The organism is Alteromonas sp. B31-7 (genome assembly GCF_015767655.1).
GTDB lineage: Bacteria > Pseudomonadota > Gammaproteobacteria > Enterobacterales > Alteromonadaceae > Alteromonas > Alteromonas australica.
Genome location: NZ_CP065233.1, coordinates 519,042 through 576,712 on the forward strand (window position 1 = coordinate 519,042; position 57,671 = coordinate 576,712).

Sequence of the window (57,671 nt, forward strand, 5' to 3'; positions counted from 1 at the left end):
AACTCAATGTAGGGGAGGACGACGCCTAAGACCAGTCACCTTGTCGAATAGTAGTTATTCACATTATTTATGATGTTTTTGTAAGTTATACGTTTTTTCTATTTTTCTGTAAAACAGTATTTATGTGCTGGCGGTGTTAAGGAGAAAGTGATGTCTGAAGAACGATTGGTAGAACAGTTAACCGATGTGTGTGAATGGGCAAAGCAAAAGCAGGAAGGGTTTGTGTGGTTAACCCATATAGGGCATTGGCGTCGACCTGAGATTGTTGCGGTGTTTGAAACCGAGGCACATAAAGCAAGGGCACTTTCCAATGGTTGGTACAGCGCATTTGTAGAAGCTGCGGAATTCGCCTGCGAAGCCGTAAAAGGGGAAGCCAAAAGTTTTCGATTTGAAAGTGAACAAGCGTGCAATGAACGAAGTGGCGGCAATTGGGCAAAGCATTTACAAAAAGGGAGTATGCATTAATCGCACGTCTTTTTTAAATAGTATATTTAATGTATAAAAAAAGCGCCATAAAGGCGCTTTTTTGCGAAAAGGGTATCAGGCTTACTTTTTGCCCAATGCACCAAAACGCTTCTTAAAGCGATCAACACGACCACCTGTGTCAACGTTACGCTGCTTACCAGTGTAGAAAGGGTGGCAAGAAGAACAAACGTCTAGGTTGATGTCTTTACCAAGTGTAGAACGGATGTTCATCACGTTACCACAAGAGCAAGACGCTTTAATTTCAGTGTATTCTGGGTGGATACCTTGTTTCATGGGATTACCTCACGTAAAAGGCCGTATCGCTATACAACCCGAAGTTGCACACCATACGTAACTTAATATTCAAATGACCGACCGCATAAGTGCAGGCAGCCGTAAAAAGAGCGGCGCATATTAAAGGAAGAGGGCTGCGCAATCAAGCTATTTTTGTTTATTCAGTAGGCAATTAGCCTATGGATAGCAACAGAAGCTAACATGCGACATGACAAGCTAGTACGTTTGACATTCTCCAGAAATACCAGATCATACACAGGGTTACTTCTCTGTATTCACATTAGTAAGGCTTAATCTTCATGGTATTTATTCAGGTCGCGGTACCTGTGCCCATTCGCCAATTGTTCACCTATCAACACGCGGTTGCATTGCCTAGTGGTGTTCGAGTGGCTGTTCCCTTTGGGCCGCGGTCGTTAATTGGCGTAGTGGTAGCACAGCAAAACGAGGCCGACGTAGAGAATATTAACAAAATTAAGCCCATCGAGAAGGTCATAGACGACACGCCGGTGATTGATGGTGTACTGATGAAAATGGCGCAGTGGCTTTGGCAATATTATCATCATGCCCCGGGCGAAGTGCTGCATGCCATGCTGCCCGTGTTGCTGCGCAAAGGCGAATCGGCGCAGCCATCCAAACAGGCTTACCTCTTTGCAACAGAAGACGGGTACATGTGTGAACAGGCGAAGTTGCAGCGGGCACCAAAACAACTTGCCTGTTTAGACGCGCTGAAAAAATCACCCATGATAGCCACAGAAGCGAGAAAAGCGTTTTCGCCCACTGGGGTAAAAGCCCTAATCGAAAAAGGGTTGGTGGAAATGAAAGAGGTAATGCCTTCGTTTACACCCTTTGATTATGTGTCTCATTTAAAGGTAAGTGCGACACCGGTACCTGACAAGGAACAAGCGGTAGCTATTGCTGCACTAAACCAACAACACCATCGTTTTGTGATCAGCTTACTGGAAGGTGTCACAGGCAGTGGCAAAACCGAAGTGTATTTACAGGCTATTGCGCCCTTATTGGCCGCAAAGCAGCAAGTGCTTATTTTGGTGCCCGAAATTGGGCTGACACCACAAACGGTGGCGCGTTTTGAAAAACGTTTTTCCATTGCCGTGGGGGTACTTCATTCTCAACTCACAGATTCGGCAAGGTTGTTAGTTTGGCAGCGGGCGAAAGCCGGTGAGCTAGGTATTATTATTGGCACCCGCTCAGCTATTTTTACACCGTTTAAAGCCTTGGGCATGATTATTGTCGACGAAGAGCATGATGAGTCTTTTAAACAGCAAGATGGATTACGGTATCACGCTCGAGATTTAGCCGCCGTCAGGGCGAAAGAAGAAAACATTCCCTTACTGCTGGGAAGTGCCACACCTGCACTGGAAACCCTCAATAATGCCCTTTCTGGCCGTTATACTCACCTGCAACTCACCCAACGCGCGGGTGGCGCTCAACGTACGCAACAACATTTACTCGATGCCCGAGACCAACCTGTGCATTATGGCATTACCGAAGGCATGCTGACACTGATGCGCCAACACGTTAATGCAGGAAACCAAATTCTGGTTTTTGTTAATCGTCGAGGTTATGCGCCTGCCATGTTATGCCATCACTGCGGGGAAACCGTTACCTGTAAGCGTTGTGATAAACCCTATACGGTGCATAAATCGCAAAATCGATTGCAATGTCACCACTGTGCAGCAACCAGAGCCATTCCACGTCATTGTGAAGCGTGTCACAGTACTGAATTAGTCACAGCAGGCACCGGCACAGAGCAAGTAGAAAAGGGCCTTGAAACGCTTTTCCCCGACGCCAAACAAGTGCGAATAGACAGCGATACCATAAGGGGGAAAGACAAATTACACACCACCCTGGATGCTATTAATAATCGTGAATACCAGTTACTCGTTGGCACTCAAATTTTATCGAAAGGCCACCATTTTCCTCACGTGACACTGGTGGTGGTTCTCGATTGTGACGGGGCCTTGTTCAGTGCTGATTTTAGAGCCGCAGAAAAGTTAGCGCAATTGGTTACCCAGTTAGCGGGGCGAGCGGGAAGAGCCAGTAAACCCGGAGAAATGTGGTTACAAACCCACAACCCTCATCATCCGTTGTTGCAAGATTTGGTCAACAATGGCTATGCCCACTTTGCTCGCCATGCATTAATGGAAAGAAAGGCAGCAGGTTTGCCGCCTTATATTAGTCAAATTGTCATTCGTGCGGAAGCCACAGACAGCGCGTTAGTCTTTCGTTTTTTACAGCAATGTAAGCACATTCTCATGCCGTCAGGGTCTACCAGCCCCAGTGTGGCGGGCCCATTTCCTTGTTTAATGGAAAAGCGACAAGGGCGTTACCGGTTTATGTTAGTGTGTAGTAATGAAAAGCGCGGCCCGCTTCATCATGGCTTACGGGTGGCACTGCCTTATATGCAGGCACTACCTGATGCGGCTAAAGTGCGTTGGTCGGTGGATATTGATCCTACCGATTTCAGTTAGCACCCAAGTGGTGTTTGCGATAAACTTCGTGTGCAAAGGTACACACGTAACCCTTAGCCTGGCCGTGTTGCGTGCATCACCCTTTTACGATAACGATAAAACCATAAGAAGTAGGAAATCTGCCACCCATGGCTCAACGCGATTATGTCTCTCGTGGCCGACCGCCACAAAAGAAGAAACCCAACAATAAAAATAACCAGCGCAAGCAGGTTAAACAATCTAAACAAGGTGCTGTCGCCTCGTTTCCTATCGTACGCCTCGTTATTGTGGTGGTGCTGCTTATAGGGTTTGGCGTGTTCTTATGGTCAATTAAAGACAACGCTAGCACTGAAGTTGATACAGAAATAGCGCGTCCCGTTGCGCCAACCGAAGAAGCCTTACCTGAACTGCCAGAAGAAGAATGGGAATATATTCGTACTTTGCCAGGGTATGAAGTTGAAGTTGACGTGGAAGCACAAGAAAAATCGGACAGACGCTATTTAATGCAATGCGCGTCATTTAGAACACGAGCACAGGCGGAAGAAATGAAAGCGAAAATTGCGTTTCAAGGGCTTGAAGCACTCATTCGACACAGTAGTGGTAGTAACGGTGATTGGTTCCGCGTTATCTTGGGGCCATACGAGTCAAAACGCGACGCTGAAAAAGCCAAACACAGCTTACGCAAAGTCAATATTGCGACCTGTCAAATCTGGTACTGGAATTTATAACCCTTCTTACTGCCAAGGCTTGTGACCGCATTCGGCCACAAGCCTGGGTTTAATCCTCGTGTCTTTCCCCCTTGAAATTACCCAGCCATCCCCCACTTATGAATTATTGGATTTATATGTGTTAGCCAATTTGAATCTTTTCTAGGCTGGCGCACCCAGAGAAACGGGGAATAAACGTGACAACGATTGTATCTGTACGACGTGGAAATCAAGTAGTGATGGCTGGTGATGGCCAGGTGTCACTGGGTAATACAGTGATGAAAGGTAACGCCCGAAAAGTGCGTCGCTTATACCACGATAAAATATTAGCGGGCTTTGCGGGTGGTACAGCTGACGCCTTTACGCTTTTTGAGCGTTTTGAGGCTAAGCTTGAAGCACACCAAGGGCATTTAACCAAGGCAGCGGTAGAATTAGCGAAAGATTGGCGAACTGACCGAATGCTAAGGAAACTTGAAGCCCTACTTGCCGTGGCAGACGAAACGGCTTCTTTCATCATTACGGGTAATGGTGATGTAGTGCAACCGGAGCAAGACTTGATAGCAATTGGTTCTGGTGGAAACTATGCCCAAGCGGCCGCAACCGCACTATTAGACAATACTGAACTAAGTGCAAAAGACATTGCCGAGAAAAGTTTGACCATTGCGGGCGACATCTGTGTATTCACCAATCACAGCCAAACGATAGATGTACTTGATTACTAAGTGAAAGCGAACCAACGCCTTCACCTATGTTTGTGTAACACAAACACCAAATGAAAAGGGTTTATGCATGTCTGAAATGACACCAAGAGAAATTGTTCATGAACTGGACCGTCATATAATCGGTCAGCAAGATGCCAAACGTGCGGTCTCTATCGCGCTGCGAAACCGCTGGCGTCGTATGCAACTTGAGCCAGAGCTTCGTCAAGAAGTGACGCCTAAAAACATATTGATGATTGGCCCCACTGGTGTGGGTAAAACCGAGATAGCTCGTCGATTAGCAAAACTCGCGAATGCGCCTTTCATTAAGGTTGAAGCCACGAAGTTCACCGAAGTAGGCTATGTAGGGAAAGAAGTAGAAACCATCATTCGTGATCTTGCTGATATTGCCGTTAAGATGACCAAAGAAAACGAAATGAAAAAAGTGAAGTTTCGCGCCGAAGAAGCCGCGGAAGATCGCATTCTTGATGTGTTGATCCCCCCGCCTGAAGATGCATGGGGCAAAAAAGAGGAAGTGGAAGATCGCGGCACACGCCAAGCGTTTCGCAAGAAGCTACGTCAGGGCGAACTCGACGACAAAGAAATTGAAATTGATGTTGCTTTGCCTCAAGTGGGCGTAGAAATTATGGCGCCGCCGGGCATGGAAGAAATGACCAACCAGCTTCAAGGCATGTTCCAAAACCTGTCTGGCTCACAAAGCAAAAAGAAAAAGCTGAAGATTAAGGATGCGTTCAAGCTTTTGATTGAAGAAGAAGCTGCTCGCCTTGTGAATCAAGAAGACTTGAAAGAAAAAGCCATTGAATCAGTAGAGCAACACGGCATTGTGTTTGTGGATGAAATCGACAAAATCTGTAAGCGAGAAGGCAATACCTCGGGTGATGTTTCTCGCGAAGGTGTGCAGCGTGACTTACTGCCTTTAGTCGAAGGCTCTACGGTTTCAACGAAGCATGGAATGGTTAAAACAGACCACATTTTGTTTATTGCTTCTGGTGCATTCCAAATGAGCAAGCCATCAGATCTTATTCCTGAACTGCAGGGGCGCTTGCCCATTCGCGTGGAGTTATCTGCGTTGAAGGTTGGAGATTTCACCCGTATTCTTACCGAACCTAATGCGTCGCTAACGGCCCAGTACAAGGCGCTGATGAAGACAGAAGGGGTAGATGTAGAATTCGCTGAATCAGGTATTCAGCGCATTGCTGAAGCGGCATGGCAGGTGAACGAGCGCACCGAAAACATTGGTGCACGTCGTTTACACACTGTATTAGAGCGCCTCATGGAAGACATTTCTTTTGATGCCTCAGAAAAAAGCGGAGAGTCATTCGTTATCGACGCTGACTATGTAAATAGTCATTTAGAAAGCCTGGTTGATAACGAAGATTTATCCCGCTTTATCTTGTAGTAACAAGATAAACCGCAACAAACGGCCTCTAGCAGGGGGGCTTATTGAGTCAGTACCTTAATAAGTCGCCCTGTCATATCCATGCCGGTTTGATTCTCAATCGTGAGAAAGTCAGGGCAGGGATCAGCATCTAAAAAGAAGTAGTCTCCTTTGGCTGTTTTACGCCAGTTGATAGTGCACCAATGCATATCTAAGCCTTTACAAATAGCCACGCATAGCCGTTGAATATCTGCCGGCGTGATGACGATAAGGGGCTTATGGTGCTGGCTTTCAGCAGTTTGCGTATCATGACTTTCTATTTGCACACTTAACACTTCATCGCCAAAGACATAACTGCGTATATTTATTCCCGGTACATACGCTTGCAACATAACAGGGCGAGAGAGTAAAAGTTGCGACAACTGATGTCTAAGTTGTGTCCCTTTGTGTAAAAAGTGTGTGGTTTCCCCCCCTCTAATGGGTTTGTAAATGACCTCTCCCATGTTGTTGCAAAATTGAAAGGCGGCAATTTCAGAGTTGCCCACAAAGGTATAGGGCAAATGGGCACCTAAGTGCGCAGCCACCTGCATTTGAGACGGTTTGCATTGGTGTGCACGAATGGCTGAGATGCCGTTTACCCACTTAATGTCGCTAAAGTTAAACCAGCATAGCAAAGCGCTGGTAACTTCCTGATCAATCCATTGTGCTTGTTTAGGATCTTCATGGGGCATTGCCGGCGGGAGGTATTGATGCCAGTAAACTGCATGCACTTCTGATAAGGTCATGCGGTTATTATCAAGGGGATAACTGTCTAAAAAATGCAGTAGACCGTCATGGAAATCGGGGTCGTAGGTAAGCTGCCAATGTTTTCCAAAATATTGAGTATTAACGATGATAGGCTCATGTCCTTCTGATTTTAATGCACTAGCCACATGGATTACCTGTGGCTCGTTTTCACTTCCAAGTAATGCAATTTGCATAGAGATTCCTAGGTAAAATATAACATGGAGGACAACTTAACCTCCTTGAGCTCACAGGTTTTTGTCAAAAAAGTAGCCACTGCCATGGCGGGAATCCCTGTCATAAATGTGGGTTACCGGGTAGGTAACCACAAAAAGGGGAGGGTTGACGTTAGCTACGCCTACCGCGCGGGTATATCCTCCGCTCACTTGTTGAATGCTGGCTTCGTTAAGCACTTGCATGCCCGTTGTGTTTGAATGGTTCATGATTGTTTCCTTATTAGTGAGTGTTAAAAGTAAATAGGCTAGGGTTTATGCCTCGCCAAGTTGATAAAACGTTTTAAAGCAAGCTGCGATAAGCGCAGTACGGCTATTGATGTTGAGCTTTTTGTATATATTGGCGCAGTGAAATTTAACCGTTCGCTCGCTAATAAATAATTCAACGGCAATTTTTTTGTTAGGTAAGCCTTCTAAAAGCTTGGTGGCCACTTCAATCTCGCGGCGAGATAAAGAGCTGATTGCGTGTGTTAGCGCAGGGTTTGTGTGAGCCATCGTGTAAATAGGCATAGCGTTAATAATGGCTTTTCTGGGTTCTCTTACTTCCTTCATCGTGTTTCTCCGGTGCTGTTTTGTAGTGCATTGTTGGCGACTGTATTTGTGGTGGGGGTTGGTTCTAATCGGTGTAAATTTCCTTGGGATAATTGGTAAACGGTATCGGCTTGCGCAATCGTTTGGGGACGATGGGCAACCATTATCCGAGTGATATTTAACGCTTTGAGGTGCCGGTTTATGCGGCGCTCGTTCTCTACGTCAAGGTGGCTACTCGCTTCATCTAAAAAAAGAATGTCTGGCTGCTGGTAAAGGGCTCTGGCAAGTAACAAACGTTGCTTTTGACCGCCGCTTAAACTACTACCCATATCACCAACAAGGGTGTGGTATTGCATAGGCATCGCAGAAATTTCATTGTGGATGCAAGCGAGCTGCGCCACGTCAAACAGTCGCTTATGATCCACGTTTTCATCAAAGCAACTTATGTTGTCTGCAATGGTGCCACTTAAACACATGTCTTCTTGTAAAACGGATGCCACCCTTGGGCGACGGGGAGAACCAATATGCTCTACTGCGCCCGATGACGGTGCATAAAGCCCCATTAAACATTTCAAAAAGGTACTTTTGCCGCTCCCACTCGCGCCCACAATGGCAATAAACTCTCCCCTTTTTACGGTTAGGTTTATGTTTTCAAACACTGTGGGGCAATGATCCCCATATCGATACGCAAGATTTTCTGTTATCACGTGTTTATTAGAGGTGGCGCTGTGAGTGGTGTCTGAATGGGGGGCAGTTGGCTTATCGTTAACCAAAGGGCGCTTGTCTGGTGCGGTAAAGACAATGTCACTCAATCGAGAAAGGTGAACGCCAAGCATATTGAGCTCAATAAAGGTATTGACTAAGTTGTCCAGGGCACTGCTAAAGCGAGTTTTGTAAGCGATAAAGGCGAGCATCATGCCAATGGTCATGGCATTGTCCATGACCATGGACGCGGCAATATACACCACCACAATATTTTCTATTCCAAATAAGAGTTGATTTGCCGCCGCGTTACCCACTCCCACTTTTCCTAAGTTCACATCTTTGTTCAAGGTGGCTACCAGCTTATTCTGCCATTGGCCATGGCGTTTAACTTCTTGTTGGTAAACACGAATAGGTAAGATGCCACGCATGCTTTCCATAAAGTGACTTTGCTCGGTGGCCGCCAATGAGATTCGTTCCGTCGTTAAGCGCTGCATTAAAGGCAACAAGGCAATGCGTAAGGTTAAATAAATGGTCATGACGCCCAGTACTACCCAGGTCAGCGTAGTTGAATACACAGCCATAACTGCTAGGGTGATAACGGCCATTAATCCATCTAAAAGGGCAGTGACTAAGCTGATGGTAAGAAACTCGCGAATGTTGGCAAGCGATCCAAATCGAGACACTAGGTCACCTACGTGACGTTTGGCGAAATAATCAAGGGGCAGAGACAGCAAATGCTTAAACACTGAGGCAGTGAGTTGCAATTGCAAGCGGGTTGAAAGGGTCAGTATGAGAAAACGACGGACAATATTGGTGATTACGTCCATTAACAAAAGCAGGCCAAACCCTACTGCAAGTGCAACCAACAAGGCGGTATTGTTGCGCAACAAAACGTCATCAATAACGGTTTGCATGTAATAGGGAGAGGCAAGAGAAAACACCTGTATGACAATGGACAGGGCCAATAAAGTGAGCAAGTTTCGCTTAAATCCCAGGGTGCGCGAGAAAAAATCCCTTAGCGATAATGTCGGTGCGGACGTTACGGGTTTAAAGGTGTCGCTGGGGGTCACTTCTAATGCAACCCCTGTTACGTGATCGCTGGCTTCTTTTATGGGAAGCGTGCGTTTGCCGTAAGCGGGGTCGTGAATGGTAATGGTAGTATTGGTGCAGCGTGTGAGCACCACAAAATGCTGCATATCCCAATGTAAAATGGCGGGGCAGCGTAACTGAGTCAGCTCGTTCAACTCAATTTTTAGTGCCCGACTTTGCAAGCCTAAATCATCGGCAATGTGCATTACGTCCATGAGAGTCACCCCCCGCAGCGACACAGAGGTATGTTGCCGAAGCTGGGTCATATCTCGGCTGTCACCGTAGTGCTGCGCTATCATTGCAATGCAGGCCAGTCCACATTCCGCGGCTTCTGATTGCAGAACCAAGGGCGTAGATTTGCGGGTGGAGAAACGCAGGGTATTTAAATGCACGGCTACAGTCTCCCTGTTATGCTGTAAACAGGTTCCAGTAACCACTCGAGTAAGCTACGTTGGCTTAGGGACACATCCGCCGAAAATGTCATGCCTGTGCGTAAAGGTACAGACCTGCCATACGCTTCTATGGTAGAGCGGGCAATCGCTGCTTTTACTAAATAGGCAGGCTCTTTCATTGGCACCGGAGCATGGCTCCATTCGCCAGGCAATACTAAGGCTTGGGACACGCTTAATATGCTGCCTTCTTGAATACCAAATTTTTGATGGGGAAAGGCGTCGTAACGAATGGCTAATGCTTGGCCTTCTTCAATAAAGCCCGCCGCGCTCACCGGCACCAGCAAGGTGGCTTCAATCTGAGCATGGAGAGGCGTAATACTAAGTAGTGGATACCCTTGTTGTATATTCAAACCAGGGTAGGCCTGAAGTGCAGACACCACGCCATCTCGACTGGCGTATAGGGTGTGAGAAGCAGCCTTTGTTAAGGTTAATCGCTGACTATTAAGGTCGCTTATTTGGTTTTCAATTACCACAATGTCCCTGCTATAGGCTTGTGGCAGTTCCGCTAATTGATACTCTAAGCGATGAATGTCGGCTTGTTTAAGTTTGACCTCGCGAATGGCCTGTTGCCACTGCTGTTTGGCCTGAATAACCGCAAGCTTGGCTTGTTGGTATTCGGCACGGCTTATGCTGGCACTAGCAATCAGCGCGGTTTGGGCTTCTAATTGATGGGAGGCAAGTTGATAGCCTTGATACGCTAAGTCACTTAAGCTGCTTAATGCTCGCTTATCAGTGTTCGCATGTTCTAATGCTTGAACTAACTGCGCATTTTCACGGCTGAATTGTTGGGTGCGCAAGCGTAAACTTTCCGATAATCGAGACAGCTTTTTATCTAGTTCTTCTTGCTGTTTCCCTTCTATGCTTTTCCCCTGTGTGTGTTGCACGCCATAATCGACGCTTAATAGTGCATTGCCTTGTTGCACCTGTTGACCTTCTTCAACAAATACCGCCGACACTCGCCCTTTTCTTGGCTCGGCATAAATTTTTTCAACACCCTCTGAAGGAGACAGCCAACCTGACACTGTGGTTTTTCTCGCGTAACTGCTGGTACTCAAGAAAACGCCAATCGCGAGCAACCAAAAAATCAGGAAAAAGGTAAACCAAACATAGGCAGGCTTTGGTGTCATCAATAAGGTACCTTCAATCGGCGACCTTTGATAACGTAAAGCTTGCTGGCGGAATAAACCTTTTCTCATGCGTTGCTCCTAAAAAAGTGATATTCAGCTGCCACTTCCTTAGTGGCCAATGAACCATAGCGAGCCGGTGGGCGTTGCTTACTTGTTGTTGAACTGAATATCCAAAGTGGTCAGGTTTTTCGTTGACGTTGAAAAGCATAATGGATGTGAAAATAGCGGGTGACCTAACTTAAGTCAGCGTCTTTGGAGGGGAGGTATAGCCTGGCGTTGGCGCATTTTTTAATGCTTCGTCCCAAATTTAAATGTTGAGGAAGTGCAATGAAATTGAAAAAGTGCAACGGTACTGTACGAAGTTTGTGCTATAAAAAATTAAGCACACTGATAAAAATATTACCCACCGACTTTTGAAATAGGAATTCACATGTTTGTACCGAGTATTTTATTAAAACAGTTGTATACCCATGGCAGTCTTACTAAAACAGAAAAGGGAATTTCGTTTGCTCTAAAAAATCGGTTGAAAGATGCCACGTTAAAAGAATTAAAATGGATATCGTTGGATGGTGAAAAAGTAGCAACCCATAAAATAACCTTACAAACGTCGAAAGACAGCCACATTTCGGTGGAGGAATTGCACAAGAATAAAGGCATGCCTTTTTCGTTGCGGCAAACCATCACGGTGCATGTGGCTCTCGACCAAGCAGTTAGCCCTGAAAAAAGGAAATTAGGTATTTGTTTTTCAGCGTCACCGTTTGGCAAGCTTAAATTTGAAGTTGAAGATAACATTACTGAAGCCACCAAGCGCGGTGGCCACATTCCACGAGATGACTTAGATGATTATGGCAGCGCCATGATTCAGGCTCGTCAAGCCTATTTTGAGAGCGCTACCGGTAATAAACTCAATCATGTGGCTAAATACTCCATCGATCCTAATGAATTAAAGGGGAATATCGAGCACTTCATTGGCGTGGCTCAAGTGCCTATCGGGATTGCTGGGCCGTTAACTATTCACGGCGAACATGCCAAAGGAGACTTCGTTGTTCCTTTGGCTACAACGGAAGGTACGCTGGTGGCGTCGTATAACCGCGGAATGAAGTTGCTTAATATGAGTGGTGGCGTAACCGCAACCGTGGTGGATGATGCCATGCAACGAGCCCCGGTTTTTATTTTTGAAAATGCCCGAGGCGCGAGAGATTTTGTCGCTTGGGTTAAACAGAACATGGATAAAATAAGAGAGGAAGCTGAAGCAACATCCAGCATTGCCAAACTCACTTATGTTGACCACTTCCTATCTAATAAATTTGCCTTTTTACGGTTTAACTATAAAACCGGTGATGCCGCAGGGCAAAACATGGTAGGCCGAGCAACTTTTGCTGCCTGTGGATGGATTTTAGATAATTACGAAGGGATTAAAAATTTTTACTTAGAATCTAATTTCGCCACTGATAAAAAAGCGTCACAAATTAACATCATGCGAACACGAGGCAAACGAGTCACGGCAGAAGCCACGATTAAACGTGAGCATTTGTTGCAAGTTATGCGGGTAGACCCTAAACAAATTGATTATCACGGACGGGTTGCTGGCGTGGGATCGTTCCTTTCTGGTGTCAACAATACTGGTTTACACTCCCCGAATGGCATTACAGCGATGTTTATTGCCACGGGTCAGGACGTGGCGAATGTCAGTGAGTCATCAGCGGCCATGATGTATTCCGAGCTTACTGATGAAGGCGACCTCTATGTGTCTATTACCATTCCCTCATTAATTGTTGCCACCTACGGAGGCGGCACAGGTATAGGGACACAAAGAGAATGCCTCGAGCTTATCGATTGCTATGGCAAAGGAAAGGTGCATAAGCTTGCAGAAATAGTGGCCTCTGTTGTGCTAGCAGGTGAAATCTCTCTCGCCTCCGCCATTAGTTCTTCCGATTGGGTATCGTCACACGAACAGTATGGCCGCAACAGATAAGCCAATAAAAAAAGCCAGCGTTCAAAAGAGCGTTTTCCTTTGCGCGCTGGCTTTTCGGCTATTAGGGGTTAACCTCTAATTTATAAACTGCTTTCACTGGGGTTTGGGGGTTAGTGTTCCCAGTGATAATGATGGGCTTTTGCTTCAACTTCATCGGCAGTTTGTTGTGGCATAAAAGTGGCGTTGTCTTGTTCAAAGAAAAATGGCTTACGTTTTTTCTTACTGCCTACCTCGTTCATGGTTGCAGACTCATAAACTCGGCCATTAAGCACCGTATATTCAACAAATTCACTTTTTCTAATGTCGCTAAGTACGTCGCCATCAATAACCACCAAGTCAGCGAGCTTGCCCGTTTCAATGCTACCAATGTCTTTGCTCATCCCAAGGTGTTTTGCACCATCAATGGTGCCGCCGCGTAGGGCCTCCCAAGGAGTGAAGCCACCTTGTTGCATTATCCACAACTCCCAGTGTGCGGCTAAGCCTTCACGCTGTCCATGAGCACCAATGTGCACACTTACACCATTATCTCGTAAGGTTTTTGCGTAACGGGCCACGTTTTGGTGGTTGTATTGACTTTCCGGTGCAGTGGGCCGGCGAATAGCACGCTTATCTAACACCGTGCTGGGGGTATAACGGAGAAGGCGAGGGTTTTTCCACACTTCTGTTTTATCATACCAATATTCTTCTCCCATCATGCCGCCGTACGACACCACGAAGGTAGGTGTGTAACCAAACTTCGTGGCTTTCCACAATTGGGTTACGTCACTGTACCCCTTTTCAATAGGAAGGCTGTGTTCTAAACCTGTGTGACCATCTACCAACATGGTTAAGTTTTGCTGTAACTTCCCGCCCCCTTCAGGTACCACCATCATTTCTTGATTCTTCGCTGCCCACAGAACCTGTTGGCGCTGGTCGCGACGAGGTTGGTTGTAACTTTTTACAGAAATGGCACCGGCCTCTTTAAGACGTTCTACGTGGAAGTAAGCATCTTCATAATTATTAATAATGGCTTTGTAACCTAAACCTTCAGCGCCATACAGAATGGTGCCGGTAGAATAGATGCGTGGCGCTACAATATGGCCAGTACGTTGTAGTTCGGCGGCCGCCATTATTTCTGTGGTGTCGTTGGAAGGGTCGTGAATGGTGGTCACCCCAAACGACACATTGGAGTACTGTTTCCAGTTTTGTTGAGGAATAATCTCGTTGCGCCCTTGTGAGCCATGGGCGTGAGCATCAATTAAACCAGGAATGATGGTTTTCCCCTGAGTGTCAATTTGCAACGTGTTATCGGGGATGTCTACTTCGCCTCGTTTGCCCACAGCCGCAATGCGATTGTCTTTTATCAGGACCACACCATCTTCAATAACTTCTTGCGTGCTATCCGCATCACGCATGGTCACTATCTTGCCCCCCATCAAGGCGGTGTAACCTGTAGGTTTATCGGCCTTGGTGGTAAAGGATAAATCAATTCCTTCAGCTACGGGGTCAGGCAGCGTTTCAGGCGCGCCATCAACGAAGGCGAATGCCTCATCAAGAGAGCGCATAAATAAGGTTGGGCCGTTAAACCAGCTTACTGTGCTGTTGTCAGCAGACCAGGTTAAATACTCACCCGCACGACTCGACAACTGCGTCACGGGTAACGAAGTCATGTTTGGCCCTACCGTGATTTTCTTACCGTTTTCCACAAAGGGCGTGACGTAAGTTTTAAATTGATACACAAACGCTACCCACTTTTTATCATGTGAAAGTTTGTACTCACTTACTTTATCTGCGCCATATAAGTGAGTGCGTTTGTCATTGCCTTTTAAATTTACGCTTGAAAGTTGCGTTTCATAATAGGCTTTTCCGCCGGCCGATTCGGTAAAAAATATGCGTTCATTATCACCGGCAAAGTGCGCGTTGTACCCGCTGTCAGCCACTTTTTCTACTGTGTCATTTTTCAGGTTTGCCACATAAATTCCTGGGTCCACTGAATACTTAGGATCAAGTAAGCTGCCGCCAGTAAACTTACGAAAAACCACCTTTTTACCATCAGTTGAAAAAGACGGTTCAATGTAGTGTCCAGGTTGCACGCTAATGACTTTGCCTTTGCCGCCACGGGCAGACACCACGCGAACGGTACCTAAATCTTGGTCGTTCCACGTAGTATAAACGATAGACTTTCCATCATTTGAATAGCGAGGGTAATATTCATCGTGGTCGTTCTGTTTGGTCAGACGCTTTACTTTACCTGACTTCACATCTCGTACGTACAACTTACCTAGCGCTTGAAATAGAATGCTTTTTCCATTGGGTGACATCTGCGACCAGCGGGTCATTTTGACCTCAACGTTATCCGGTGCTACATCGACTGGGAAACGCAGTGCATCTGCAAATTTTACTGTGGTATCAATATGCACATTAAGGGTTTCGGTTTCTTTCGAATCGACGTCAATGATGTGAAATTTACCACGGCTCCAATAAACAATGGCCGATGCGTCTGGCGTCCAATCAAAATAAGTGAAGTAACCTTCTGAACCAAATCCTTCCTGCATGTCACGCTCTAAGGCGAAAGTCAGTGGTGTTTCAGTGCCGGTTTTAATGTCTTTTAGAAAAAGCGCTGTTTTATCTTTCACTCTGCGAACAAACGCGACGTATTTGCCATCTGGCGAGGGTGTAGGAACTACGGCGCCGCCGGTACCGCTAATATATCGGCGTTCGTCGCCACTTTCGCGGTCGTATCGGGTGATAGCAAAAATGCCCTCAAGAGGGTCACGGTTGTATTCGAATCGGCTGCCCGGAACGGTGTTTTCAGTGAAGTAAATGTAGCGACCATCATGAGAAAAGGCAGGATCGGCAATATTTTGCTGATCCCGTTTCCCACTGTTTCTTGCTTTTATTTGAAGGCCATCTCCACCCGACTTGTGATACATCCAAATCTCGCCCGCTGGAATGCTTCGGCTAGACATTATGCCTTTAGTCACTACCAAATATTCGCCATCTGGGCTCCATTTAGGCGCATGAATAATATTTTTCTTTTCACGGGTAATTTGTTTTAGATGAGTACCGTCAATATCCATAACCCAGACATTGCTTAGCCCATCACGGTCTGAAACAAAGGCAACTTGCTTGCCGTCAGGAGAAATTGCGGGGTGAATATTCCACGCGAAATCCTGAATGAGTGGGGTGGCGTTGCCACCTTTTATATCCACTTTGTATAAGTCACCCAACATATCGAAAATCATGAACTTGCCATTGGGGGACACGTCAAGGCTCGACCAAGTGGTTTCATTGGTCGAAATGGCAACCTCGTTGAGTTTGAATGGCGGCTGGGTGACTTGCCAATTTTCTACATCATACTTAGATGTTTCTGCGAGGGTATCCACAGTGGTGTTGTCGTCAGATGGGGTGGCTGCTGTTTGGGCACTCAACCCAGCGATAAGTGCAGTACTTAGCAGCGCTATCGTTGTTTTTATCATTGTCGTTATTCCGCTTTTTATCATTATTGCCCAGACAGGAAACTAAAAAGGCAGCCGAAGGGCTGCCATTTTTGTCACTGGCCGCTGTGGCGTTTATGTCATCGTAACAAACTCTTCCGCACTTGTAGGGTGAATGGCTACACACGCGTCAAAGTCGGCTTTGGTTGCGCCCATTTTTATGGCCACGGCGAAACCTTGTAATATTTCATCCATACCATGGCCAATACCGTGCAAGCCCACCACTTTTTCTTCTTTACCTGCACATACTAACTTCATTTTAGTCAGCTGGCGATGACGGGTTACCGCGGTATACATTGATGCAAAGCTAGAGGTGTAAACTTTCACTTCACTTTCGCCATAGGCCTCAATGGCTTCGGGTTCTGTTAATCCAATGGTGCCAATTGGCGGATGACTAAACACCACCGTAGGTATGGTGGAGTAATCCATATGTGCGTCTTTTTGGCCGTTAAATAGGCGCTCGCTCAGCAGGCGGCCCGCTTTGACTGCAACAGGTGTTAACTCTGCCTTACCGGTAATATCGCCAACCGCATAGATATTTTCCGCTGTGGTGTTTTGGTACTTATCGACCTTTACCATACCTTTGTCAGTTAGCTCAACATCGGTGTTTTCGATGGCAATAACGTCCGTGGCAGGCTGGCGGCCAATGGCCCAAATGAGACAATCTGCTTCAAGAACTTCATCGTTGGTCAAATGTATCGATAAAGTGCCATCATCATTACGCTCTACCTTTTCCACGCTAGCATGGTTATGCAACGTACAGCCTTCAGCATGAATCATATCGACCAGGGTTTCATGGATCAAAGGGTCAAAATGACGCAAAGGCGCATGCTTTCGCACCACTAAGTGAGTGTCTGTACCTAAGCTATGCATGACACCAGCAAGTTCAACGCCTATGTAACCGGCGCCAACCACGACTGCCCGTTTAGGTTGCTCTCTTAGCGCGAAAAAGCCGTCTGAGTCAATGCCGTGCTGCGCCCCTGGAATGTCAGGAATAATGGGGCGGCCGCCCGTCGCAATAGTAATATGGTCGGCGGTATAACGCTCGCCATCAACTTCAATGGTTTTATTGTCAATGAAGGTGGCGAAGCCTCGGATTAGGGTAACATTATTGGCCGTCAGTGCTCGGTCGTAAGAGGCATGGATACGCTCAATATAGGCTTGGCGACTGGCAATGAGGCTGTCCCAACTGAACGTGTTCAACGTAACATCGAAACCATATTCTGGTGCGTATTTGTGAATTGCTTCAGCAACTTGGGCACCATACCACATGGCCTTTTTAGGTACGCAGCCCACATTGACACAAGTACCACCAATATCTTTGGCTTCAATAATGGCAACGTTTTTACCATGTTTAGCTGCACGGTTGGCAGACGCGATACCGCCGCTTCCACCGCCAATACATATATAATCAAAATGAGTCATTCGAGATGCCTTTTTATCCATAGGGCGATAAATAATAAGTTTATTGTTACACGAAATGTGCGAAAGGCACACTCTGTTCACCATCAACAGACCGCAATAGTCGACAAACGCTTACAGGATGCAGATGCTAAAAATAATAAATCCAGTGCGTATCACTACGAACTGGATTTTAATTTGATCAAGGGTTGATCCACCATGTTCAGCTTTCTGTCACGGCCGACTCTTGTTTTTCAGGCTCAATTAAGATACTGAATGGCTTACCCTTTTCTTTTTCAAACATGCGCAATTTATGGATAGTTGCCTCACTAAACACATGGCCTTCAGGCAAAATGAGTATATGGCTATCATTGTATAAATTCTGTGATAGCACCATACCGGCTTGCAGTTGAGTGGCTTGCAGTGTGGCTTGAATGTGCTGAGGTTTGCCAATGTCTTCTGCCTCAAGCAAAAGCGAGAGTATTTCACCGTCGTAGCGTGTGTTGGTGTGCTTTTTCATCTCTAATTTCGCATCACGAGCCAGCATTTCTACCCCGCTTAATCGCCCTGTCACTAAGCGCCAGTAATCGCGGGCAATGGCCAAAACGCGAGAGCCGATAGGAATTTCCTTGGCAACTTTGTTGTACAACCCCGAACCATTAAAGTGCTCAAACTGGTACTCAATAATTTCTGACACCGGCAGTAAGTCATGTGCAGGGGCTAAAATAAGCGCCGCCTGTTTAGTTTGAGACAAATAATTCTGTTGCTGTTGATAGTTAAGTTTGCCAAAGGGCGCAAGGAAGTCATCGGTGTGTAAACCGAGTAACCCAAGTTCGCCAATGAGGCCTGCATAACCAATACGCTTTACCTCATCTTTGTCGAGTTTTGCCATTTTGGCGAGTTTAGTCGCCAGTTCGCTTACTTCAATGGCAAATTTGCCGTCAATATTGGGGTTGATACTGATGACATTGAACAGCACCTGCTCCATCGCAAGGTTATGCTTCTCAATTTTGTTTAACGCGGCTTTTATTTGTCGAGTGCGTTTTTGTACCATGGTTTCAAGGGAGGTGTTTATCTCTTTGAGTTTCTTATTTTGCAACCGTGTCAGGTGCTGTAAGCGTAAATTCTCCGCTTTCAATTTAACCCGTTCTAACCCTTCCTCTATAACGCGAATAAGCTCTTGGTTGTCCCATGGTTTTTGAAGGTAACGGTGAATTTTCCCTTGGTTAACGGCTTTTATCGTTGATTCAATATCGGCATAGCCGGTCAGCACAACCCTGAAGGTGTCAGGGTAGCGAAGCGCGACTTGTTCAAGGAGTTCAGCCCCCGACATCTGTGGCATCTTCATGTCTGAAATAACCACATGCACGTCTTGACTGGACAGCAATTCAAGGGCCTTTGCGCCGCTTTCCGCTAGCAGTAAGTTAATGTCTAATGTGAAAAGTGCGCGTTTAATGGCGCGTAAAATATTAGGTTCATCATCCACAAACAATACGGTAAAGATGACTTTTTCTTGTGCCTCATTTCCACTCATTACGCACCACCTCATTATGTTTGTGTGTATTTGCGCCAGCGTCCACAAGCAGCATTAACATGCTTAAAGAAGTAAACATAGCAGTAGGTTTACGCATTAGAAAGTGCCTCTTCGTTATTCTCTGGGTCTATAGGTAAGCGAAGAATAAAACAGCTGCCTTTACCCTCTACGCTGCTTGCATCAAGTGAACCGCCATGCTCTTTTGCAATACCAAATGAAATTGACAGGCCTAAGCCTGTACCTTGGCCTTCGGGTTTCGTGGTGAAAAAGGGGTTAAACAGCTTGTCTAAATGTGACGCTGGAATACCACATCCCGTGTCTTCTATTTTAAGTTCAACCATATTGTTGTTCACCGAGGAGGTGACCGTAATGGTTCCGTTTTCGTCACTGCTTTCTATCGCTTGCCCCGCGTTAATTAAGAGGTTTGTTACCACTTGAGAAATCTTCCCGACATTTAACGGTATCATGGGCACATTGCCTAAATGCGTTTCTACCGTACAAATGTACTTGAGCTGGTTGTTTACCATGGTTAACGTAGTACGCACGCAATCGTTTATGTTGTAGAGTTGCTTTTCTTCACTGTCGATACGTGAAAAGAGTTTCAATCCTTTCACAATTTCTGCTACCCGTAACATGCCTTCTTTCGAGTCAGACATTAGCTCGTTTATGTCACCGTTAATAAAATCCATGTCTTGCTTGGCTAGTAATTTGTCTAGTTCTTCTAGCGCGGCTTTACGTTTTTCCTCATTCTCCTGATTCAGCACAGAAGCTATCTGCGCAAATATCATTTGATAGGTTGAAATATAACTGCTTAATGTTGCTAAGTTACTGCTAACAAAGCCTATTGGGTTGTTAATTTCGTGGGCTACACCCGCAGCCAGTTGACCCACCGACGCCATTTTTTCAGCCTGCAACAACTGTACTTGTGCGTCTTTTAAATCTTTATTCGCGTTTTCCAGTTGAAGGTTTTTTTGATTCAATAACTGGGTTCTGTCTTTTACTTTTTGCTCTAAAGAGCTATTGAAGTTTTTAAGCTCATCTTCCACTTGTTGGCGTTGGGTATGCTCGTCTTTCAGTAAATTGACGAGCTGATTAAATGCCTCTGCCAATTCGCTAAGCTCATCTTTGCCTCTTACCTGCACGGTAATGTTTTGATAGTTCTTATCTTTTACTGCAACGGCTAAATGCCGGGCGCCGGCCCTTAACTGCCTAAGCTGCGCCATTAGGTACGAACCTAAAAAGAACGAAAATAGGGCGACCAAGGTAAGTTCGAAGGCGGCCAAGGCATACGTCCAGCTTCGAACCCGTGTTATCGCATTATTGATTTCATTAACATTCATGCCCAACTCAACGTGACCATAAAGGGTGTCGTTAACCTGAATAGGGGCTGAAATTTCGTAAACGCCGTCTTCCGCTGAACGTACGTTTTTGTCTGCATTAAATGGCCTTTGCAGGGCATCAAGGTCGCCTTTTTCAACGTATACCTTACCAGCGCTGTTTTTTATTCGAACATAAGCAATGCTAGGGTTGGTGAGAACCTCGAAGGTATCGGCTTCTAACGATGCCAAATCCAAGCTTAAAAACGCATTTTTGGTGGTGGAGACAAATAAATTTGCGGTTGTGTTTGCCGATTTTTCTACGCTTTCGTCAACCAATTGATTCAATAAACTAAACACGGTGGCTAACAAAAAGGTCAATAAAATAGTGGCGATGATAGCCATGCCAGCAATTGTTTTTGTTCGAAGAGACAGGCGCATAATTATGTTCTCGTTACAAATGCGGTCGAGCTAACGATGTGATGCCTAATGCCCTCACATCATCCCAATCGCTATTGTGCGCGCCTTCAAACTGAGTAAATCCCATTTTGTGAAGTAACGCTTGTTTACTCTCATCGGCCGATAGTGCTAAAAACGCTTTTTCCAACGCCATGCGAACGTCCTCGGAAACATCAGGGTGTGTGGCAATGGCATGGGGGGTAAAGCCCGGGCTTTTCCACAATACACGCAAATTCTGTTGAGTGGCTTCATCGATAGTGCCTAACGTCCTCATTATTCCTCCGCCCGCAGGAAAAAACTCTCGCACTACGTTTAGGTAAACCGAGTCGTGTGAATACACGTAGTGCGGATTTATCGAAATATTTTGCTGGCGTAAATGTGCGCTAGGTATAATTGTAGCAGCAAATGCGGCAGGTGCTGGAAACGCCAACTGCATGCCGTTTAACTCATCGAGCGTTTGAATAGGACTATCCGCTCTCACTACAATAATGCCGGTGATTTTTTTATCTTTCTGTTTTACCAGCGCTTGATATCCTGGTGAGTCGCTAAAAACGACATAGTGGTAGGGGTTCATATACGCAATGTCGTAGTCACCATTTGCCAAGCGTGCCTCAAAGGTGGGTATGTCTTTTGCCGTTTGAAATTCAATAGAGAGGGAGGTGCTTTCTTCCAGGCAATCAATCAGGGGTTGCCAGGTTTCCGCTAATTTTTTAGCTGATTGCTGGGGCACAATGCCAAAGGTTAGGGTTTCGCACATGGCCACACTCACCACGCAAAGCAGTGACAGGCAAATTGATAACCTAAATATGTGTCGTACAACCATAGCCAACCTCGTTAAATCAACGTCTCACGCTTTATTGCGTCATAAACTGCTCAATAATCTGAGTTAGGTCATGATTTGAAAACGGTTTCTGTAGTGTGGCGTCAGCACCCAATTCAATGGCTTTTTCAAGGCTTGCGTCATCTAGCGCTGAAATAACCAAAATCTTTAGGTGTTTGTGTTTAGCCTGTTGACGGGTGAATTCAATGACACTGTACCCGTCCATGCCCGGCATACTTAAATCTAGTGTCATCATTTTGGGGTTTTGCTGGCTAAGCATAACGCCAGCTTGAAAACCGCCTGTGGCAATTTGGGTTTCAAAGCCCGCACGACGCGCCACCCGTTGGATAGACTTTGCCACAGGCATTTCATCATCCACAATCAGTATTGAGGGAGCAGCATCGCTCATCAACGCCTCTGGGATGGGCATGCCGTGGTCGTTGAGAAACTCAATAAAGTCATCTACGAGAACACGGTTGTTGCCTCTGCCAGGCAGTTTAAAGCCCTTGAGCTTGCCGCTTTCAATCCATCGTATAACTGTACGTAAATTGACATCGCAATAGGATGCAATTTCACCGGACGATAATGTTTTCATTGCACCATCTCTTTGAGTGACTCAGTAATGTATAGCATTGAAAATCTAAGTGACAAACTAGACATAAGGATAGGGTGCGACATTTGCGACAGCACAAGTCCATGAAAATACAAACTAAACTGTCTGATAACCGCTAACGTAACAGTTTTAATTACCCGTTAATTGTTTGTCGTGAGACTTGCTTTTACGGCTACCGACCCAACATGTTATTGATATGAGCAAATAAGAGTGAATGACGTATGACAACACCCGCGATTGAAAAGGTAGACGGCCTTCCATTGTTTTCTGCAATTGAGCCGAAAGACATAAAGCCTGCGATTGAAAAGGCAATTGCCACCTGTAAGCAGGAAATAGACGAGGTGGTGGCATCAAAAGACTATAGCTACGCAAATTTGGTGTTGCGCTTAGAGGAAGTCGACGACAAACTCAGTAAAATGTGGTCGCCGGTTTCCCATATGAATTCGGTGGTCAGCAGCGACGAATTGCGCGAAGCCCATGATGCGTGCCTACCGTTATTGTCAGAATACGGTACTTGGGTAGGGCAGCATCACGGTTTGTATCAGGCATATGAAGCACTTAAAGCCTCTGAAGAATACGCAACGTTAGATGCGCAACGTAAAAAAGTTATCGATAACGCTATTCGAGATTTCACCCTTTCTGGCGTGGCATTACCCGAAGACAAAAAGCAGCGGTTTGCGCAAATACAAGCCAAGCTAAGTGAGCTGTCGTCAACCTTCTCCAATAATGTGATGGACGCGACCATGGGGTGGACAAAGCACATTACCGATGAAGATGAGCTAGCCGGTATGCCTGAATCAGCAAAAGAAGCCGCCGCCCAAGCTGCCCACCAAAAAGATCTACAAGGTTGGTTGTTTACCTTAGATATTCCCTCTTATTTACCTGTGATGCTATACGCAGACAACCGTTTGTTACGTGAAGAAATGTACCGCGCGTATGCCACCAAAGCCTCAGATCAAGGGCCAAATGCGGGTAAGTGGGACAACACGGCTATTATTAAAGAAATTTTGGCGCTGCGTACCGAGCTTGCCCAATTACTCGGGTTTAATAGCTATGCCGAGCGTTCTTTGGCCACCAAGATGGCAGAATCTACCGAGCAAGTTGAAACTTTCTTGCGTGACCTTGCGGCTAAATCTAAACCGCAAGCTGAGCATGAATTGCAAGAAGTGCGGGCATACGCAGAACAAACCCACCAAGTCACCGATTTGCAGGCATGGGATCTACCTTACTACAGCGAAAAGCTTAAACAGGAAAAGTACACCATTTCTGATGAAATGCTGCGTCCTTACTTCCCTGAAGACAAAGTGTTGTCGGGGCTATTTGAAGTGGTACACCGTCTTTATGGCTTAAAGATTATTGAGCAACCTGGTATCGATACTTGGCACGACGATGTGCGTTATTTCACTATTACCGACAGCGCGGATGCGTTGCGCGGAAGCTTTTATCTCGACCTCTACGCGCGTGCTAAAAAACGGGGTGGGGCATGGATGGACGAATGCCGAGTACGCCGTGAAACAGCCAGTGGAGAAATACAGCTTCCCGTGGCTTACCTAACGTGTAATTTCAATGCTCCTATTGGCGACAAACCTGCGTTATTTACCCATGATGAAGTTGTTACGCTGTTCCACGAATTTGGTCATGGTATCCACCACATGCTGACTAAAATGTCGGTGGCGGGGGTTTCTGGAATAAACGGCGTGCCTTGGGACGCCGTCGAACTTCCCAGTCAATTTTTGGAAAACTGGTGTTGGGAAGAGGAGGCGTTGAACTTTATTTCTGGTCATTATGAAACGGGTGACCCCCTTCCAACCGACTTGCTAGATAGAATGTTGGCTGCCCGGGATTATCAATCTGCTATGCAAATGGTACGTCAACTTGAGTTCAGTCTCTTTGACTTTCTATTACATAGCCAAGACGGCGCATCGGTTGATGTACAACAAGTACTGAATGCCGTTAGAGATGAAGTCGCTGTGGTAGTGCCGCCTTCATTCAATCGTTTTCAACATAGTTTCGGTCACATATTTGCCGGGGGCTATGCAGCAGGCTATTACAGCTATAAGTGGGCAGAAGTGCTGTCGGCTGATGCTTACAGTAAGTTTGAAGAAGACGGAATTTTTAATCGCGAAACGGGTAAATCCTTCCTTGAAAATATCTTGGAAATGGGGGGAAGCAAAGCACCTATGGATTTATTCGTGGCCTTCAGGGGGCGTGAACCACAAGTGGATGCCCTACTCAGACACAGCGGGATTAAAGGTTAATGGCGGAAAAGTTCGCGCAAATTTACACGCGCGCTTGTGAACGAAAAGGTAGCGAGGCGGCGGTGGAAGCATTGCTTAGTACGCCCCTTTCCCGTGCCGACGTGGCCAAATTGAGTGATCATCGATTTCTCTCTGCCATGACAAAAAAGGTTTTTCAATCCGGATTTGTATGGCGTGTTATAGAACAAAAATGGCCCAACTTCGAAGCGGCATTTTTTGACTTTAACATAGACAAAGTCTTGTTGATGCCAGATGAAATGCTCGAACAAAAAGCGTCTGACCCCAGTATTGTTCGTAACTACAAAAAAGTGATGACGGTTCGCGAAAATGCCCTAATGATTAAGGATGTGGCGCGAGAACACGGAAGCTTTGGACAGTTTGTTTCGTCATTTTCTGCTGAAAACATCACAGATTTGTGGCTGTTCCTAAAGCAGCGCGGGGCGCGGCTAGGAGGCAATACAGGCCCGTATATGCTGCGAGCAATGGGGGTCGACACCTTTTTATTTTCCAGCGATGTTGAAGATTATTTACGTAAACAAGACATCATTGATGGTGGGCTAACTAGTAAGAAAACCCTGACGGCTGCCAATGCTGCCTTTGCTCAGTGGCAACAAGAAAGTGGTCGGTCGCTACAAGAGCTGAGCCTACTGGTGGCTTTCAGTTGGGGATCAAACCAGCGCAGGGTTTAATCCTGCGCTTTTTTGCAAGTAAAGCGCTGTTTCTCACCGTAACAATCCTATACACTTTAGCCTTTAGCTAGTAGCACGAACAGGAATGCCATGAGCGATAATGATACCAATACCACCTCGGCGCAAACGCCAACCACGCACTTCGGTTTTAAGCAGGTAGAAAAAAACCAAAAAGCCTCTATGGTTGCTAATGTGTTCGACTCGGTAGCGGCTAAGTACGATGTTATGAACGATTTAATGTCCATGGGCGTTCACCGCTTGTGGAAACGCTACACCATAGATTGTTCTGGCGTACGTAGTGGGCAAAAGGTACTCGATATTGCCGGTGGCACAGGCGACTTAACAGCCAAATTCTCGCGTCTTGTAGGCCCTACGGGGCGTGTTACGTTGGCTGATATTAATTTGTCTATGTTAAAAGTAGGGCGCGATAAGCTTCGTGACCGCGGGTTAGTGAGTAATATAGATTACGTACAAGCAGATGCAGAAGCATTACCCTTCCCTGATAACCACTTCGATGTGGTAACCATGGCGTTTGGTTTACGCAACGTCACTGAAAAACAAAATGCGCTTAATTCGATTTACCGTGTACTTAAGCCGGGGGGTCGACTGTTGGTGTTGGAATTTTCTAAACCCACCTCCGAACAATTAAGCAAAATTTACGATATGTACTCGTTTCATATTTTGCCTAAAATGGGGCAGCTTGTGGCCAACGATGCAGAAAGTTATCAGTATCTCGCGGAAAGTATCCGAATGCACCCAGATCAAGAAACCCTCAAAGGTATGTTTGAAACCGCGGGCTTTGAACACTGCGACTATCAAAATCTTACTGGCGGCATCGTGGCTCTACACCGTGGGTATAAATTTTAATGCCCACCTCAGCATTAATTAGCGCCACCATTGAAACAGCAATCAACGCGGTGTTGAAACTCGACCCCGATAGCCAAGGGCGTCTTGCGCCCCTGCATGGAGCAAGGCTCATTGCTTATATTGACCCGCTACCCCATGCCATTATGCTGGCGTTTTCCCAGCAAGTGGATGTGCTTACGGTGTCACTGCCGTTTGAAGAAATGGTCGGGCAATTAAACTCCAAAGATTGCTGTATTAAAACCTCGTTGCAAACGCTGCCTGAGCTTAAAAACACCAATATGCTGACCCGCCTTATTCAACAAAATAAGTTGCAGGTGGAAGGGGAATTAGCCGTGGCCCAACAGGCGAGTGCGCTTTTCCAGCAGTTAGATATAGACGCTGAAGAGATTGTCGCGGGTAAAACCAATGATGTATTAGCTCATCAGAGTTTTCGTATTCTAGGCAGGGTTAAGGCCCAATTGCAAAAGGCACTGGCAGGTACAAGTAGCATTGCGGCAAACGCAATTGTGGAAGAAAAAAAGCTGGCAGCGCATAAGTTGGCGGTTATGCATTTTAGTGATGAAGTCAACAGTGTGAGAGATGAAGCGGCTAAATTAGACGCGCGACTAACTGTATTAGAACAACAGAAAAAATAATAAGTGTAAGAGACGTTCATGCGTATTTTAAGGCTGTATCGAATAAATAAAGTATTACTTGAGCATGGGCTTGATGAGCTTATTCCTGCCAAGTGGCTGCCGTGGTATGCGCGGTTTTTACGCCATTGTATTTTTTGGATACGCAACCTACATAAACATGCCTCTCCTGGAGAGCGCATTACCTTAGCACTACAAAACTTAGGCCCTGTCTTTATTAAGTTTGGGCAAATGCTTTCTACTCGCCGGGATCTGCTTCCTCCAGCTATCGCTAATGAATTAGCTCGCCTCCAAGATAAAGTACCACCGTTTTCTTCAGAAGCGGCGCAAGAGATTATAAAAGCTTCATTAGGGCTGTCCCATTTATCAGAGCTATTTAGTGAGTTTCAAGAGACGCCCTTGGCGTCAGCATCCATAGCCCAAGTGCACGCGGCCAAACTTAATACAAGCAATGAAGATGTTGTGGTTAAGGTGTTGCGCCCCGATATTCGTGAAACGATAGTGGCCGATATGGAGTTGCTATTCAGTTTAGCGGGTGTGCTTCAACGATGGTTGCCTGACGGCAAGCGCTTGCGCCCCGTAGAAGTTGTTATAGAGTATAGAAAGACCATTGTCGATGAACTGGATTTGTTACGTGAGTCTGCCAACGGTATTCAACTAGGCCGAAATTTTGAGGGTTCCGACTCCCTCTATGTCCCCAAAATCTACAGCGACTATTGCCGCCATAATGTATTGGTTATGGAGCGTATTTATGGCTTACCTATTTCCAATATTGACGCACTGCTTGCGCAAAACACCAATATGAAAAAACTGGCTGAACGTGGTGTGGAAGTGTTTTTTACCCAAGTATTCCGCGACAGCTTTTTCCACGCAGATATGCATCCGGGCAACATATTTGTCAGTACCGAACACCCGGAAGACCCTAAGTATATTGCCATTGATTTTGGCATTGTGGGAACGTTAAATCGTGAAGATAAACGTTATTTAGCCGAAAATTTTATTGCGTTTTTTAATCGGGATTACCGAAAGGTTGCGCAATTGCACGCCGATTCGGGCTGGGTACCTGGCGATACCAATATTGATGAATTTGAAATGGCCATTCGTACCGTATGCGAGCCAATATTTCAAAAGCCCTTGGCAGAAATTTCTTTTGGTAATGTATTATTGCAACTATTCAATACAGCACGCCGTTTTAATATGGTGGTGCAACCACAATTGGTACTGTTGCAAAAAACCTTACTCTATATAGAAGGGCTTGGAAGGCAACTGTATCCTCAGCTAGATTTATGGAAAACCGCCAAACCCTTTTTAGAAAACTGGATGCGTGAACAAGTCGGATTTTCGGCGATGTTAAGTAAGGTTAAGGCAAACTTACCTTTCTGGTCTGAGAAACTGCCGGAAATGCCTGATTTACTCTACGACAGCTTGCAACAAGTGAAACGTATGCCATTGCAGCAGCAAAGATCGCACTTAGCGCTTATGGTAGAGCAGAAGAAATCTAGGCGCGCTATGCACTTCGGTATTGTAGGCGCTACCTTTGTTTTACTGGCGGCACTTCTGCCACTTTATGGCCTGTCTTGGTACGCACCTTGCGCAAGTGCTCTTACTGGTCTGACTTGTTGGTGCGTTGCTTGGCGCTATACCCACTAAACCGTGTTACGGTAGGGTGAAATTTTTATGAAATGCTGTATTTCTTAATTAATTTGTATATTAATCAGTCCGAAGAGTGTTATAGTGACTTTGGCTTTGAGCCAAATGTCTTTAAATAGACGTGATTATTTTATTATTTGCTATATGTAGAACCACTCAAGTTACCTTGTGATTTGTTGTAAGTTGTTATCCATTCGTAAGTAAGACCCAATAACTCCGCCTAATTAAAGACAAACGCTACACGCGCGTATTCGCGCATTTTAAAATGATATTTGAGGTCTATACGACATGTCTAAAGTTACAGGCACCGTTAAGTGGTTTAACGCTGATAAAGGTTATGGTTTTCTAACTCAAGATAACGGCGGTAAGGACGTATTCGTTCATTTCCGTGCAATTATCTCTGACGGTTACAAGACTCTTCCAGAAGGTCAGCGCGTAGAATTTGAAGTTGAAGAAGGTCAAAAAGGTCTTCAAGCTGCTAACGTGCAAGCCATCTAAGAAATTCAAAAACGGCGGTCATTAGACCGCCGTTTTTCTTTCTTCCTTACTTCATCCACTGTTTGCACCTGGCAAGCACACTCTCTTATTATCTATTTTAAGCGTAATGCCTCGCTTTTCTCTTTGACGTTTAATCCTATTGCAGTAACACTATGTACTAACATTATTCTTGTTGAGTAGTAGATTGTCATGTTTATTCATTCGCCACTGAATAGAGTAGAAACACGGGAAACCACAAAGAAAAGGGATGTATGCGTATGTGGCTATTAGTAAGTAAGCTGAAAACGGTGAGTGCATGGGTTGTTGCTATTTACCTTTGTTCAATAATTAACGCTTTCGCAGATGAAGCGCCCATTGCTACCTTGCTAGGCTCCCCTATTTATAGCAATGATTTAACGATTGAAAATAAAGTTAAAGCAGAAACGAAAAAGAATTACCCCAAGCAATATGCAGACATCATTGAAGAGATGAAGAAGCAAGTGCTCGCCAAACAAGTCATTGAGGGTGTATTAGGGGACTTCTTTCCTCAAGATGTCATCACGCTAGATTCCACCTTGGTAGCCAAATTCAAAGCGCGTTTTAAAAACGACTTCACTGAACAAGCTTTGTCCGACACCGACACGAATGAAATAGCCAAAGAACAAGTGTTGCAATGGCAACGAGAGAAAGCCTTGTATGAGAAATTTGGCGGGCGGGTAATATTCCAACAATCAAACCCATTAACGCCGATTGAAGCCTACGCTACCTTGTTAAAACAATACCAGCAGCAGGGTAAATTCGTTATCCACGATAAAGATTATGCAGACGTTTTTTGGGCACCTTTTACGCCACCATTCACCCATGTGATACCGAGTGAAAACGTCAATTTCACTGCACCTTGGTGGTTGTAACAGTAAACCGCTAAAGCGGGTTTAAGTTGCGCCGAAAGAAAATCTCCGCAACACGGGTCTATCTATACTGAAACGTTTTTTATTTTCATTGTGTAGACGTGTGTTTACCCTGCCGGAGTGCTCTCAATATGCTCAATACCGTCAATGCTCGCGTGCTAACAGGCTATGCGAGTGTGCTTTTTGTCACGCTGCTAGCGGCGGCTGTGCTAACACTCAACAATAGGGAGGTGGCTCGGCACGTTAATATGTTTGTTTCTGAAACACTACCCGCCTTAAAACACATAGATAATATTAAAGCAAACACTAAGTCGATGGTACTAATAGGGTACTCACTGTATGGTTACACTTTAGAAGCTAGCGAGTTTGATGAGCAGTTTGATCGTATCAAGGAATCGACGCTAGCGGCCTTTTATTCCCTAGGGTATACAGATAATGATGACTTGCTTCAAGACTATGAGGCACTGTCTTTTTCATTAAATGCGCTGTTTGAAACAATGACCGCAGACAGCGTAAATTGGGATGTGGCCCGCTCCGATTTACAGCGTATTACACAACTGGCTAGCCAATTCCAACAAGGGCTTGATGAAGTCCGGGTATCAGTGGCAAAGGCGGCAAATAGCCGCACTGCAGAAATAGAAGCGCAGTTATTTTCCAGTCAAATTGTGGTTTATTCACTCATTGTTATTTTGAGTACAGTTGTGCTAATTGCGTTTTGGTTAACGAAAAGAAGTATCGCTCAACCCATCGCTTGCATGGCCGACGAACTCGATGAGCTAGCAAAGACTCGAAACTTAGTGACAGTTTTACCTGCCCATTCAACGCAAGAACTCAATAGAATGACAGACAGTCTTCAAGGGCTTGTTAACGTCTTTGACGCGGGGCTGAAAGATGTGAGGGAAGCTGCTACCGGTATAGATAATGCAACGCTAGTGCTGACGCAATCTAGTTCGGCATCGACCACTTCGGTAGCAAATCTGCGTCTAGAAATCGATGCTCTTGTCGTCATTATGGATGCGTTACACGAAGGTATGTCGCAAAGTTTGACGCGCTCGGAGGTCGCAGCTCAAGTAGCGCAGCAGAGTGCTGGCGATGTGCGCTTAGGGCGCGAAAATGTCCAGCAAACAGCCACTGCCATTTCTGATTTAACGGCCGATATCGAACAAACTGCCGATATTTTAGTGACGTTGCAAAACGAAGGTGAGAACGTATCTAGCGTGGTGAAAACCATTGCTGACATTGCTGCTCAAACGAACTTGTTGGCGCTAAATGCAGCTATTGAAGCGGCGAGGGCAGGAGAGTCTGGACGGGGGTTTGCAGTGGTTGCCGATGAAGTTAGAACTTTAGCTGCGCGTACACATCAGTCCACGTTAGAAATTAACGACATCCTGGAAAAAATTGTCACCGCTATCCAGCGCGCAGGGGCTACCATGAGTTCGAATCAAGATAAGGCGCGCTTTTCTGTTTCGTTGGCTAACGAGTTGGTGGATAGCCTGACCGAAGGAGAAGCCACTATTTCATCTTTGGTTGCGGTTAGCCAAGAAGCGGCAACTCTGGCATCACAATCTCAGCAGCAAGTTGAAAACGTTAAAGCCGTGGTTGATAAATTCAACGGGTTAGGGAGCGATATTTCCGGTAATAACGAACAAGTAGAAAAGGCATCTGGTACCTTGATTCAATTAGCCAGCAACCTCAATATACTCACTAACAAGTTTAAGCTTAGCTAAAAAAAAATGGGTCTCAACTGAGACCCATATCAATTAATGATGTTCGTTTTCACTTTGCTGTTCCGCGAAAATCTTGGATTTCTTTTTGATTTTACATCCTAAGATACGCTGTGCATTCTTACGGCCAATATAATGAGCGACTGTATAGGGGTGTGCACGCTTGAAGAACCGAGAAAACGGATGGAGAACGTTGACCATTTTATGCTCCTTCTGTATAAATAGTGCCCCAAATGAAAGATAGTATTATTACAGTTTGATGTCAATAGTTATTATGGATAGAGTGAAAAATGAGATGCATGTAACAACTTGCTTACATTTAAGGCAAGTTTCCACTTTATCCTTAAAATTTTGTAATGGCTGGGACGAGAAAAAGATCAAAAATTGATGAAAGATCGCATCTTCACACACACAAAAGCGCGTAACAAAAATGATAAATGGTGAAAAGAGTAAGCACCACTTCATTTTAGTGATGCTTACTATATAGGCAAAGTATATAAGAGGAAACGCGCCTTTAGGCTATTTATTAATAGTACGAGAGCTTTTCCGACTTGCCTGAAAATATCTTATATACCATAGCGGTGTAGGCTAAGATGCAAGGTACCACAATCACCACGCCTACAAGCAAAAAGCGTAAGGAGTTTGCGTCACTCAATGCGTCTGTGATGGTCAGTTTACCCGGAATAACAAAGGGGTAGTAACTTATTCCAAACGCACTAAAGCAAAGAACAAAGACTAAGAGGGCGATGAAAAACGGCAGCCATTCTCCTTTGCCTTTCGCCTCTGGAAGTTTTTTCAGTAGCATGCCGCACAAAGACAACAGTGCAAAACAAGCGACAGGAATGGCCATTAACACATAACCCCACGGCGCTGATAGCCATAGCTCCCTGACTTCGTCGTGCAGTGTTAGGTTTGCGATACTCACCGCGACAATGCCTATAGATAAAACACCTAATCCGCGTTTTGCCCAATAATAGGCTTTTTCTTGCAATTGATTTTCCGCTTTTAAAATTAACCAACAACTGCCAATAAACGCGTAAGCAGCAGTGACACCCAATGCCGCTAACAGAGCAAACATCTGCGCCCATAAATCGCTGCGTAGCCCAGTTACATATATCCCCAACATATAACCTTGCGCTAAGGTGGTTAGCAAAGAGCCGTACTTAAATGCTAAATCCCACTTGCGTTTATTAACCTGAACCACTTTTGCGCGAAAGTCGAAAGAGACACCGCGTAATATTAGGCCCAGTAGCATAAAGGTGGCCGGTAGATACAAGCTCTGCAGTACCTCACTGTGTGCTTCAGGAAACGCAAAAAGCAGTAACCCAACCGCCAATACTAACCAGGTTTCATTTGCGTCCCAGTAAGGTCCAATGGAGGCAATCATGTCATCTCTAAATTTTTCATTTCGAGGGGGAAGCAATACGCCCACCCCTAAATCGTAGCCATCTAAAATGGCGTAAAGCAGCACCGCTAAACCCAGTAATCCAATATAAATATTACCTAAGGCGTCGGCAGAAACATTTTCAAATACCATGTGGCCTCCTTATGTATTTGCTGGGGACATTTTTCCGGCTTTCGCCATTTCTCTTTCTTCAGTAGATATTTCTTCAATTTCTACTGCTCGACGGCACATCAACATTAACGTTCCCATATAGGCAAAGAGTAAAACCGTATAAATAATGGCGTATAAGGAGAACGAGAGCACAACGTTTGCCGGGGGTAACTGAGTTACCGCATCTTGAGTACGAAGCACGCCGCTTACTAAATAGGGCTGGCGACCAATTTCAGTAACATACCAACCGGCTAAGGTGGCTATCCAGCCACTAAAGGCCATACCGGCAAAAGTGCGCTTCAACCAAGTGGGCAAGGTTTTATTACGTAGATGATAAAGGCTACCTAACCAAGACACGGCGAGCATTAATAGGCCCATGCCCACCATGACTCTAAAGCCAAAGAACACTGGCGCCACGGGGGGATGTTCTCCTTCAAACTCATTTAGCCCTTTGATTTCACCCTGTAATTCGTGAGTAAGAATAAGACTAGCGCCGTAAGGAACGGGTATTTCAAAATGATTTTCCCTGCTTTCTTCATCTGGAATAGCAAATAGGAGCAGAGGCGCACCCTCGGTGGTTTCCCACAACCCTTCCATGGCGGCCACTTTCTGAGGCTGGTGCTCAAGCGTATTTAGCCCGTGCATGTCACCGGCAAAGATTTGTAGTGGAATAAGCACTGCCGCAGTATAAGTGGCCGTTTTAAGAGCTAACTTAGGTGCAAGTTTATCGTCGCCCTTTAACATTCTATAGGCAGACAAACCGGCGATTAAAAAGCTTGCGGTTAATCCAGACGCCAACATCATGTGAACAAATCGATAGGGAAAGGAAGGGTTAAAAATAATCTCTTTCCAGTTAGTGGCATACACGACGCCATCAACCATTTCAAAGCCTTGCGGGGTTTGCATCCAGCTGTTCAGCGCCAGAATCCAAAAGGCGGAAGTCGTGGTACCTAACGCCACAATCAGTGTGGAGGCGGTATGGAGCCAGTTCGGCACACGGCGTATGCCGAATAGCATAATACCTAAAAACGTGGCTTCTAAGAAAAAGGCGGTGAGGACTTCATAACCCAATAAAGGGCCTGCCACATTGCCGACTTTTTCCATAAATCCTGGCCAGTTAGTGCCAAATTGAAACGACATCGTCACGCCGCTCACCACACCAAGCGCAAAGCTTAATGCAAACACCCTTACCCAAAATCGGTACATACGCATCCATACGGGATGCCCTGAGGTATTTGAACGTAATTTAAAATAGAAAAGAAACCAGCCCATTGCCATGGTGATGGTAGGAAACAGAATATGAAAACTGATATTTAACGCAAATTGTAATCGAGACAGCAAGAATGCATCCACAGATAGCCCCCTTAGTTAACGCTGTTTTTGCCCGGTAATAACTTGTCCTTTAGCTCAAGCATACGACCCACGCCAGATCCCAGCTTCATCAGCGTGTTTAACTTCTCAGGCCCCAGGTGCTGAAGTTCTTCAGACCATGCCGTAATTGATTCGAGTAAATCGTGAATTTCGTTCAACTTTTGTTGCGCGTTCGCCTCTTTTTCATTCGCGGCTTCATCAAGCAGCAAGTCCCTCAACAAACTCATCGTGGGGTCAATTTCTCGCTTGCGACGTTCTTCAAACACACGATTCGCCAGTGTCCAAATATCGCCAGCGGGAATGAAAAAATCTTTTCGCTCGCCAGGCACCAAATGTTGCTTCACCAATCGCCACGACTGTAACTCTTTTAGTCCCATGCTGGTGTTACCTCGCGAGATGTTGAGGGCATCCGCAATTTCTTGGGCAGAAATGGGCTCTTCATTTAGCACAATAAGCGCTAAAATTTGCCCCACGGTACGGTTAAATCCCCAGCGACTTCCCATTTCACCGAAGTGCATCACCGCAGACGTAATGAGTGGTGTCATTTTCATAAGAACTGTCCTGTATGAAGTTTCAGAAATTACTGAAAGTTTATGCCGCTTATTGATCCAGATCAAGTTAATTTTATTTTCAGTTGCGGTTTATGCTGGGATGTTCGCTGTAGCAAAAGCGGGTTGAAGTGTATTTGGGGTGCGCATAGCGGGGCAGGTGACCATATGCGTGGTTAAATGGAAATCCTTGATATAACAAAGCCATTCATTATTGAATGGCTTTGTGCTTAGCTTTGTACTTAATTTGCACCCCTGCTGACATTAGCGTAGGGCAGACGCAGATTACTGACCCGCACCTGTGTTCTGATTGTTCTTATGAAGTTTAGACCATGTATTTGGCATCAGTTCGGTGCTATCGGTTTGTATCGCAAAGAGCTTGCCCGTGGCGTCTGAAGCAGATAAATCAGAAGAAGACAGCCCACCAATATACAAAATGCCGTTACTGTCTATGGCGGGGGATGACCAAGTCACATTTACCTCTAAATCAACCTGCCACTCTAATTCGCCAGCGGGATTATAGCTGTATAGGTAATCGGTTTCCGAGGCAAAGTAGACGTTGCCATTGTCGCCAATGGCGGGTGAAACGTAGATATCCCCTGGAATAGCCACTTGCCATTTAACGCTTTTATCGTTCATGTCTAAGGCGTAAAACTCACTGTTTTCATTACTTTTGGTACCAAAATAAAGGGTAGAACGGGATTCATCTATGGCCACTGATGAGCGAATATGTGGGGCCTCAATCACATCAGGCGTGCCTAATTCGAAGCGCCATCTCAACGCTAAGTTATCGTCAAAGCTGTACAAGATGCCAGCTTCTGAGCCAAAGTAAATATTGTTATTTGAATCGATGGCTGGTGTGGAAAGGACCAGATCATATTCGAATGTTTCTGCGTCTTTGAATTCACCTAATAAGGTATAGTCAGTTAAGTTCAGCTTGAGCACTTTGCCTTCATCAAAAAACACTAATTCCCCGTTATGGTTTACCGCGCCGTTCATAAATCTGTCTTGTCGCTCGCTACAATGACATAAGCGCTCATAAAGCACGTCGCCAGTAGCGGCATCAAATGCGTAAATATCTAACCCGGTATAAATAATCTGATTGTTATAGGCGACAACTTTGGATAGTCCAGAACCGGTTTGATTTGGGTAGGTAGAGACCCGTTTACGCCAAATCTGTGCGCCGATAGAATTTAATGCAATGAGATCGCGATAGGCTTTAGTGAACTCACCGGTACGTTTCTCTACGAGCACATAAATAGTATCGTTATGCACCACGGGGCTTGAGCGAACTTCCTCTCCGTTTGGCAGCGAGTGTTGCCATAGTATACTGCCATCTACGTTATAGGCTGCGACAACATCGTTACCCGCAGAAGGGTTTCGTACGTTTTTAGCTGTGCCCACGTATAAGGTTTGTTCGTCGGTACTTAGCGCCACCGATGAATAATACGCGAAGCTAGCCACAGGGAGTTGAGTGTCCCATACCAATCTAGAAGGCTCGGCGGGGACGTTGGTGTCATTACCATCGTTGTTGCCTGAATAGCCCGAATCACGACTCCCGCTGTCTCCACCGCCACCACATGCTGCAATCAGGGTGCTCAATATCGCTACCTTGATAATGTGACCAATCGATTTCATTTATTCGTTCCTTCTTATCTTAGAATGTGCCGTTTGTAGAGGTTGATTTTTCTGCGGTATATCTGTGAAGCTCACTCAGCGTGAAGGTTTTTACCGTCAGCGTATTAGGCGTACCGCAGAGAAAATTTGACGACACAGTTAATCAAATCCTAAGTGATGATTCCTTCCTTAAATCGCGCAATCTTGAAATGCATTTCTTTGGTAAAGTGTAAAAAATCCCCGCGCGAAGAATCTTCTTCATCTTGCACGTAGGATGAGTAAACCTATAGCGTCGCATCAGTATCGCAACCTGCGGCGTAAATGTTTGAATATACGTTCTCTTACTTGCCGTAAAAGGCGTTGAAGTTACCTTCCACAGTCAGTCTTTCAATATCTTTTACGTTGATGACGTGATTTTAAAAAGCCTTTATAAATTCGCTGTTCCTGTGCAGTTTCTGCACATTTCATCTGTACTCTTGTTTGTCACACGTCGTTAATAGGTGAGATAATCATGGTGAAGAAAGGTTTGCAGGCAAGTGCTCTGGTGGTCGCGAATGTACTTTTGTTAAGTGCTTGTGGTGGAGGAGGTAGTAGTACAGACACGGTGGACTCTGTCTCTATAGTCGACGACTCAAGTGGCACAGATGACAACAGTGGAACCTGTGATAACCCTGTTACTTCATTGCCCACCATATTTTTAGAGTTCAATACCTCACCTAACGTCACTGCAGTGCTTTCATCGGATGGTTGCTACGTGACAGTTGAAGCCAATGGTAAACCTAATCATACGTCTTCATACTGGGATTCAGGCAACGAAAGCGGGCTTTATGTCGAGCCGGAAGATCCTGAGTTGTTTGACCAACGCCGTTCACCAGGTGACATTGAAGACTATATTAATGTATTTACATTAACTGTACCCATAGAGCCAGCGTTGGCGAGTTCCTCATCGGCCACGCCGTTAGGCGCTATTGGTATTGCCACTAGCGGCGCACCTATATTTAATGACTCGGAAGGAAACGGTGATGTGTCTCTTGGTGTTATTCAAGGTTTCGATAGAAACGGTGCGCATACCGGCCCGCAAACTTATCACTATCATTTAGAGCCAGAGGCGATTTCATACGATGATGATAGTCTGGTGGGCATTATGTCTGATGGCTTTTTCATTTATGGTCGACGCTGTTATTCAAGTGTCGATTACCCCACCGATTTGGATGAATCTAACGGTCATACCGCCATAACTCAATTCACCGGCTCAGACGCTGAAGATGCCGAATACCACTATCACATATCTGGTGAGCAATACCTTAACGGCGATTACTACCTTATTTTTCCAGGTAATTTCCAAGGTACGCCTAACGGTGTCAATTAGGTGGTGACGCAATGCTTAACGTGCTAAGTGTCGTATTTTTGTTGTTGATTGGTGGCTTTACAGTATTTAGCGATGTTTTGTTTAGCCCCAATTCGCCTGTACTAAACACCGAACTTGCGACTAACCATCAAGGGCTTCGTATGCTCAATGATGTTCCTTTTAGTGGCGAAATGATCACTCGTTACCCTAGTGGCAAGATGGCGGCACTCGAGGAATTTAAAGACGGCCGACGTCATGGCGTGGTGCAAAAGTGGTTTGAAAGCGACCAACTGGCCTTTCTGTCTCATTACAAAGCGGGCGTGCGTCATGGGGTTACTGAAAGCTGGTGGTTTAATGGTCATCAACGCTCAGCAGCCTTTTTCGTTAACGGAAAAGCAGAAGGTGAAGCCTGGCAATGGTACCGCAATGGAAACAAATTTAAGCGTTTTAACTATCTTGCCGGTCAACCCAGTGGATTGCAGCAAGCTTGGCGCAAAAATGGCAAGTTGTTTAGCAATTTTGAATACAAAAACGGGCGCATTTTTGGCCTAAGAAAATCAAATAACTGTGTAGGGTTAGAAGATGAAAAAATATCTGTGGATTATTATCGTAATCAAGCTGGCGACGCTTAGTGCTGGTGCCTTAAGTGAAGAATTACCTTATTACCAAGATGGGGCATTTACACCTTATTGGCTGTCGAAGGGAGAGGTTGATTTAACGTCTTTCCACAAGATACCTGCATTTAGCTTCACCGACCAAAGCGGCAATACCATCACTCAAAGTGATTTAGACGGAAAAGTATATGTGGCAGGTTTTTTCTTTAGTACCTGCCCGGGCATTTGCCCCACAATTCGTTCTAAGCTTATCAAGGTACAAGACACTTTTGCCAACGATGAAAACGTAAAAATTGTTCAGCACTCTATACGCCCGACTACCGACACAACGGAAATCTTGCAGGCTTATGCGAATAAGAATGGCATTAACAACCAGCAATGGTACTTGCTAACGGGTGATAAAGCGGAAATCTACAGCCTTGCTAAAACCTTTTATTTTGCCAGCGAAGATTTAGGCAATGTACAGAAGAATAAGGATTTTCTACACACTGAAAGCTTGCTTCTTATAGATGAAAACAAGCATATCCGTGGAATTTATAATGGGCTAAATGCGGCCTCGGTGGATTACTTAATTCAAGATATTAAAACGCTACGTCATCAAAAATAATCATGCTCTCGTTTACCATCGCTTTAACATGAGGTCGTATAGCTCTGGGTCAAGCAAGCTTTCACGAGGCGTTACAGGGGCGGTTAATGATAGTTTGGCTTGGTCGAAATCAGCATACTGCACGCCATCCACAATAAACAGGCTAGTATCAGAAGGCAATGAATTGTCTAACGCATAGGCCGTAGATAAAGGCGATGCCGCTGTAGTAATGCGGCTGTTGGCGATAAAGTCAGCCACACCGTCATTGTTCACATCTTTTAGAAGCCAATGAATACCCAACAAGCGGTTATAACTTCCATCTTGCTGCATGGCATCTATGACGGCATTAAAGGTAGAGAGAAAGCCTTGGGCATTGGGTACATCGCTATGCAGCGCTAAACGAAACCCCGATGTCAGCAATGGCTTTGCTGAAAAGCGCAACAACTCTTCATCTACCGAGGCAAGGAGTAAATTAAACTCATCAATCAGCAATTTACTGGTGATTAAAAAGGGCGCTCTGTCATCGGCCAGTTGGCGAAAGGCATCGTAAGTGGAGGGATTGCGAGACCACTTGATGTTTTTTAGTAACCGAAAGGTGGGCGTGTTAGCAAACCTATTTTCGATGGCTACACGGTGACCTTTTAAATGAGGAAACAATTTCACGTTCTCTACTTCCGGGCCTTTCCCAGTAGCATAAAGGGTAAGTGGTAAATAGGGGCGCGAAAGCACGATACCTTGCTGCTTTTCACCCAAGTCGATATAAGCAAACTCACCGTCAACGCGTTTTGCGCGTACAGCACTTCCTAAAAAAGCCTCGCGCATAATTTGAAGATCCACTTGGGTATCGTCCATTTTGGCGAAAGCTTCGTGAAGTAAGGAATTAATTCGGCTGGGTTCGCCGTCATCGGCCACGTAGGTTTCAAAGGGGGCGGCGGCAAGAGAAAGTGCCTCTGCCCCTACGTTGGCGCTAAGTAAAAATAACCCTAACAATATACTGCGCTTTACGTTCTTGGTTGTACTTTTACCCAAAGCCATTTTTAACTACCGCCTTTATTGTTTGCTATTTTTAGTACCGCTGGCATTAACTGTAGTTAAAAACCACTATAACCCAAAGCTGCCCGCTGGACCTGGGTATACCACAGGGCTTTCTAAACCCTCTTTATTCACACTGGCGACACCGAAAAAGTAATTATCAATCACCACATTGTCGAGGGTAGCTTGTGTGACATTGCCAACAAATTTAGAAAATTCCCATTGAGGAGCATCCGTATGACGCCAGTAAATTTTATAGCCGGCTAGTTGCGGGTTCTGTTGTGTATCTAATGCTTCCCATTTTAGTGTCGTCGAGGGCTGAACGGCGCCTGCTATTTCCACATTTGCTGGTGGGTTAGGTGCCCAAGCCATTGCCGCCAAAGAAACGGCATTTAACCCTGTTAATTTAGCAGCATAGTCAAAGTTAACACCATCAAGGGTATCGCCATAAGCAATACCGTCTTCGGTACGTAAGTCTTGGTGTTGACGGGTGTAATTTTCGTTAGTCTCCATAATACGAATACCCGGAAAACCGAGATCATTGAACGGACGATGGTGGCCGCCACGGCCAAACCTGTCTAGCCGGTATATCACCATGGTGTCTAAATTTTCAATATACTGATAGGCAATCTTGTCGATATAGCGGGCCAAATTGCGGCTTGGAGAATCTACCTCTCCGCCGGTAAAGCGGCGTCTACGTGCCTCGGCCTCGGTTTCTGTCACTCGCGTACCTTCCGCAAAGATACGTGCGGTTGTATTATTTATAACCCCATTAACCCCTTCAATATTGCCAATCATATCGTTGTTGAGCACAGCCTTAATTCGCCAGCCGTTTTTCTTAGCGTGTTCAGCCATGATTCGCCCGCCAAATAAGCCTTGCTCTTCACCGGCTAGTGCGGCATACACTATACTGCCGTTAAAGGTGTACTGAGTCAGTATTCGCGCAGCTTCTAACGTACCTGCTACACCAGAGGCATTGTCATTTGCACCGGGAGAATCAGAGGTGAAATCCATCACATCAGATACCCGTGAATCAATGTCGCCAGACATAATCATGTAACGGCTGGGATCTGTGCTGCCTCGTTGAATGGCTATCACACTGACGACGTCCGTTGCCTCGGGTATACGCTTTTCGTTGCTAATTACCTCAGATTGAAAATAAACCTCTAAGCAGCCTCCGCACTCAGCGGAAATCTTTTCGAACTCGGCTTTTATCCATCGGCGGGCAGCACCTATACCTCGGGTATCTGACTCTGTCTCTGATAGCGTGTGGCGGGTACCAAAATTGACCAAGGTGGTAATGTCTTGCTCTATACGTTGCGGGGAGATAGCCTCGGCAATATCGTACAAGGCGCGTTGCTGCGTATTTTCTTCCCCGTGAACCCTTTGTGATGGCATCAGCATAATCGCTAATGAGGAAAAGCAAATAGTGAACAGCCGAGGGCGAGTTAGGCGAGAGGATATATTTTTTATCATTGTTTTCTCCTTTGTGTACTTTAACCATACTGAATACGACGAAAAGGAACAATGTGTACAGTCGCATTTAATAAAAATAGTCAGGCAACTCGCGTAAAGACATTGCATAGCGGAAAGCGCATATGTAACAGGCAATAAACACAAGCGCATAAAAAATGGCGTGAAAGTAAACTCTCACGCCATTTCTTCACGCCATTTGGCGGGTTATTAAATTACAGTGTTGAACTAAAAATCAAAATAGACAATACCGTAGGCAGTCATTTCATCACTCCCTAAGGATTCAAGATAATCATCTGTGCTTATCACATCCTTAGTGTGAATAAACATGTAACTTCCGCTTAGCTCTTCGTCCATGTCGAAGTCAAAATCAAGAGCGAAATCTACATTGTCTGCGTCTAAGGTATCAATAATATCTAGCGACCCTTTGTTCGGCGTAACCAAGGTGAAGAAAAAGGCCACATTATCCTCTGCATTTCGCGCTGAAAAACCTATTTCCACGGAGTCAGCACCTGATGCTGAAAAATCGTAGTTTTCGGTGGTAAAGAAAGACATCGCCTGCTCAGCAAACAGGTTGTAGCTCATCATTGGCAAATCTACCGTGGCGGTATGTGTTGAAGGCAGTCTTACCTCAGCGCCTGTGTAGAAAGTAATATTGACTTCTTCACCATAATCATAGAACTCTTGATATTCGGTATTGAAAACATCAATGCCCGTGGTGGCCTCTCCAGGCTCTTCAAACATGGGGACGCTGGTAGGAAGTTCAGAGGGATCGTAGCCACTTATGTTGTCGGCATAGTAGATGATATTGTCTACCCGCCCCCGAATTGCTAGTCGCAGATTACCGTTAGTGTCTTCATTGTGGTTAGACACATTGATAGGAACTTTTCTGCTAAGTACTGCATTGTCCACCACTAGGGTTTCATCAAAGGTATAGTTGGTGATGAGGGCAGTGTAGTAGTCTTCAGGTACATCGTCCTCTGAATTGGTGAGGGTTAGCGCAATGGCAGGCCATTCCTCGTTGTTTTGGCGACATACCTCAACGTCAACGAAATCGTCTAAATCACGGTCTTCGTAAATAGTTCTCGCGGTAGTGGTTGAGTAAACTACATTAGCAGCAGGCGAGGCCACAGGCACACTGCTGATGTCTAAGGTGACAGTGTCACAATCGCAAGTACCGTCATCAACATAGTCTTGTGAAATAATTCTACGGTCGACAAGTTTATCCGCGGTAACATCAACGTAGGTGTGTATGCGTGGGTAAGGCTGCCCATTCCAGTAGCCAACATTTAGCATGGTGTACGTGGCTACATCTTCATAATCAATAGCAATGTCACCGTTTGCGTCGGCTTCATACACAGCCACAGCAGAGCCATCGCTGCCATGGCGAATCACCATTGCATCGGTTTGTGGCGTTATGTATCCACAGCTAGACATGTAGGTAGCATTGACAACATATTCGTAAGAAGGATTGGTTGGATTGTCACCAGAATTTCCCGGAGGTGGCACATTCGTCTCGCCGTCGCTACCACCGCCGCAGCCTGCCAGTGCGGCAAGTATGCCAGCGGCTAAAAACGTATTTTTATACTTCATTCTCATTCCCTAGAAAGCATACGAAGTGCCCTTTCATGACAGGTCTTTGTGCGTGCGTCCTGCTACTAATAAAGCGACTCTAAAAATGCCTAAGATAACTGTTTTGGTTCGTTAATTATTCATAAGAGAAAAGATACTAGCAGGGTTTAATGCGCAAAAGTAGAAAATATTTACGTAATCTTTACAGTTGGCTGGGGGGAAGAAGTGAACAAGTAAAAACGCCAACAGAAGCGAGTAATACGCTGCGGTTGGCGTCGTTTATTAGGGGGTAACTCATTTCTAACGGGTATGCTTTACTTAAATAAAAGCAAATGCATCACCGAAAAGATTTTCTAACTTAAGGCCGCGGGCGGTTAAGTCGTCGCGAATGGTTTTCGCCATCTCAAAGCGGCCTGCCACATACACTTGAATATTGGCGAAGTCGGCATGGTCAGCCATGACGGCGTGATGCACCCAGCCTGTGCGGCCTTTCCAGTTATCTTCGGCAAACTCTACCACGGGCACAAACGTAAAGTGTGAATGTGTGCTGGCTAATGCTTCTAATGCATCACTCAGGTAAAGATCGCTAGCATGCTTTCCTCCCCAGTACAGGGTAATCGGCGTGGTATCGTTACTGTGTAAGTGCTGCTGCAAAATAGAGTAGGTATAAGAGAACCCCGTGCCACCGGCAATTAATACCATAGGCAACCCATTTGACTGTAAAAAGGCGTCGCCATTATTCACGCTAATGGTAATTTCACCTTCAGCTTCCATACGTGCGAGCACTTCGCCTGCATAAGCATTACCTGCTTCAGCACCAATGTGTAATTCGATACGCGCATTGTCGTAGGCTGCATTAGCAATGGAAAACGGGCGCATATCTTTTTCACCCATCACCACCATAGCATATTGGCCAGCTTGAAAATCTAAAGGAGCGGGTGGTGTAAGCACCACTTTTTTTACGACGTCGGTTAAAGGCGTAATGCTTGCAACCTGACATTTAATGTGTGACATGTATTCTCTTCTTACCTTTGCTGTTAACGTTTAACCGAGGAAGCGTTCATAATACCAAGTTCGTCCCAGATATCATCTACACGTTTTTTCACCGCTTCGTCCATAACGATGGGTTCACCCCACTCACGGTCCGTTTCGCCGGGCATTTTATTGGTTGCGTCCATGCCCATTTTCGAGCCTAGCCCAGATACAGGAGACGCAAAGTCGAGGTAATCAATAGGTGTATTTTCTATCATTACCGTATCACGAGCGGGGTCCATTCGTGTAGTGATGGCCCAGATAACGTCGTTCCAATCCCGCGCGTTGACATCGTCGTCGCACACAATAACAAATTTGGTGTACATAAACTGCCGTAAAAACGACCACACGCCCATCATTACCCGCTTAGCATGACCAGGGTATTGCTTTTTCATCGTCACCACTGCCATGCGATACGAGCAACCCTCTGGGGGTAAATAGAAGTCGACAATTTCAGGAAACTGCTTTTGTAAAATTGGAACAAACACTTCATTAAGCGCCACGCCAAGAATGGCTGGCTCATCGGGCGGACGGCCTGTGTAGGTAGAATGATAAATTGGATCTTTACGGTGGGTGATATGCGTTACCGTAAAAACAGGGAAATCATCCACTTCATTATAGTAACCGGTATGGTCACCGTAAGGTCCCTCTGGAGCGGTTTCATCTTGTGCAATATAGCCTTCAAGAACAATTTCGGCGCTAGCCGGCACTTGCAAATCGTTACTGATAGACTTAACAACTTCTGTTTTGTCACCTCGAAGTAATCCTGCAAATGCATATTCCGAGAGGGTATCTGGCACTGGCGTTACAGCACCTAATATCGTGGCAGGGTCGGCGCCAAGGGCAACTGACACCGGATAGGGTTCGCCAGGGTGAGTCTGACACCATTCACGAAAATCCAGCGCGCCGCCTCGATGCGATAGCCAGCGCATAATCAGTTTGTTTTTCCCAATAACTTGTTGGCGATAAATACCCAAGTTCTGGCGCTTTTTGTGGGGCCCTCGTGTGACGGTGAGACCCCAAGTAACCAAAGGCGCTACATCGCCCGGCCAACAGCGTTGAACGGGTATTTGGGTTAAATCAACTTCTTCGCCACTTATCACTACCTCTTGGCAAGGGGCTTTTTTTACCGTTTTTGCTGGCATGTTTAATACTTGTTTAAACACCGGTAATTTTTGCCAAAGGTCTTTCAATCCTTTTGGCGGCTCTGGTTCTTTTAAGTACGCCAAAAGCTTACCCACTTCCCGCAGCGCCTCCACCGAGTTCTGACCCATGCCCATGGCCACCCGCTCAGGTGTGCCAAATAAATTGGCGAGCACTGGCATGGTATGGTTTTTAGGGTTTTCAAACAATAACGCCGGGCCGCCAGCACGAAGGGTTCTATCGGCGATTTCCGTCATTTCCAAGTCGGTATCAATCTCTTTGGAAATGCGAACAAGTTCACCTTTGGCTTCCAACTGGTGAATAAAGTCACGTAAATCTTTGTACTTCATTTGAACAGGGGGTATCCGCAGACTAAAGTTAGAGGCAAGAATATACTATTTCGCCGTAAAGTCCGACCTGTAAGCACAATAAACGCTGACGGTTAATGCTTTTTAATGTAAGGCACGACGTAAAGGTACACAAAATGATCTGGACAGTCTGGGCAATTGATAGTCATATAGCCCTTCATGGACACAAGGATGTAGGCAATATTTTTGCTCTCATCCCGCAAATGCGAAAAATAAAATAATAACCTTTTTGCCTGAGGTAGAACTATGAACACGTTTAATCAAGATATGGTGGATGAACTAAACCTCATTCTTAAATTTCCCACTAACAGTTTATTGCAAGGGTTGAAAATACACCACGATGCAAGCCAATCCATGGTAAACGCAGCAAGTCGCTTATACGCTAAGGGTATGATTACTCAGCCAGACGGGGGATATTTAACCGACTTAGGTATCGATGTGGCCGATCATGCCCGGCACATTCAAGGTGCTTTATGTACCTCAAAGGGCGGTCACTAGTATAAATGCAGCGTTAAGAATTATCTTACGCTGCCGATAACTCGATTGTATGTTCAACCAACAGTTACAAACTTATGAAGCCATTTACACTATCAACATTGTTTGGGTTATTTTGCCTGGTGGTACACGCGCCCGCGCTGGCCAGAGAAGGTGAAACCTTAGAAGAAGTGCTTGCCGTGCAGCTGTATAGCCAAGATGCATTAATCAAAATGATTAATGAGAACACGCACCTAGATAAAGTAGTGGCAGACCGCTGTCAGCTCGTTCAAGACATAGAAGCCAGAGCCGATGTGTTAAAAGTGCCTGCGTATCAGTTTCTTTGGGGCGATATGTTGGCCTGGGGTGTGTGTGTCGATGCCGCGCCAGCCAGGGGCATTAGTTACATGGAAGATGCTGCCAATCAGGGCTTACCTGCTGCACTAGAACAATTAGGCCGCTACTACGCGAAAGGCACGTTGGTACAGCAAGATAAAAGCAGAGCCGTGGTGTATTTAAGAGAAGCCGCAGCGCTGAAAAATTTATCCGCGCAAATGCGATTAGTGGAATTGTTTTTAGAGGGCTACGGCAGCCCATACGATTATCAAGATGCTTATCATTGGCTACACCACTCGGTAACCGATGATAAAACGCAACATCAAAAAATAGCCACCTATTTAGCCCGTCTTGAAAAGCTTATGCACCCCAAAGCGGTGCGTGAAGCCAAACGGCCAGCAGACAGTTAAACCTAACCTTATTCATCACCCCTGGTTTTCTCTTCGGTACCGCATCACTCAATGAGTGGGTGATGCCCGTGCGTCACAAAACTGCCTTAAAATTGTCACCCACAGGTCATTAATTGGTCGCAATTCGCCTCTAGATTCATTGCCTTCGCAAAAATAAATTCGCATTCGCAAAAAACTAAAAACAACACACACAAATAAGGGACGACACATGTACCGCAAAACGCTATTGGCTAGCGCTGTTTTAAGCGCGCTCGCCATGCCTTCCTATGCGCAAGAAGTGCAAGATGAACAAGAATACATTGAAGAAATTACGGTAACTGCACAGATGCGAGAGCAATCTGTAATGGATGTGCCTGTCACCATGGACGTTATTTCTGGTGAGTTTCTAGAGCGTACAAACATCATGGAACTTGATGAGTTGTCGCGGGTGTTGCCTAATGTGCAAATACAAGAACAGGCGGTGAGTTTACCTTCGTTTAACATACGTGGCGTTACCGACGACACCTCATCCGTATCCAGTACACCTCGCATTTCTGTCTATCAAGATGGCTTTGATATCAGCAAAAAAACAGTATCGAGTGTGTCGCTTTACGACATTGCACGAGTAGAAGTATTAAAAGGGCCGCAACCTACATTGTTTGGTGTAGCGGCAGCAAATGGTGCCATTAGTATCCACTCACAACTTCCTACCGATGAAAAGGAAATGAAAGTACAGCTTGGCTACGATACGCAATCGGGTAAAGAAGCTGAGTTTATGTTCAACAGCCCAATTAACGATAATCACAGTTTCCGTATTGCGGGTTTGTATCGTGAAATGGATGGTATTGTTGAAAATAACGCATGTAGTGACGACAGTTACTATGGCAACGCGAACATGACTGACCATCTTGGCAACAGTGTTTCTTGTAACAGTGAAGATTTGCAAGGTGTGTCGGTTCAAGCGGTTCGAGGTACGTGGAAAGCCACTTACGAGCAACTTGAAGTGATTGCTCGTGCTTCTATGGAATACAACGACCAGCCGGGCATTGCATTTAAGTCTGGTTCTATCGCGCCAAATGGCGGTGATACCAGCCCCTATACTGCGGCTGAATTTAGCATGGGTAGTGAACTGGGTATCGAGCGTACACTTCAAGCATACGATCTCACAATTAACTACGACATCAATAACATGCTTACGCTACACGCCGACGCCTATTACAAAGACGTTGAAGTTAGCGAAGGGTTCGATGCGGATGGTTCAGCGTTACGCATTCAGGATGCATATTTTGATAACGATGCCACGTTGAACGGCGGCTCGGTGCGTTTGGTTTATGACTCTGGGGACAAGCTTGTTGGATTCATTGGTGCATCTACGTCTCATGATGATTCTATATTGCCTTACTATGTTATGGTCGACCCTTTTGTTCGCGGCACGTTTGACGCGGTTAAAGCGCAGCTTGAAGCCACTTTTGATATTCCGCTTGACCAAAATATTGCCACTGATGCTTCACTCGAAGAAATTGAAGCGCTGAGTGCTATCTTAGTGGGTTCATTGTTTAATGCTGACGGTACGCCCATCTCTAACGATGCTTTTCCCGATACCATTATTCAGGGGCCGTATATCTTTGAGGCCGAGTTAGACATTAACTCTTACGTGGCTGAAGTTTCTTACTTTGTTACCGATAACATCAACGTAACAGCAGGTATTCGGTACATTGATGAAACACGTTACACCAAAAACACCTACACCTTAGATGCGGGTACCTTTGTGTTTGAAGGCGAAGGTGATTTTGACGACACTCTTCCGCGCTTAGCCGTCAGTTATGATATGAACAATAACTGGAATTTTTACGCAAACTACGCAAAAGGCCGTCGTTCACCCGTGGTGAATGCCGATGCTTCTGGCGTAACCGTCACAAAAGCGGAAATTGTAGACAGCTACGACGTAGGCGTGAAATACCAAAGTGCTAACTTTACCTTTACCGGTGCCGTGTTTACCTATCAGTATAGCGATTACCAACAGTCGTACACTGATGCAGAAACCCTACAATCTATTACCGTTACTGTAGGTGATTCAACCATGTCCGGTATTGAAGGTATGGCCACTTACCAATATAGCGACACGCTTTCTTTTACCACAAGCCTGGGCTTTTTGGATGCAGAGTTTGCTGATGAAACCGCTGAGGGCACGCCATTCGAATATGGCGGTAACAAGTTTCGCCTAGCACCAGAAGTTAGCGGCGCGATAAACATCAATAAATTGGTCGAAATGGACAACTGGTTATTGGACTTTAACTGGCTAACTAGCTTTCAGTCGAAAGTGTATTTTGAAAGCAGCAACTACCCTGGCCTTTGGCAAGATACCTATTCGTTGACCGATGTCTCGATGAAAGTGTCTAAAGATAACAGCCCGTTCGCCTTTGAACTCTACGTAGACAATTTACTCGACAAAGAGTACCTCATTGATGCGGGTAATACCGGTGGTGGATTAGGTATTCCTACCTTTGTAAGAGGCATGCCTCGAATTGCCGGGGTTCGCTTGTATTACGATTTTTAAGCCACGAGCTTAAGTGATTAAAAAATCCCGCTTTATGCGGGATTTTTTATGTGCAGCATATGCCTGAATAGGCGAGCTCAAGTTTTTCACTGTTGGCTAGGCTGATATTTTTGTGGAGTAGGTAGAAGCAACTTGACCGGCTTTATCACGCACCGTATCTACAAAGTGCCAGGTAGCAACGGCGTGATCGTGAGCAAAGTTCACCGTCATAAATCCGCGCTGGTGGAGGTTGCAGTAGTTCAAGTCGGTGATTAATACAGGTAGGTCGTTGGCGAGGGTTTTCGCGGTATCGTCGTCAAATTTCAAGTAATCTTCCATACCCGGCGAGCTTACGCTAGATGTGCCAAGCTCTGTGGCGACGGCCGTGCCGTCATTAAGCGTTAACGTGTTGTGCCACGCATTGTGGGTATCACCGGCCAATGAAATCACTGGCTTATCGAGTTGACGAATAAAGCCAAGTAATCGCTCACGCTCAACGGGGTAGCCATCCCATGCATCCAAGTTGTAAGGCATCAGCATACTCAGCATGTGAGTTTCCTCTGCAGAAATATCCTCACCGGCTTGTTGACGACGTTTAGCATTGGCTAAGGTGTGAACATGAGCAGGTACCTGTTCACGGGGAACACCATTAAAAATAGACGCAGGAAAATGCATGCGGCCTATTAATAACTGTTGCCCTAACACTTGCCACTTGGCTTCGCTTTTGGTCATATTATTGGTAAGCCATTCACGCTGTGCAGTGCCCAACAGCCCTCTTGAAGGGTTGCTCATGGCGGCGACAAAACCTTGTTGATCGAAGGCGTTCGTTTGTGGGTCGCGAAAATCGCTGTAAACCAGTTGTTTGTCCCGCGCAAGCACACGGGTATCTAGCATATACAAATCCACTAACTTACCAAACGTAAATTGGCGATAAATCTCTAAACGGCTATCGCCAAAGGGGGGGCGAATAGGCAGCCATTCATAATAAGCTTGAACTGCCGCTGCCCGGCGCGCATAAAAGTCACCTTCATCACGCTGATGATTTTGTGCGCCATCTTTATAGGTGTCGTTGGAAATTTCGTGGTCATCCCATACCACAATGAACGGCTTGCGTTGGTGAAGGGAACGCAAGCCTTCGTCGGTGCGATATAGCGCGTAGCGTTTGCGATAATCAGTTAATGTAAAGAGCTCTGTGTCATTGTCTGCAACAAAGGTACGCCCCATTTCTTCAGCGTGCTGGGTTCCGTAACCCTTGCCATCGTATTCATAGATGTAATCGCCCAAATGCAACACATAATCAATGCTGTCTTGCTTGGCGGCTTCGGCATAAGGAGTAAAAAAGCCAGCAGGGTAGTTAGAACAGGAGAACACCCCAAAGGTAACCTCGTTAACTGCGTCACCGGGCAGTGTTTTAGTTTCACCTACGGCACTGACAGAAGACGCACTGCGGAAACGGTAAAAATAGCGGGTACCTGGCTTTAGCCCAGTAACGTCAACCTTAACCGTAAAGTCTCGCGTCGCGTTTGATGACACTTCACCGCTGGCAACTAAGGTATTAAAGCTTTCTGACTCAGCCACTTCCCATATAATTTGCGCTTGATTAGTGTCATCTGAGGGCACGGCTCTCGTCCACAATATAACCGCTGTTTGCAATGGATCGCCGCTGGCAACGCCATGAGTAAATTTTGCAGCAACCTGCGGCTTAGCGATAGATACACAACCCGCCAAGCCGGTAGATACCGTCAGCCCTACGCCCGCGAGAGACGATAATTTTATAAACGATCTTCTGTCCATAATGCCTGCTTATTTATTGATTTTTCGTTAATGGTTATTGTCAGTGGCGAAACACCGCGACATAAAATAAGAACGCTAATGTTATACAGGGTGTGTGACACTGGCGTGGCATTTCAAGGTTTAATCCCCTTGTAATTACAACGCAATGTTTTGCTGTAAATACTGTTATACTGTGTATCAATTGACCACATGAACCAAATTACGTGAATGTGTCTAAGAAAATCAAGCAAATGAAATACACGCATTCGCGAAACGAAACAACAAAAGGTAATTTATAAATACATGAGTGATGATCCGCATTATCAGCGCGAGAAAGAGAAGTACGAAAACCCGGTAGCAAGCCGAGAATATCTAATGAGCGTATTAAAAGAACACGACAAGCCATTGTCGTTTCTGGATATCTGCGCTTTGGTAAACGCCTACGAAGAAGAAGCCAGAATTGGCATCCAGCGCCGTTTGCGCGCAATGGAACGTGAAGGCCAGATTCAATTTACCAAACAGAAAAAGTACATACTCCAAAACCGTGATGAAATATTTAAAGGCCGCATTATTGGCCACAGAGACGGTTTTGGATTCTTGCGCCCTGAAGATAAAAGTGGAGACCTGTTCATTAGCGCAGGTCAAATGAACCTATTCTTACATGATGACATCGTGGAGGCGCGGGTAAGCGGCACCGACAGACGCGGGCGAAAAGAAGCCTTTGTTACCCAAGTTATCGAGCCTCGTAGCGAACCCATTGTTGGGCGTTACTTTGTAGAGCAAGGCTTTGGCATGGTAGTGCCTGACGATAGCCGTTTACAACACGAAATTGTCATTCCACCAGAGCACACCAACGGTGCCCGAATGGGGCAAGTGGTGGTTGTAGAATTGACCCAGCGTCCACGTCGGAAAATGAGCCCCGTTGGTAAAATAGTGGAAGTGCTTGGTGAACATATGGCGCCAGGTATGGAAATTGAAATGGCGCTGCGTACGTTCGACATTCCACACCAATGGCCGAAAGGGGTCACTAAGCAAGTAAGTAACCTGACAGAGTCGGTGCCTGATGAAGCCAAAGAAGGCCGTATCGATTTACGTCAACTCCCCCTTGTTACCATTGACGGTGAAGATGCCAGAGACTTTGATGATGCAGTATATTGCGAACCGTTAGACAACGGCGGGTGGCAATTGTGGGTGGCCATTGCCGATGTTAGCCACTATGTACGCACAGGCACGGCGTTAGATGATGAAGCGCAGCAGCGTGGTAACTCGGTGTACTTCCCTGATCAAGTTATTCCCATGCTGCCGGAAGTATTATCCAACGGCTTATGCTCGCTAAATCCAGAGGTAGACCGTCTGTGTATGGTGTGTGAAATGACCATTTCTGCTCAAGGGCAGCTGGAGGAATATCAATTTTACGAAGCGGTTATGAATTCCCATGCTCGTCTTACCTACAATAAAGTATGGAATATTCTGCAAGGCGATAAAGATCTTCATCAGCGCTACGAAGCCCATGTGCCGCATTTACGCCATTTACACGATTTGTATCGGGCGCTTAAGAAGTCACGTCAACAGCGCGGTGCCATCGAATTTGAAACACAAGAAGTGAAATTTGTGTTTAACGCACAGCGCAAAATAGAAAATATTGTGCCCCTCGTGCGTAACGATGCACATAAGCTCATTGAAGAGTGCATGATTATGGCAAATGTCAGTGCGGCGTTAATGCTAGAAAAGCATGAAGCGCCCGCGCTGTACCGTGTACATGATAAACCCGATGCAGACCGGTTAACCTCATTCACCAGTTACTTGGGTGAAATAGGGATACCCCATCGCATTACTGACGATGCCGAGCCTTCAGCCTTTACCGATGTGGTGCTGAAAACTCGCGGGCGGGTGGATGAAGAGCTGATTCAAACTATGCTTTTACGTTCAATGAAGCAAGCTATCTACGATGGCGATAATTTGGGTCACTTTGGTTTAGCTTTAGATGCGTATGCTCATTTTACTTCTCCTATTAGGCGTTACCCCGATTTAGTGGTTCACCGTGCGTTAAAAGGCATTATTGCTAAACAGCAGGGCAAAAAAGCGGTATCAGGCTTTAAAAATTACACTGGCGAAGAAATAGAGCAACTTGGTGAGCAATGCTCTATGACTGAGCGCAGGGCTGATGATGCCACCCGTGACGTAGCAGACTGGCTTAAATGCGAGTTTATGTTAGACCACGTGGGAGACACTTTTGAAGGTGTGGTGAGCTCGGTTACGAATTTTGGCTTGTTTGTTCGCCTTACCGAATACCATATTGATGGTTTGGTCCACATTACCTCGTTAGATGATGATTTTTATCATTACGATGAAGTTAAGCAGGTTCTTTTGGGTGAATCTGGCCATCGCCAATTTAGGCTTGGCGATACGCTTGAGGTGAAAGTGGCTGCGGTTAACCTCGATGAAAGAAAGATTGATTTATTACTGGATAAGTCTATGCTGCGCGGCCCTGGTGGTAAGAAGGTAAAAGTGAAAACGGCCAAAAAACCAAGCAGGAACGCCAAACGAGGGCCGAAAGGGCCAGCACCGAAAGGTAAAGGTGCAACACCACGAGCGAAGAAAAGGGGGTAACGGGTAGTGGCGCAGCAAGAATGGTTATATGGGCTTCATGCAATGCAGTCTGTGCTAGAGCAAGAGCCAGAGCGAGTGATGGAAGTCATGGTATTAAAAGGGCGTAATGATGAACGCCTTACCAATATTGTGAATCAAGCACGACGTTTCGGTATTTCGGTGCAGTTTTGTCAACGTAAAGCGTTAGACGATAAAGTAAACGGCGAACAACACCAAGGTGTGGTTGCACGTGCAAAACCGGCAAAAGTGTTGGATGAAGCCGACTTAGACCGTATTTTAGAAAGCCAAGACCAACCTTTATTGTTAGTGTTAGATGGCATCACCGACCCTCATAATTTGGGTGCATGTTTACGTACTGCCGATGGTGCAGGTGTGAATGCGGTTGTGGTGCCTAAAGATAAATCAGCCAGCCTCAATGGTACCGTACGAAAAGTGGCATGTGGCGCAGCTGAAGTTATTCCACTTATCCAAGTGACTAATTTATCGCGTACGCTTAAGCATCTGCAAGACAAAGGCTTGTGGATTGTAGGTACTGCCGGTGAAACCGACAAAACCTTATATGATATCGACCTGAAAGGCCCCACGGCGCTTGTTATGGGCGCTGAAGGTAAGGGGATGCGCAGGTTGACGAAAGAAACCTGCGACGAATTGGTTAAGTTACCCATGGCAGGTAGCGTAAGTAGTTTAAACGTATCAGTGGCAACGGGGATTTGTTTGTACGAAATAGTGAGACAACGCACGCTGTAATAGTCGCCTTTACATTATTCCTGATACGTCTTGAAAGCCCGCATAATGCGGGCTTTCTGCTTGTTGTTGGCATAAAAGACACAGTTTTAAGTCAGCTTTGTAAAGAAGGTGTAAAGGCTGGAACTAACCCTCTCTGTTTACTGCCATAGCGCAGTATAGTTCACCCCGTTAGGTAACTACTCAGGCATAGTGCCTAACTTTAAGCGCGGCAGCACCTGCCTATTGCTTTACCCAACAATGATTCAGTAAGGACATTTAGTTTATGCAATTTCACTCAAAGGCTTGGTTACGAAATGTAGCTATTGGGCTTATCGCACTTCTTGGCTTAAGTGCCTGTGGTGGCTCAAGTGGTAGTAGCACCGATTATTCGTATGCTTATATTCAGTTTTATAATGCATCTCCTAATGGAGCCAACGTAGAAATGCGTGAGGTGGATGGCGATAGCTTCGGTTCTGCACAGTTTGGCGATACCACATCCATGTACTCTATGGAAAAGGATGAATATGAACTAGAGTTCATCCGCACAGACTCAGACGATCAAGAAGTGCTTATCGATACCTACACAGTTGATTTAAAAACAGGGTACAAAACACTGATTGTGATGAGTGGTGACTTCTCAGACCCTATTATTACTGAATATCAGTATGAACGTGAAACACTAGAAGACCACTTCAGACTGTTTGCCCTTTCGGTAACCATAGATGAAGATTCTTACGATTTTTATCTCAGTGATGCAGGCGACCCTTTTGAAGCCGCAAACTTCCTCGGCACGGTAACTGCGAGCGAAATGATTGAATTGGACTACTGGGATCCAGATGACGACAGCGATTACTTTGATGAAGGTGAATATACTATTTACCTAACAGAACCAGGTAGCACAGACGTTGTATTCGAATCGCAAACTATCGACTTTGCCTATGAGACAGAATACTTAATGACAATGCGCGATGTTAGTGGTGCTATTCAAGACGGCCTAATTGTAGACACAATTTTGAATTCATCTACAGTAACTGCGCTAACCGACGTTGAAGCAGATGCACAATACCGCATCTATAATTCAACAAACCTAAGCACCGCATTGGATGTCACTTTTGGCGGTACAACCGACGAAGAAGATGTAGCCTTCACGCTAGACGCGGGTGAATTAAGTGAATTTACTGCTATCACATACGGTGACTACCGCGTTACTGTATCAGACAGCACAGGTGAATATGCACAGCTGAGTAATAAACTGATTACCCTTAACCAAGGTGAGAGTAAAGCCATTCTTATCTACGAAAGAAATGGTGCCCTTGGCGCAGCAACCTTTGTGGAAAGTGGTTTACCTCAGGCCTACGATAAAACGGTTAATTTCATCAACCTAGTTGAAGACTTCGATGATGTAGACTTTTACCTTGTACGTAACGATGAAACTATCGATACCGCAGAGTACGATTTACAAAACCTAGAGTTTGGTGAAAGCGACAGCGAAGTATTGCCTTCAGATTATTACGAAGTTATCGCCGTATATGAAGACGACAACGAAGAGCAAATCCTTTTAGATAGAACAGCATTGTTCGGGTTTAATGAAGAAGAAAACTATATTGTAACGGTTGAACCTGCTGACACTGCAACAGGTTATGAAATCAACATTCTTTACTAGTTGATTTGCCTGAAAATTAGACTAATTGATAAGGTGTGAAGCCTTCCAATAAGTAAAAATTAGGTTAAGTTGTTAAGTGGCCATTACTTTGAAGTGATGGCCTTTTTTGCCTCATGGCGCCTGCATTAAAAGGAGGAACCGAATGAGCGTAATAAAAGACTTGCACCAAATTTCTACGGATAACGACCTGCCGTTTGTCGATAAAGTAGCGCATCTTTTGAAAATAGGTGTGGCAACCCTCGGCCTCGATAACGCCATCGTTAGCAAAGTCACAAATGATAATTACGTGATTATGCATGCGTTAACCCCCGATAACAGTATTGTCGCTGGCACTGCGTTCAGTCTTGTTGATACCTACTGTGCAGATACAATAAATGCGGGCGAAATCGTTGCCTACGCCAATATTGATGCCTATCCAGGTGCTTCACACCCTTGTTACGATAAGTTCAAACTCCGTCGTTATATTGCCTCTCCCATCTATGTGAATAACAAATGCTACGGCACCCTTAATTTTTCTTCCGAACAAGCCAGCGATAACCCATTCTCCAATTTAGATTATGACTATGTGCTTCTGTTTGCCGATTGGATTGGCAGTGAAATCGAAAAACAGCAGGCATTCGGCAGTATGTCAAAGCAGCAAGAGGTCTTGGCTGAACAAAATACCTTGCTAACCCAAATTACCACATTAGTAGGCGTAGGCACCTGGGAGTATAACGTCGCAACACAGCAGCTATATTGGTGCGATGCCCTAAAACGCATGCTTCATATTCACCCAGACCGAGGCATCACCACTCAGGAAGTGTTAGCTCTCATTAAGCATAATGAAACCAAAGCACAGTACCAAAGCAAGTTTGAAGAAATTATACAAACCGGTGAAGGTTGGAATTACGAGCTAGAAGTTCTTACCGATGCGGGCGAGACCAAATGGCTAGAAAGCCGTGCCCAACCTATTTTTGAAAACGGAAAGTGCACTAAGGTAGTGGGCGCCACCCGAGATATTTCCGATCGCATCTATACCTTACAGACGCTTCAAGATAAAACTGAAATTGCAGAAAAAGCCTTAGCGGCCCGCAGTGACTTTCTCGCCAATATGAGCCATGAAATTCGCACGCCAATCCACGGTGTTCAAGGTATGTTGGAAACGTTGGAAGCATC

46 protein-coding genes (1 of these 46 only partly in view) are annotated in these 57,671 nt (G+C 45.5%); 24 read left to right on the forward strand and 22 right to left on the reverse strand.

All coding sequences use genetic code 11. The features are described from left to right. Positions 1-150 precede the first annotated feature (150 nt). Positions 151-465 carry a hypothetical protein gene (locus IUA53_RS02260; RefSeq protein ID WP_044448842.1) on the forward strand — a complete coding sequence of 105 codons (315 nt, stop codon included), beginning with the start codon at positions 151-153 and terminating at the stop codon, positions 463-465. Between the two features lie 81 nt (positions 466-546). Here the strand turns inward: IUA53_RS02260 and rpmE are convergent, their stop codons facing one another. Next, a complete protein-coding gene (gene rpmE, locus IUA53_RS02265) occupies positions 547-759 on the reverse strand; it encodes a 50S ribosomal protein L31 (RefSeq protein ID WP_044058250.1) in 213 nt (70 codons plus the stop codon). A 299-nt stretch (positions 760-1,058) separates the two neighbouring features. On the opposite strand from rpmE, the gene priA reads away from it, so the two are divergent. The 4 genes from priA (at position 1,059) to hslU (ending at position 6,052) form a co-directional block, all read left to right on the forward strand. Beyond that, complete coding sequence (gene priA / locus IUA53_RS02270; RefSeq protein ID WP_044448840.1) at positions 1,059-3,248, forward strand: primosomal protein N'; 2,190 nt, start codon at positions 1,059-1,061, stop codon at positions 3,246-3,248. A 128-nt stretch (positions 3,249-3,376) separates the two neighbouring features. Then, complete coding sequence (locus IUA53_RS02275) at positions 3,377-3,955, forward strand: SPOR domain-containing protein (RefSeq protein WP_044448838.1); 579 nt, start codon at positions 3,377-3,379, stop codon at positions 3,953-3,955. A gap of 176 nt (positions 3,956-4,131) precedes the next feature. Beyond that, a complete protein-coding gene (hslV, locus tag IUA53_RS02280; RefSeq protein WP_044058247.1) occupies positions 4,132-4,656 on the forward strand; it encodes an ATP-dependent protease subunit HslV in 525 nt (174 codons plus the stop codon). Between the two features lie 67 nt (positions 4,657-4,723). Next, the gene (gene hslU / locus IUA53_RS02285; RefSeq protein ID WP_044058246.1) at positions 4,724-6,052 is read left to right on the forward strand and encodes an HslU--HslV peptidase ATPase subunit; all 1,329 of its coding nucleotides are present in this window, start codon (positions 4,724-4,726) and stop codon (positions 6,050-6,052) included. Positions 6,053-6,093: 41 nt separating this feature from the next. Here hslU and IUA53_RS02290 read toward each other — a convergent pair whose 3' ends face one another. From IUA53_RS02290 to IUA53_RS02310, 5 genes are read right to left on the reverse strand one after another with little or no spacing between them, the layout of a single operon-like run. After that, positions 6,094-7,011 carry an ATP-grasp domain-containing protein gene (locus IUA53_RS02290; protein WP_044058245.1) on the reverse strand — a complete coding sequence of 306 codons (918 nt, stop codon included), beginning with the start codon at positions 7,009-7,011 and terminating at the stop codon, positions 6,094-6,096. Between the two features lie 51 nt (positions 7,012-7,062). Continuing rightward, positions 7,063-7,257, reverse strand: a complete 195-nt coding sequence (locus tag IUA53_RS02295; RefSeq protein WP_044058244.1) for a hypothetical protein — start codon at positions 7,255-7,257, stop codon at positions 7,063-7,065. Between the two features lie 45 nt (positions 7,258-7,302). Then, positions 7,303-7,599 (reverse strand): helix-turn-helix domain-containing protein, encoded by a 297-nt coding sequence (locus IUA53_RS02300; protein ID WP_081869527.1) that lies wholly within the window; start codon positions 7,597-7,599, stop codon positions 7,303-7,305. Continuing rightward, positions 7,596-9,764 carry a peptidase domain-containing ABC transporter gene (locus IUA53_RS02305; protein WP_231401239.1) on the reverse strand — a complete coding sequence of 723 codons (2,169 nt, stop codon included), beginning with the start codon at positions 9,762-9,764 and terminating at the stop codon, positions 7,596-7,598. The genes IUA53_RS02300 and IUA53_RS02305 overlap by 4 nt, the downstream gene beginning before the upstream one ends. A gap of 2 nt (positions 9,765-9,766) precedes the next feature. Beyond that, on the reverse strand, positions 9,767-11,020 hold the full coding sequence (locus tag IUA53_RS02310; RefSeq protein ID WP_196898200.1) for an HlyD family secretion protein: 1,254 nt from the start codon (positions 11,018-11,020) through the stop codon (positions 9,767-9,769). A 361-nt stretch (positions 11,021-11,381) separates the two neighbouring features. On the opposite strand from IUA53_RS02310, the gene IUA53_RS02315 reads away from it, so the two are divergent. Beyond that, entirely contained in the window at positions 11,382-12,926 is a 1,545-nt protein-coding gene (locus tag IUA53_RS02315) for a hydroxymethylglutaryl-CoA reductase (RefSeq protein ID WP_044058241.1), read from the forward strand. Positions 12,927-13,036: 110 nt separating this feature from the next. On the opposite strand, the gene IUA53_RS02320 is transcribed toward IUA53_RS02315, so the two are convergent. The 6 genes from IUA53_RS02320 to IUA53_RS02345 form a co-directional block, all read right to left on the reverse strand. After that, positions 13,037-16,384, reverse strand: coding sequence for an amidohydrolase family protein (locus IUA53_RS02320; protein WP_196898202.1), 3,348 nt, complete (start codon positions 16,382-16,384; stop codon positions 13,037-13,039). 93 nt (positions 16,385-16,477) lie between these two features. After that, positions 16,478-17,827: a glutathione-disulfide reductase gene (gene gorA / locus IUA53_RS02325; RefSeq protein ID WP_196898204.1), complete on the reverse strand. Its 1,350-nt coding sequence runs from the start codon at positions 17,825-17,827 to the stop codon at positions 16,478-16,480. A gap of 199 nt (positions 17,828-18,026) precedes the next feature. Then, positions 18,027-19,337, reverse strand: a complete 1,311-nt coding sequence (locus IUA53_RS02330) for a response regulator (RefSeq protein WP_044058238.1) — start codon at positions 19,335-19,337, stop codon at positions 18,027-18,029. An 89-nt stretch (positions 19,338-19,426) separates the two neighbouring features. Next, positions 19,427-21,094 (reverse strand): sensor histidine kinase, encoded by a 1,668-nt coding sequence (locus tag IUA53_RS02335; RefSeq protein ID WP_044058237.1) that lies wholly within the window; start codon positions 21,092-21,094, stop codon positions 19,427-19,429. 13 nt (positions 21,095-21,107) lie between these two features. Next, positions 21,108-21,935 (reverse strand): PhnD/SsuA/transferrin family substrate-binding protein, encoded by an 828-nt coding sequence (locus tag IUA53_RS02340; protein WP_231401240.1) that lies wholly within the window; start codon positions 21,933-21,935, stop codon positions 21,108-21,110. 31 nt (positions 21,936-21,966) lie between these two features. Continuing rightward, a complete protein-coding gene (locus IUA53_RS02345; RefSeq protein ID WP_044448828.1) occupies positions 21,967-22,527 on the reverse strand; it encodes a response regulator in 561 nt (186 codons plus the stop codon). Positions 22,528-22,766: 239 nt separating this feature from the next. Here IUA53_RS02345 and prlC point away from each other — a divergent pair, with 239 nt between their 5' ends. The 8 genes from prlC to IUA53_RS02385 all read left to right on the forward strand — a co-directional run bounded on the left by prlC (position 22,767) and on the right by IUA53_RS02385 (position 31,753). Next, positions 22,767-24,803: an oligopeptidase A gene (prlC, locus tag IUA53_RS02350; RefSeq protein ID WP_196898206.1), complete on the forward strand. Its 2,037-nt coding sequence runs from the start codon at positions 22,767-22,769 to the stop codon at positions 24,801-24,803. Continuing rightward, positions 24,803-25,492, forward strand: coding sequence for a DNA-3-methyladenine glycosylase I (locus IUA53_RS02355; protein WP_196898208.1), 690 nt, complete (start codon positions 24,803-24,805; stop codon positions 25,490-25,492). The genes prlC and IUA53_RS02355 overlap by 1 nt, the downstream gene beginning before the upstream one ends. Before the next feature lie 90 nt (positions 25,493-25,582). Next, positions 25,583-26,359, forward strand: coding sequence for a bifunctional demethylmenaquinone methyltransferase/2-methoxy-6-polyprenyl-1,4-benzoquinol methylase UbiE (ubiE, locus tag IUA53_RS02360; RefSeq protein WP_044058232.1), 777 nt, complete (start codon positions 25,583-25,585; stop codon positions 26,357-26,359). Beyond that, positions 26,359-26,994, forward strand: coding sequence for a ubiquinone biosynthesis accessory factor UbiJ (locus tag IUA53_RS02365; protein WP_196898210.1), 636 nt, complete (start codon positions 26,359-26,361; stop codon positions 26,992-26,994). The genes ubiE and IUA53_RS02365 overlap by 1 nt, the downstream gene beginning before the upstream one ends. A gap of 18 nt (positions 26,995-27,012) precedes the next feature. Beyond that, the gene (gene ubiB, locus IUA53_RS02370; protein ID WP_196898212.1) at positions 27,013-28,641 is read left to right on the forward strand and encodes a ubiquinone biosynthesis regulatory protein kinase UbiB; all 1,629 of its coding nucleotides are present in this window, start codon (positions 27,013-27,015) and stop codon (positions 28,639-28,641) included. Positions 28,642-28,929: 288 nt separating this feature from the next. Further along, positions 28,930-29,139, forward strand: coding sequence for a transcription antiterminator/RNA stability regulator CspE (cspE, locus tag IUA53_RS02375; RefSeq protein ID WP_012519905.1), 210 nt, complete (start codon positions 28,930-28,932; stop codon positions 29,137-29,139). A gap of 251 nt (positions 29,140-29,390) precedes the next feature. After that, on the forward strand, positions 29,391-30,029 hold the full coding sequence (locus tag IUA53_RS02380; RefSeq protein WP_196898215.1) for a hypothetical protein: 639 nt from the start codon (positions 29,391-29,393) through the stop codon (positions 30,027-30,029). A gap of 128 nt (positions 30,030-30,157) precedes the next feature. Continuing rightward, positions 30,158-31,753 (forward strand): methyl-accepting chemotaxis protein, encoded by a 1,596-nt coding sequence (locus IUA53_RS02385; RefSeq protein WP_196898217.1) that lies wholly within the window; start codon positions 30,158-30,160, stop codon positions 31,751-31,753. A gap of 523 nt (positions 31,754-32,276) precedes the next feature. Here the strand turns inward: IUA53_RS02385 and IUA53_RS02390 are convergent. The 4 genes from IUA53_RS02390 to IUA53_RS02405 form a co-directional block, all read right to left on the reverse strand. Next, on the reverse strand, positions 32,277-33,287 hold the full coding sequence (locus IUA53_RS02390) for a cytochrome d ubiquinol oxidase subunit II (RefSeq protein WP_044058228.1): 1,011 nt from the start codon (positions 33,285-33,287) through the stop codon (positions 32,277-32,279). A 9-nt stretch (positions 33,288-33,296) separates the two neighbouring features. Further along, positions 33,297-34,658, reverse strand: coding sequence for a cytochrome ubiquinol oxidase subunit I (locus IUA53_RS02395; RefSeq protein ID WP_044448816.1), 1,362 nt, complete (start codon positions 34,656-34,658; stop codon positions 33,297-33,299). A gap of 11 nt (positions 34,659-34,669) precedes the next feature. Further along, positions 34,670-35,227: a GbsR/MarR family transcriptional regulator gene (locus IUA53_RS02400; protein ID WP_044058226.1), complete on the reverse strand. Its 558-nt coding sequence runs from the start codon at positions 35,225-35,227 to the stop codon at positions 34,670-34,672. A gap of 282 nt (positions 35,228-35,509) precedes the next feature. After that, on the reverse strand, positions 35,510-36,862 hold the full coding sequence (locus IUA53_RS02405) for an outer membrane protein assembly factor BamB family protein (RefSeq protein WP_082052940.1): 1,353 nt from the start codon (positions 36,860-36,862) through the stop codon (positions 35,510-35,512). 490 nt (positions 36,863-37,352) lie between these two features. Here IUA53_RS02405 and IUA53_RS02410 point away from each other — a divergent pair, with 490 nt between their 5' ends. Genes IUA53_RS02410 through IUA53_RS02420 form a run of 3 tightly spaced genes read left to right on the forward strand, consistent with a single transcriptional unit; the run spans position 37,353 to position 39,410 of the window. Then, positions 37,353-38,210, forward strand: coding sequence for a YHYH protein (locus IUA53_RS02410; protein WP_044058225.1), 858 nt, complete (start codon positions 37,353-37,355; stop codon positions 38,208-38,210). Positions 38,211-38,221: 11 nt separating this feature from the next. After that, positions 38,222-38,821 (forward strand): toxin-antitoxin system YwqK family antitoxin, encoded by a 600-nt coding sequence (locus tag IUA53_RS02415; RefSeq protein ID WP_231401241.1) that lies wholly within the window; start codon positions 38,222-38,224, stop codon positions 38,819-38,821. Next, complete coding sequence (locus tag IUA53_RS02420) at positions 38,772-39,410, forward strand: SCO family protein (RefSeq protein ID WP_044058223.1); 639 nt, start codon at positions 38,772-38,774, stop codon at positions 39,408-39,410. The genes IUA53_RS02415 and IUA53_RS02420 overlap by 50 nt, the downstream gene beginning before the upstream one ends. 12 nt (positions 39,411-39,422) lie before the next feature. Here the strand turns inward: IUA53_RS02420 and IUA53_RS02425 are convergent, their stop codons facing one another. The 5 genes from IUA53_RS02425 to ubiD form a co-directional block, all read right to left on the reverse strand. Next, positions 39,423-40,424 carry a substrate-binding periplasmic protein gene (locus IUA53_RS02425; RefSeq protein ID WP_196898218.1) on the reverse strand — a complete coding sequence of 334 codons (1,002 nt, stop codon included), beginning with the start codon at positions 40,422-40,424 and terminating at the stop codon, positions 39,423-39,425. Positions 40,425-40,490: 66 nt separating this feature from the next. Beyond that, positions 40,491-41,825 (reverse strand): M28 family metallopeptidase, encoded by a 1,335-nt coding sequence (locus tag IUA53_RS02430; protein WP_231401306.1) that lies wholly within the window; start codon positions 41,823-41,825, stop codon positions 40,491-40,493. A 297-nt stretch (positions 41,826-42,122) separates the two neighbouring features. Beyond that, entirely contained in the window at positions 42,123-43,487 is a 1,365-nt protein-coding gene (locus IUA53_RS02435) for a hypothetical protein (protein WP_196898222.1), read from the reverse strand. A 297-nt stretch (positions 43,488-43,784) separates the two neighbouring features. Then, the gene (gene fre, locus IUA53_RS02440) at positions 43,785-44,480 is read right to left on the reverse strand and encodes an NAD(P)H-flavin reductase (protein WP_044058221.1); all 696 of its coding nucleotides are present in this window, start codon (positions 44,478-44,480) and stop codon (positions 43,785-43,787) included. Between the two features lie 23 nt (positions 44,481-44,503). Further along, positions 44,504-45,991 (reverse strand): 4-hydroxy-3-polyprenylbenzoate decarboxylase, encoded by a 1,488-nt coding sequence (gene ubiD, locus IUA53_RS02445; RefSeq protein WP_044058220.1) that lies wholly within the window; start codon positions 45,989-45,991, stop codon positions 44,504-44,506. A 264-nt stretch (positions 45,992-46,255) separates the two neighbouring features. Here ubiD and IUA53_RS02450 point away from each other — a divergent pair, with 264 nt between their 5' ends. The 3 genes from IUA53_RS02450 to IUA53_RS02460 all read left to right on the forward strand — a co-directional run bounded on the left by IUA53_RS02450 (position 46,256) and on the right by IUA53_RS02460 (position 49,765). Then, positions 46,256-46,507 (forward strand): TIGR02647 family protein, encoded by a 252-nt coding sequence (locus tag IUA53_RS02450; RefSeq protein WP_044058219.1) that lies wholly within the window; start codon positions 46,256-46,258, stop codon positions 46,505-46,507. Positions 46,508-46,581: 74 nt separating this feature from the next. Further along, on the forward strand, positions 46,582-47,229 hold the full coding sequence (locus tag IUA53_RS02455) for a tetratricopeptide repeat protein (RefSeq protein ID WP_044058218.1): 648 nt from the start codon (positions 46,582-46,584) through the stop codon (positions 47,227-47,229). Between the two features lie 208 nt (positions 47,230-47,437). After that, on the forward strand, positions 47,438-49,765 hold the full coding sequence (locus IUA53_RS02460; protein WP_196898224.1) for a TonB-dependent receptor: 2,328 nt from the start codon (positions 47,438-47,440) through the stop codon (positions 49,763-49,765). A 96-nt stretch (positions 49,766-49,861) separates the two neighbouring features. On the opposite strand, the gene IUA53_RS02465 is transcribed toward IUA53_RS02460, so the two are convergent. Further along, on the reverse strand, positions 49,862-51,538 hold the full coding sequence (locus tag IUA53_RS02465) for an alkaline phosphatase D family protein (RefSeq protein WP_196898226.1): 1,677 nt from the start codon (positions 51,536-51,538) through the stop codon (positions 49,862-49,864). Between the two features lie 282 nt (positions 51,539-51,820). Here IUA53_RS02465 and rnr point away from each other — a divergent pair, with 282 nt between their 5' ends. From rnr to IUA53_RS02485, 4 genes are all read left to right on the forward strand, one after another. Further along, positions 51,821-54,127 (forward strand): ribonuclease R, encoded by a 2,307-nt coding sequence (rnr, locus tag IUA53_RS02470; protein ID WP_044058215.1) that lies wholly within the window; start codon positions 51,821-51,823, stop codon positions 54,125-54,127. Positions 54,128-54,133: 6 nt separating this feature from the next. Continuing rightward, complete coding sequence (gene rlmB, locus IUA53_RS02475) at positions 54,134-54,874, forward strand: 23S rRNA (guanosine(2251)-2'-O)-methyltransferase RlmB (protein ID WP_196898228.1); 741 nt, start codon at positions 54,134-54,136, stop codon at positions 54,872-54,874. 262 nt (positions 54,875-55,136) lie between these two features. Then, a complete protein-coding gene (locus IUA53_RS02480; protein ID WP_196898229.1) occupies positions 55,137-56,516 on the forward strand; it encodes a DUF4397 domain-containing protein in 1,380 nt (459 codons plus the stop codon). A 142-nt stretch (positions 56,517-56,658) separates the two neighbouring features. Beyond that, positions 56,659-57,671, forward strand: partial view of a GAF domain-containing hybrid sensor histidine kinase/response regulator gene (locus tag IUA53_RS02485; protein WP_196898231.1) — the 5' end (the start) only. Its footprint extends 1,090 nt past the window's final position; the window shows 1,013 of its 2,103 coding nt (coding positions 1-1,013); its start codon is at positions 56,659-56,661; the stop codon falls past the right edge of the window.

Excerpts from the sequence above, each read along its gene's own strand:
- IUA53_RS02345 (WP_044448828.1), bottom strand. The coding sequence starts at position 22,527 with ATGAAAACATTATCGTCCGGTGAAATTGCATCCTATTGCGATGTCAAT.
- IUA53_RS02435 (WP_196898222.1), bottom strand. The coding sequence starts at position 43,487 with ATGAAGTATAAAAATACGTTTTTAGCCGCTGGCATACTTGCCGCACTG.
- IUA53_RS02380 (WP_196898215.1), top strand. The coding sequence starts at position 29,391 with ATGCGTATGTGGCTATTAGTAAGTAAGCTGAAAACGGTGAGTGCATGG.
- IUA53_RS02410 (WP_044058225.1), top strand. The coding sequence starts at position 37,353 with ATGGTGAAGAAAGGTTTGCAGGCAAGTGCTCTGGTGGTCGCGAATGTA.
- prlC (WP_196898206.1), top strand. The coding sequence starts at position 22,767 with ATGACAACACCCGCGATTGAAAAGGTAGACGGCCTTCCATTGTTTTCT.
- IUA53_RS02420 (WP_044058223.1), top strand. The coding sequence starts at position 38,772 with ATGAAAAAATATCTGTGGATTATTATCGTAATCAAGCTGGCGACGCTT.
- IUA53_RS02450 (WP_044058219.1), top strand. The coding sequence starts at position 46,256 with ATGAACACGTTTAATCAAGATATGGTGGATGAACTAAACCTCATTCTT.
- IUA53_RS02295 (WP_044058244.1), bottom strand. The coding sequence starts at position 7,257 with ATGAACCATTCAAACACAACGGGCATGCAAGTGCTTAACGAAGCCAGC.
- IUA53_RS02415 (WP_231401241.1), top strand. The coding sequence starts at position 38,222 with ATGCTTAACGTGCTAAGTGTCGTATTTTTGTTGTTGATTGGTGGCTTT.
- IUA53_RS02365 (WP_196898210.1), top strand. The coding sequence starts at position 26,359 with ATGCCCACCTCAGCATTAATTAGCGCCACCATTGAAACAGCAATCAAC.
- IUA53_RS02340 (WP_231401240.1), bottom strand. The coding sequence starts at position 21,935 with ATGGTTGTACGACACATATTTAGGTTATCAATTTGCCTGTCACTGCTT.
- IUA53_RS02400 (WP_044058226.1), bottom strand. The coding sequence starts at position 35,227 with ATGAAAATGACACCACTCATTACGTCTGCGGTGATGCACTTCGGTGAA.
- IUA53_RS02430 (WP_231401306.1), bottom strand. The coding sequence starts at position 41,825 with ATGCTGATGCCATCACAAAGGGTTCACGGGGAAGAAAATACGCAGCAA.
- IUA53_RS02320 (WP_196898202.1), bottom strand. The coding sequence starts at position 16,384 with ATGATAAAAACAACGATAGCGCTGCTAAGTACTGCACTTATCGCTGGG.
- rpmE (WP_044058250.1), bottom strand. The coding sequence starts at position 759 with ATGAAACAAGGTATCCACCCAGAATACACTGAAATTAAAGCGTCTTGC.
- IUA53_RS02315 (WP_044058241.1), top strand. The coding sequence starts at position 11,382 with ATGTTTGTACCGAGTATTTTATTAAAACAGTTGTATACCCATGGCAGT.
- fre (WP_044058221.1), bottom strand. The coding sequence starts at position 44,480 with ATGTCACACATTAAATGTCAGGTTGCAAGCATTACGCCTTTAACCGAC.
- IUA53_RS02455 (WP_044058218.1), top strand. The coding sequence starts at position 46,582 with ATGAAGCCATTTACACTATCAACATTGTTTGGGTTATTTTGCCTGGTG.
- IUA53_RS02300 (WP_081869527.1), bottom strand. The coding sequence starts at position 7,599 with ATGAAGGAAGTAAGAGAACCCAGAAAAGCCATTATTAACGCTATGCCT.
- rnr (WP_044058215.1), top strand. The coding sequence starts at position 51,821 with ATGAGTGATGATCCGCATTATCAGCGCGAGAAAGAGAAGTACGAAAAC.
- IUA53_RS02290 (WP_044058245.1), bottom strand. The coding sequence starts at position 7,011 with ATGCAAATTGCATTACTTGGAAGTGAAAACGAGCCACAGGTAATCCAT.
- IUA53_RS02405 (WP_082052940.1), bottom strand. The coding sequence starts at position 36,862 with ATGAAATCGATTGGTCACATTATCAAGGTAGCGATATTGAGCACCCTG.
- cspE (WP_012519905.1), top strand. The coding sequence starts at position 28,930 with ATGTCTAAAGTTACAGGCACCGTTAAGTGGTTTAACGCTGATAAAGGT.
- IUA53_RS02310 (WP_196898200.1), bottom strand. The coding sequence starts at position 11,020 with ATGAGAAAAGGTTTATTCCGCCAGCAAGCTTTACGTTATCAAAGGTCG.
- IUA53_RS02275 (WP_044448838.1), top strand. The coding sequence starts at position 3,377 with ATGGCTCAACGCGATTATGTCTCTCGTGGCCGACCGCCACAAAAGAAG.
- gorA (WP_196898204.1), bottom strand. The coding sequence starts at position 17,827 with ATGACTCATTTTGATTATATATGTATTGGCGGTGGAAGCGGCGGTATC.
- IUA53_RS02480 (WP_196898229.1), top strand. The coding sequence starts at position 55,137 with ATGCAATTTCACTCAAAGGCTTGGTTACGAAATGTAGCTATTGGGCTT.
- ubiE (WP_044058232.1), top strand. The coding sequence starts at position 25,583 with ATGAGCGATAATGATACCAATACCACCTCGGCGCAAACGCCAACCACG.
- IUA53_RS02335 (WP_044058237.1), bottom strand. The coding sequence starts at position 21,094 with ATGCGCCTGTCTCTTCGAACAAAAACAATTGCTGGCATGGCTATCATC.
- ubiB (WP_196898212.1), top strand. The coding sequence starts at position 27,013 with ATGCGTATTTTAAGGCTGTATCGAATAAATAAAGTATTACTTGAGCAT.
- hslU (WP_044058246.1), top strand. The coding sequence starts at position 4,724 with ATGTCTGAAATGACACCAAGAGAAATTGTTCATGAACTGGACCGTCAT.
- IUA53_RS02390 (WP_044058228.1), bottom strand. The coding sequence starts at position 33,287 with ATGGTATTTGAAAATGTTTCTGCCGACGCCTTAGGTAATATTTATATT.
- priA (WP_044448840.1), top strand. The coding sequence starts at position 1,059 with ATGGTATTTATTCAGGTCGCGGTACCTGTGCCCATTCGCCAATTGTTC.
- IUA53_RS02460 (WP_196898224.1), top strand. The coding sequence starts at position 47,438 with ATGTACCGCAAAACGCTATTGGCTAGCGCTGTTTTAAGCGCGCTCGCC.
- IUA53_RS02465 (WP_196898226.1), bottom strand. The coding sequence starts at position 51,538 with ATGGACAGAAGATCGTTTATAAAATTATCGTCTCTCGCGGGCGTAGGG.
- IUA53_RS02355 (WP_196898208.1), top strand. The coding sequence starts at position 24,803 with ATGGCGGAAAAGTTCGCGCAAATTTACACGCGCGCTTGTGAACGAAAA.
- IUA53_RS02330 (WP_044058238.1), bottom strand. The coding sequence starts at position 19,337 with ATGAGTGGAAATGAGGCACAAGAAAAAGTCATCTTTACCGTATTGTTT.
- IUA53_RS02385 (WP_196898217.1), top strand. The coding sequence starts at position 30,158 with ATGCTCAATACCGTCAATGCTCGCGTGCTAACAGGCTATGCGAGTGTG.
- ubiD (WP_044058220.1), bottom strand. The coding sequence starts at position 45,991 with ATGAAGTACAAAGATTTACGTGACTTTATTCACCAGTTGGAAGCCAAA.
- IUA53_RS02425 (WP_196898218.1), bottom strand. The coding sequence starts at position 40,424 with ATGGCTTTGGGTAAAAGTACAACCAAGAACGTAAAGCGCAGTATATTG.
- IUA53_RS02260 (WP_044448842.1), top strand. The coding sequence starts at position 151 with ATGTCTGAAGAACGATTGGTAGAACAGTTAACCGATGTGTGTGAATGG.